We start from the raw sequence: 55,488 nt of genomic DNA, 5'->3' as shown, positions 1-55,488 counted from the left end.
TCCGCGCGCCGGGCTTCCCGCCGGAAATGGTGGATGATGAAGCGGAAGAGCCGGGCTATGAAGTTGCCGTCCGCCGCGCTGCAGCGGAGTAAGTTTCCCCGGACTGTGCGGCCGCATCCGTCCGCCGCTCCGGAGGGGGCTGTTTTCTTTGGCTGATCCGGTTTATGCCCGGATCAGCAGCAAGGGGAGCAGCGGATGAGCAATGAGGTCCTGGCCACAATCGAAGCCACCGGCGGGCGGCGGATCATGGGTACGGTGATGCTGGGATTGACCGGCTGCCTGCTGCTTTATGTGGCCTTTGCGGCGCCGCCATCGCCAGCATGGCTGGTGTTTCTGCTGGCGGTTGGCGCGGCTGCGCTGTGGCTGGCAGTCCGGATGTGGCAGGCAACCATGCACCGGATCGAGCTGACGGCAGAGGAGCTTCGCTGTTCAAACGGGCAGCTGATTGCAAGGGTTGAGGATATCAAAGCTATCGACCGCGGCTTTTTTGCCTTTAAGCCGTCCAACGGATTCTTGATCCGGACCGGGGCGCAAGGCTCCAGGATCTGGATGCCCGGGCTGTGGTGGCGGCTGGGCCGCCGGATCGGTATCGGCGGGGTGACGCCCGGATCGCAAGGCAAGGCGATGTCGGAAATTCTGGCCGCGATGATGGCGCAACGCGGCCAGGGGTGATTGTCCTGGTCAGACTTGTTCGGCGTTGTCGTTGTGGTTGTTGCCATTCCCCTTGTTCTCGATGAACACAACCTGGGGAGCAAAACGCGGGCGGCTGAAGACAAAATTCTGCACATCCATAAGCGGAATGCCGATATTGAACGCCGGATCAATCTCGTTCCAGGTTTCAACCAGGATCACGCGCTCCTGATCAGGCATAACGGGCAGCTTGTCTTTGACGGTATTGATAGAGCCGTCGGCCCATTCCTGAAAGGCGCTGCCGCGAACCTTGGACCAGTCGACATAGTAGCGCTGATCGTCTTCATCCCAGCGGACAACCGAGATGCGGGTTGACAGAGTGGTGTCGCTGCGCACCAGCTCCGAAGCCAGCGCATGCATGCTGTCGATATAGGCTTCGTTCACGTAGTTGGTCTCGCGCGAGATCAGGTCTGACACGGTATAGGCGGCCTTCAGATTGATGCTTTCCTGACGGAAGGCGTCAAAGAAAGTGTAGATGGAGGCGAACAGACCCAGCAGAAGCGGCGCATAAAAGGCGAATTCGATGGAGACGTTGCCCTGGGTTCCATCCAGAAAGCGGCGGGCGGGTCCTGGCAGGCGGCCGGACAGGCGGCGGGAGAGCAGTGTCAGCATGGTGTTACCTCGGTTCCTGGACGAATGCGGAGGAAGCAATCAGGTTGACCCGGCCGTCGCCGTCCTTGCTCAGATTTGTGCCAAGCCCCCAAGTCGGGAAAATCGGATTGAACTTCATGCAGGCGCGGATGAACATCAGCTCATTGGACTGGCCATTCACGAACGTCCGGACCGGTTGAACGTTTTCAATGCGGTTGACGCAGTCCGGGGTCGGGTCGATTGCTGTCCAGTTGTACGGATCGATCCGCAGCATTTCCAGGCGGAGGGATGTGCCGCACTCGTCAATGAAACCGGAGCGGGTGCAGATTTCATCCCGCAGCGCATCGTGCTGCATGTCGCCGCCGGTGCCGAGCCGGATGGTCCGGACGGTCTCGTCCAAGGCCCGCTCAAGCTGTGAATGGCGGAGGTTGATCATGCCCAGTTCCACGGTGGACATCAGGATCATCAGGAAGGCGGGGATAACGATGGCGAATTCCACCGAGGCGTTGCCATCTTCGCGCTGCCTGAAACGGCGCAGGGCTTTTGTGCAGCGGCGGATCATTGGGTCAGCCTCAACTGTCGGATGGACGTTGCGATTGACGAGAAGGCTTCGGAAATCTCCAGACCTTCGACGTCAAAGAAATGAGCAGGCGAGCTGGCGCAATCCTCCAGCACCTTGATGCCTGCAGACGGTGCTTCAAAGCCGACTGAATAGACGATCACGCCCTGATTCTTGGTGATTCGGCAGATCGCCTTGGTATGCTGATCCTTGGCAACGCGGTTGTGAAAGTAGCGGCCGGCATTGAACCAGTCGGCCCAGGCGCTGTTGCTGAACTCATAAATGTAGCGGGCGATATAGGCCAGCGAGGCGCGGGCGTGCAGCTCCGGGAACTTCAGGCGGACTGAACTGCCCTCTTCTGTATGGGTGGTGCAGCTATCGGAGTTGCACGTCTGGTAGGTCCCCTCTCCGTAGGGGTGATCTTCCCACCTGTTCTTGTGTTCCCAATAGTAATTGTTGGTGCCGTTTGAGTGGTAGACGGAATACGCATCTGCTTCGGCGTTATACCAGACGTCCGTCATGCCTTCGCGGCGGGACGGGTTCACCATGTACTGGTTGGTGTTCTGCCCGTCCGACATCAGAATGATGATCTTCAGCGTGTCACCGCTGCCATAATCAGTCGGCCGGTTCTGAAAGGAGGCGTCGATGACGCCGTCTGTGATCAGGTCGTTCACCACGCTGCGGGCGGTGGGGTCCAGCAGGGCGCTGCCCCATTTCATGCCGATATCGATCGAGGTGTTGCCATAGGCTGTCAGCCGGTCGATATAATTGTGCAGAACTGTGGCGCTGTTGGTGAAGGGCAGGATAGCTGAACCATCCCGGGTCGGACACACTGGACGGGCGATCATGTTCTCGGAATACGTGAAGGTATCGAAGTGGGCAGTGCGTTCCAGATTTTCATTCCGGTCCAGCGTATGTTTGCTGAACTGGTCTTTGATGAAATTCACACAGTGGGAGTAGTTATGTTCCTGAGTGACGTTGTTGTATTTGCTGAGTAGCGCTTCGCCAACATTCACCTGGGTTGCATAAGGAATGATCGAAATGGACAGGTTTGAAGTGTCCGTGTTCTGGGTGATTTGATCCACAAAAGTATGTGCGGCAGTCTTCAGGTTTGCCAGGCGGCTGTTGGAGTTCATCGACCCGGAAATATCGAGAACCATTGAGATTTCGACACTGCCGATGGACTCTTCAGCGCGGGAATTGGCATAAATCGGAATATCGCCGCCGCCGGCAAACTTCAGCAGATGCGCTTCGAAGTCGGTGTTGATTGTGGCCTCGACGCTTTTGTATCCAAGGCCCGCGCTTTCGACTGGATCGGAATAGTATTGCTCAAGCCCGGCCTTGGTCAGGTAATCCAAGACAACTGCATCGGCATCCAAGGTTTGGTCGAGATCTGCCGCTGCCAGAACGGCCCTGTCCAGCGTATATTGGAGATTGGTGCGATCGCGCTCCATCCGCATCAGGTCCACCCCGATGCCGCCGACCGCCAGCATAGCCAGAAAGGTGCCGATCATCGGTTTGGCCAGCACGCCGTCTTCTTCTCTGAGGAAGTCTTTTGCCTTGGCCTGGCAGCGCAGCATGAGCGGACTGGTCAGCGCTGTGGAATCCTTGTGACGTCTATGCATTAAAACACCCCTCCGCCAGTTCTTGAACAGATCAGCCTGGCTCTAGACGCGGAATTTACACATAATTAATGACTGCTGAACGTGGCGGAATTGGGGCGGCTTTGCGCCGATAGGCACGCGATTGCAGTTAGTTGGGTTTTCAATTGCCGTGTATGCTGCGGGGTTGTCGCAACCTGGGGGACAATTGCCCGGGGTAAGCGGCGAATCGCGGACCTTTGGCTTAAATGCGAATCTTTTTGGCAGGGAATGGTCAAATAGGTCGCACTCCTTAATCTTCTCTGCATAGACTGTGGGCATCATCGGCATCGAGTCGATGTTTGAGCACGGAGATGATTTGAGATGAGCAGCCGCACAGAGCCGAGCTTCCGCGAAAGCGTGGACCTGATGTTTAACCGGGCCGTGTCCCTGATGGACCTGCCGCCGGGGCTGGAGGAGAAGATCCGGGTCTGCAACGCCACCTATACAGTGCGGTTCGGGGTGCGCCTGCGCGGCGCCATGCACACGTTCACCGGCTACCGCTCGGTCCATTCCGAGCATATGGAGCCTGTGAAGGGCGGCATCCGCTATGCCACCGGTGTAAACCAGGACGAGGTCGAGGCGCTTGCGGCGCTGATGACTTATAAATGCGCCCTGGTGGAGGCGCCGTTCGGCGGCTCCAAGGGCGGGCTTTGCATCGATCCGCGCGAATATGAAGAACACGAGCTGGAACTGATCACCCGCCGCTTTGCCTATGAGCTGGCCAAGCGCGACCTGATCCACCCCTCGCAGAACGTGCCTGCGCCCGATATGGGCACCGGCGAACGCGAGATGGCCTGGATTGCCGACCAGTACGCCCGCATGAACACCACCGACATCAACGCCAGGGCCTGCGTCACCGGCAAGCCGTTGAACGCCGGCGGCATCTCGGGCCGGGTCGAGGCCACGGGGCGCGGCGTGCAATATGCGCTGCAGGAGTTCTTCCGCCATGAGGAAGACAAGGCGGCTGCGGGCCTGTCCGGCAAACTGGATGGCAAGCGGCTCATTGTTCAGGGGCTTGGCAACGTGGGCTATCACGCGGCGAAGTTCCTGTCCGAAGAGGATGGGGCGCGGATTATCGGCATCATCGAGCGGGACGGCGGGCTGTTCAGCGCTGACGGTCTTGACGTCGAAGCGGTGCGTAATTGGATTGTCAAGCATGGCGGCGTAACCGGCTATCCGGATGCGCAATACGTCGAGGACGGCGCGGTGCTGCTGGAAGAGGAGTGCGACATCCTGATCCCGGCCGCGCTGGAAGGCGTGATCAATCTGTCCAACGCTGAACGCGTGAAGGCGCCGCTGATCATCGAGGCTGCAAACGGCCCGGTGACCGCCGGCGCGGATGATGTTCTGCGCAAGAAGGGCATTGTGATCATCCCCGACATGTATGCCAACGCGGGCGGTGTGACAGTGTCCTACTTTGAATGGGTTAAAAACCTGTCTCACATCCGTTTCGGCCGGATGCAGCGCCGCCAGGAAGAGGCGCGCCACCAGCTGGTGATTGATGAGCTGCAGCGTCTGGATGATGTGATGGGGGGCACCTGGTCGATGTCGCCGAACTTCAAGGACAAGTACCTGAAGGGCGCAGGCGAACTGGAATTGGTGCGCTCGGGCCTCGATGACACCATGCGGGTGGCATACCAGTCGATGCGCGAGGTCTGGCACAGCCGTGATGATGTGACCGACCTGCGCACTGCCGCCTATCTGGTGTCGATCGACAAGGTCGCCAAAAGCTATCACGCCAAGGGGCTCTGACCAGCCTGCAGGAGCTTTGACCTATGGCCGGGGCGGAGGGGGAGCTCTCTGCCCCGTTTTTCGTGTGAGTGAATCGGAATACGTCACGGCCTGTCGCAGATACTACTGGACACAAGTGATTAGTTCGTGTGATTTGCGTCAGAGCCGTGCTGAGCTGCCGCAAATGGATCCTTGGGGCTAGGAGCAGCAGGCGAAAGCGGGTAGCAATGCCGCCAGGGTCCGGGTCACCTTTTTCCGGGCAGCGGACGTGATTTGACGGGGAGGGATGACATGCGGTTTTCGGGATGGCGTGTGCTCAAAGAGGGGCTCACCGGAAACAAGGGCTGGACGCCGCACTGGCGCGACCCCGAGCCCAGGACCGAGTATGACGTGGTGATTATCGGCGGCGGCGGCCATGGTCTGGCAACCGCGTATTACCTGGCCAAGGAGCACGGCATTACCAATGTGGCGGTGCTGGAGAAAGGCTATCTTGGCGGCGGCAATGTGGGGCGCAACACCACCATTGTGCGGGCGAACTACTACTTGCCGGGCAATTCCGAGTTCTATTCCCACTCGCTGAAACTGTGGGAAGGGATGGAGCAGGATCTGAACTACAACGCGATGATGTCCCAGCGCGGCATCCTCAACCTGTACCACAATGACGGCCAGCGCGATGCGGCGGTGCGCCGGGGCAACGCGATCATCAATCAGGGGGACGATGCTGAGCTTTTGAGCCGCGATCAGGTTCGTGAACTGGCGCCGTTCCTGAATTTTGACAATAACCGCTTCCCGATCATGGGCGGGCTGATGCAGCGCCGTGCAGGAACTGCGCGCCATGACGCCGTGGCCTGGGGCTATGCCCGCGGTGCCGACATGCGCGGGGTGGATCTGATCCAGAACTGCGAAGTGACCGGCATCGACGTGGAAAACGGCAAGGTCGTGGGCGTGCAGACCGCACGCGGCCCGATCCGGGCCAGGAAGGTGGCGCTGGCCGCCGCAGGCCGCTCTGGCCAGGTGGCGGCGATGGCAGGGTTGACTCTGCCGATTGAGAGCCACGTGCTGCAGGCCTTTGTCTCGGAAGGGCTGAAGCCGATCGTGGATCATGTGATCACCTTTGCCGAGGGGCATCTTTACATCAGCCAGTCGGACAAGGGCGGACTGGTGTTTGGCAGCTACCTGGATTTCTACAGCTCCTATGCGGCGCGGGGGAACCTGCCGATGGTGGAACACACGATGGAAAGCTTCGTGGCGATGGTGCCGGCAGTCAGCAAGGCGCGGCTGTTGCGCAGCTGGGGCGGCATCATGGACATGACGCCCGATGGCTCGCCGATCATTGATCATTCGCCAATAGACGGACTCTACCTGAACTGCGGCTGGTGTTACGGCGGCTTCAAGGCGACGCCGGGCTCGGGCCATGTTTATGCCCATCTGATCGCCACGGACCGCCCGCACGGGGCGGCCACGAAATTGAAGCTGGACCGTTTCCGCAGCGGACATGGCCTGATGGATGAGGAGGGGACCGGTGCGCAGCATAACCTGCATTGATTTTGTGCTTGGTCTTGCAGGGGGCGCTGCCCCCTCGGCCTTGCGGTCTCAATCCCGGAGTATTTTTGCAAAGATGAAAGGGCGCTGGTCATGAGGATTGCCTGTCCGCTCTGCGGTGAAAGAGACCGCCGCGAATTCTATTATAAGGGTGCCGCACTTGTGCGCCCGGCTGCGGGGGCCGGTCTGGACGCCTGGCATGAATATGTGAACTTGCGCGAGAATCCGGCAGGGCCGCTGGATGAGCTGTGGTACCACGAGATGGGCTGCAACTCCTGGCTCAAAGTGACCCGTGATACTGCGACCCATGAGATTCTGGCTGTGCAGCTGGCGGCCGAGGCCGGGCTGGGAGGTGAACCATGAGACTTCCCGGAAAAGGGCTGAATCAGGGCGCAAAACCGATTACTTTCGCCTTCAACGGCCGCCATATGATGGGGCTGGAGGGCGATACGCTGGCCGCTGCCTTGCTGGCAAATGATGTGCATCTGATGGGGCGGTCGTTCAAATACCACCGTCCGCGCGGGGTGCTGACCGCCGGCAGCGAGGAGCCGAACGCGCTGGTGACCATCGGCACCGGCGGCCAGCAGGATCCCAATCTGCGCGCCACCCAGCAGGAGATTTTCGAGGGGCTGGAGGCCCGCAGCCAGAATTGCTGGCCCTCGGTCGAACGCGATGTGATGGCGGTCAATGATCTGGCGGCACCTTTCTTTACCGCGGGGTTCTACTACAAGACATTCATGTGGCCGGCGGCGTTCTGGGAAAAGATCTATGAACCGCTGATCCGCAATGCGGCGGGGCTAGGCGCGTTGTCCGGCGAGGCGGATCAGGACCGCTATGAGAAAGCCTTTGCCTTTTGCGACGTGCTGGTGATCGGTTCCGGGCCTGCCGGGCTGATGGCGGCGCTGACCGCGGGCCGGGCCGGGGCCGATGTGATCCTGGCTGAAGAAGACAGCCGCATGGGCGGCCGTCTGCTGGCTGAGCGCGAGGAAATCGGCGGCAAGCCTGGCCATGAGTGGGCCGCTGATGTGCTGGCTGAGCTGGAGGCGATGGACAATGTGCGGCTGATGACCCGCACCGCTGTCACCGGCGCCTATGATCAGGGCACCTATGGCGCGCTGGAGCGCGTCTCGCATCACCTGCCGCGGCGCCATTCGCTGAAGGGCGGCCATCTGCCGCGCGAATGTTTCTGGCGGATTGCGGCCAAACACGCGGTGCTGGCGGCGGGTGCGATTGAGCGCCCGGTGGCCTTCCGCAACAACGACCGGCCGGGCATCATGATGGCGGGCGCCGTGCGCGCCTATCTGAACCGCTGGGGCGTGGCGCCGGGGGAGCGGGTGACAGTCTTTGCCAACAATGACCAGGCCCACCGCACAGCGCGCGATCTGCATGACGCTGGCGTGCATATCGCGGCGGTGATCGACAGCCGCCACGAGGCGCCGGACGGCGGACCCTATCAGGTGATCAAGGGGGCGCAGGTCTGCGGCTCTGCCGGCCGGCATCGGGTGGAAAGCATCACCGTGCGCTCGGTCAAGGGCGAGGAGAAGATCCAGACCGATTGCCTGGCGATGTCCGGCGGCTGGAATCCGTCGGTGCATCTGACCTGCCACCTGAACAGCCGCCCTGTTTGGAAACGCGATGCGCTGGCCTTTGTGCCCGCTGAGAGAGCTGTGCCGGGCATAGTCACGGCAGGCGCCTGCAACGGCACGTTCTCCACCGCTGGGGCGCTGCGCGAAGGCGCTGAGGCTGCTGGCAAAGTGGTGGAGGCGCTGGGCCTTAAATCCACCGTTTCCGACCTGCCGGATGCGGAGGATGATCCCTACCGCATCGCCGCCTTGTGGGCGGTGCCGGGCAAGGGCCGGGCCTGGCTCGACTTCCAGAACGACGTGACCGTCAAGGATGTGAAACAGGCCGCGGTCGAGAATTTCCGCTCGGTCGAGCATATGAAGCGGTACACTACCCAGGGCATGGCGACCGATCAGGGCAAGAACTCCAACGTTGCGGCATTGGCGGTGCTGGCGGATGCAACGGGCCGGACGATCCCCGAGACCGGCACCACCACCTTCCGCCCGCCGTTTGTGCCGGTGTCGCTAGGCGCGATGGGGGCAGGGGCCACGGATGAGGGCTTCAAGCCGCAGCGCTTCCTCACCTCGCACGCCGAAAGCGACGCGCGCGGCGCGCATCAGCTGGAAGTGGGCCTGTGGTACCGCGCCGCCTATTACCCGAAGCCGGGGGAAACCAGCTGGCGCCAGTCCTGCGACCGGGAAGTCACTATGGTCCGCAAGGCTGTGGGCATCTGCGATGTCTCCACTTTGGGCAAGATCGACATACAGGGTACCGATGCGGGCAAGTTCCTGGATCACCTCTACACCAACACCTTCAGCACCCTGAAGGCGGGCAAGGTCCGCTATGGGCTGATGCTGCGCGAGGATGGCTTCGTCATGGACGACGGCACCACCGCGCGGCTGGGGGAGAACCATTATGTGATGACCACCACCACCGCCGCTGCGGGGCAGGTGATGGCGCATATGGAGTTTGTCTCCCAGGCGCTGTACCCGGAGTGGGATGTGCGCTTCACCTCAGTGACCGAGCAATGGGCACAGTTTGCCGTTGCGGGGCCGAAGTCGCAGGAGCTGCTGAACGGCCTGCTGGACGAGGATGTGAACGGCGAAACCTGGCCCTTCATGGGCTGCGGCGAGGCCACGGTGATGGGCGTCAAGGGGCGGCTGTTCCGGATCTCCTTCTCGGGTGAGCATGCATATGAGGTTGCGGTGCCTGCACGCTATGGCGAGAGCCTGTTCCGTGAGTTGCTGAAGCGGGCGGAGGCGATGGGGGGCGGAGCCTATGGCATGGAAGCGCTGAATGTGCTGCGAATCGAGAAGGGCCTGATCACCCATGCCGAGATTAACGGCACCGTGACCGCCTTTGACCTTGGTCTGCAGGGGATGATGTCCAAGAAGAAGGACTTTCTCGGTAAACCCATGTCCACCCGCGAGGGGCTGATGGCCGAAGACCGGATGCGCCTGGTGGGATTGAAGCCGGTTGGCGCGGCCAAGGAAATCACCGCCGGTGCGCATCTGTTCAACCCGGGCGACCCGGTGGAGCGGATTTATGACCAGGGCTATGTGACTTCGGCCGGCTATTCGCCGGCTTTGGGGCATCCCATCGGCCTTGCCTTTCTGAAAGAAGGGCCGGAGCGGATCGGCGAAACCGTGCGCCTGATCGACCATATGCGCGGTGCTGATACCCTGTGCGAGGTTGTATCCCCTGTGTTCTTTGATCCCGAAGGAGACCGTGCCCGTGGCTGAACTGACTGCAAAGAGCCCCTGTGAAGGGCTGCTGCCGGCAACAATCGGCGGCATGAGCCTGACCGAGGAGCACCTCGGTAATATCTGGTCCGTGGCGCCCTTCAAAGGCCAGCGGGAGGCGCTGAGCAAGGCGCTGGAGGCGGCGCATGGCATGTCCTTCCCGGCCCCGAACCGCGCCACCGGAAAGGCGGGCAGCCGCGCGGTCTGGTTCGGGCGGGACGCAGCACTGCTGATGGGGCCTGCGCCGGAGGATAAGCTGGCCGCGCACGCCGCGCTGACGGATCAAAGCGACGCTTGGGCCGTGGTGCGGCTGGAGGGCGCGGGCGCCGAGGACGTGCTGGCGCGCCTGGTGCCGGTCGATCTGCGCGGGGCGGTGTTCAAGCGCGGCCATACCGTGCGGGCCGAGCTGAAGCACATGATGGCGTCAGTGACGCGAACCGGTCCGCAGGCGTTTCAGATCATGGTGTTCCGCTCGATGGCGAAAACGCTTGTGCATGATTTGAAAACAGCGATGGAAGCTGTCGCGGCGCGGGGGTAATCTCTGGGGATCACCAACTGATTCCCGGAGCGCATCTATGATCCGCATCGCCCTTGCAGCCGCCTTGCTGGCGGCTCCGGCCTATGCTTCTGAAACCAAAGAACAAAGCTGCAAATACCAAGGGCAGGTCATGGCTGCAGTGCAGCAGGCGCGGCTGGACCGGGTGAAACAGCAAGAGGTGGAGCAGGCGATTCTGGAGAGCGAACCGGACTGGCCTGAGACCTATTCCAAGGCGATCCCGCAGCTGACGAGCCATGTCTACGCGATGAAGCGGCGCGACCTGAAGAACGCCGACCTCGGTGCGCTGTTCGAGGAACAGTGCCTGCAGAACTGGGATCAGATCCAGTCGATGCAGAACCAGCTGAAGTCGAACTGATATGTCCCTGCCGCCCGGCTTTCTGGATGAATTGCGCACCCGCATCAGTATCTCTGATGTTGTCGGGCGCAAGGTCATGTGGGATCAGCGCAAGTCGCAGCCGGGCAAAGGGGACTTCTGGAGCCCGTGCCCCTTCCACCACGAAAAGACCGCCTCTTTCCATGTCGAGGACCGCAAGGGATTCTATTATTGCTTCGGCTGCCACGCCAAGGGCGATGCGTTGAAGTTTGTTCAGGAAACCGAGAATGTCGGTTTCATGGAGGCGGTGGAGATCCTGGCGCAGGAGGCGGGCATGGAAATGCCAAAGCGCGACCCGCGCGCGCAGGAGAAACAGGACCGCCGGGCCCTGCTGGCGGAGGTGATGGAACAGGCGGTGCAATTCTTCCGCCTGCAGCTCAAAACCAGCGCTGCCCATGACGCCCGCGGATATTTGCAGCGCCGCGGGCTGACCGCGCAGGCGCTGGATCGCTGGGAGATCGGCTTTGCCCCTGATGGCTGGCAGAACCTGTGGGATGCCCTGCGCGGCAAAAACGTCCCCGAGGACCTGATCATCGGCGCGGGCCTGGCCAAGCCATCGAACAAGGGCGGCAATCCTTATGACACGTTCCGCAACCGGATCATGTTCCCAATCCGCGATGCGCGGGGCCGGGCGATTGCCTTTGGCGGCCGTGCGATGGACCCCAATGACAACGCCAAATACCTGAACTCGCCGGAGACTGAGCTGTTCGACAAGGGCCGCAGCCTGTATAATCACGGGCCTGCCCGGGCTGCCTCCGGGCGGGGGTCTTCGCTGATCGTGGCCGAGGGCTATATGGATGTGATTGCGCTGGCTGAGGGCGGTTTTCAGTCTTCTGTTGCGCCGCTGGGCACCGCGATCACTGAAAACCAGCTGCAGATGCTGTGGCGGATGTCGGACGAGCCGATCATCGCCTTGGACGGCGACAAAGCCGGCATCCGGGCCGCCATGCGGCTTATCGATCTGGCGCTGCCGCTGCTGGAGGCGGGCAAGTCCCTGCGCTTTGCCATCATGCCCGAGGGCAAGGATCCTGACGACATGATCCGCAGCCAAGGCCCGGAGGCGGTGCAGGCGGTGCTGGATCAGGCGATGCCGATGGTCAAACTGCTGTGGCAGCGCGAGACCGAGGGCAAGGTGTTCGACAGCCCCGAGCGCAAAGCGTCGCTGGACAAAAGCCTGCGCGAAAAGATCAAGCTGATCCGCGACCCGTCGATCCGCAAACACTACGGCGAAGACGTCAAGGAGATGCGCTGGCAACTGTTCCGCGGCACCCGCAGCGGCGGCGAAAGCAGTTTCCAGCAGCGCGGTTCCCGCGGCGGCGGCTTCCGCGATGGCACCCGTCCGCCCTGGAAGCCCGGCAAGGGATTTGGCCCGATCCCGCAGCCGCGGGCAACCACCCGCGCCTCGCTGGTGGCAGGTGCCGAGGACGAATATTTTGCTGCAATGCGCGAAGCGGTGATCCTGGCCACGGCGATCACCACCCCGGCTGTGATCCCCGAATTCGAGACCAGCCTGGAGCGCCTCCAGTGTGCCGACCCGGATCTGGCGGCGCTGCGCGACATGGTGCTGCGCCACGGTATCAGCGCACCGGAGCGTCTGCGCGAGGAAATCGACTGGTCTTTGGGGCCGCATGCCCTTGAAAACCTCTTTGGCCTTCGCCATGTCGGAATTACCCCTTGCCTGCGCAAACCCGGCGACACCGAGCTGGCCAGCATGACCCTGGCCGAGGAGTTTGCAAAGCTGGAAGCGCGGCGCGGGCTGGACGCGGAACTGGCGGAGGCCGAAGAGGATCTGGGCGGCCTTGCAGATGAGGCGCTGACCTGGCGGTTGCGGCAGGCAGCCGAGGCCAAGAACAAGGCGGTGCGCAGCGAGAATGAGGACCAGGCGCAGTATGATGTGGGCGAGAACGGCGCGCGGCTCAACCGCGATGAGCGCGACGCATTCGGCGCCCTTTTGGACCGGATCGGCTTTTCCGGTAAATGACGCAGATCGGATGATTCTGCGTTTTGCTAAGGAAGAGCACAGGAAAATTGGGTAAACGGGGTGACGAATCAGAGAATCGCGCTAATGATTCGCGCGACCCGAATCGCCCCGCAGCCCCTGAGTAGGAGCATTGAATGGCCGCCAAAGACACCGACGACCGCAAACCTGACGATCAGGATGCCGAAATCTCACTCGACATGAGCCAGACTCAGGTCAAGAAGATGATCGCGGAGGCCCGCGAGAAAGGCTACATCACCTACGATCAGCTCAATCAGGTTCTGCCGCCGGATCAGGTCAGCTCGGAACAGATCGAAGACGTGATGTCGATGCTCAGCGAAATGGGCATCAACATCATCGAGGACGAAGAAGCCGAGGAAGAAGAAAACAAGGGCACCACCGACCTTGTGACCACCGAAGGCCCGCGCGAGGTTGCGCTGGCCGGCGCCCAGGCTGAAAAGCTGGACCGCACCGATGATCCGGTGCGTATGTACCTGCGCGAGATGGGCTCGGTTGAGCTGCTGAGCCGGGAAGGCGAGATAGCCATCGCCAAGCGGATCGAAGCCGGCCGCAATACGATGATCCTGGGGCTGTGCGAAAGCCCGCTGACCTTCCAGGCGATCACCATCTGGCACGACGAACTTTTGTCCGAAGATATCCTCCTGCGCGACGTCATCGACCTGGAGGCCACCTTCGGCAACCAGCTGGACGAGGACGGCGAAGAGGAAGCGCCGGTTGTCGATACCGCGGCTGTTGCAGCAGCCAAGCCGGCCAAGGATGAAGGTCCGGAACTGGACGCCGACGGCAATCCGATCGCCAGCGATGACGACGATGACGAAGATGAACAGGCCAACATGTCGCTGGCCGCGATGGAGGCCGCGCTCAAGGACCGGGTGCTGGTCACGCTTGAGCGGATCTCGACCGACTTTGCCCAGCTGTCCGAGATGCAGGACAGCCGGATCTCGGCAACCCTGAACGAGGACGGCTCCTTCAGCACGCAGGACGAGGCGACCTATCAAGCGCTGCGCTCGGAAATCGTCGAACTGGTGAACGGGCTGCATCTGCACAACAACCGGATCGAGGCGCTGATTGACCAGCTCTACGGCATCAACCGCCGGGTGATGCAAATTGACAGCGCGATGGTCAAGCTGGCCGACCAGGCCCGCATCAACCGCCGCGAGTTCATTGACGCCTACCGCGGCCGCGAGCTGGACCCGAACTGGCTTGCCGACATGGGCGAAAAGCCCGGCCGCGGCTGGCAGATGTTCATCGAACGCTCCACCGGCAAGGTCGAGGAACTGCGCGCCGACATGGCCCAGGTCGGCCAGTATGTCGGTCTGGATATCTCGGAATTCCGCCGCATCGTGCAGCAGGTTCAAAAGGGCGAGAAAGAAGCCCGCCAGGCCAAGAAGGAAATGGTTGAGGCCAACCTGCGCCTGGTGATCTCGATCGCCAAGAAATACACCAACCGCGGGTTGCAGTTCCTGGATCTCATCCAGGAGGGCAACATCGGCCTGATGAAGGCGGTGGACAAGTTCGAATACCGCCGCGGCTACAAGTTCTCGACCTATGCGACCTGGTGGATCCGCCAGGCGATCACCCGCTCGATCGCGGATCAGGCGCGCACCATCCGGATCCCGGTCCACATGATCGAGACCATCAACAAGCTGGTCCGCACCGGCCGCCAGATGCTGCATGAGATCGGCCGCGAGCCGACGCCGGAAGAACTGGCCGAAAAGCTGCAGATGCCGCTGGAGAAGGTCCGCAAGGTGATGAAGATCGCCAAGGAGCCGATCAGCCTTGAAACCCCGATCGGGGACGAGGAAGACAGCCAGCTGGGCGATTTCATCGAGGACAAGAATGCAGTGCTGCCGCTCGACAGCGCCATTCAGGAAAACCTCAAGGAAACCACCACCCGGGTTCTGGCGTCGCTCACCCCGCGTGAGGAGCGGGTTTTGCGGATGCGGTTCGGCATCGGCATGAACACCGACCACACGCTGGAAGAAGTCGGCCAGCAGTTCAGCGTGACCCGTGAACGGATCCGCCAGATCGAGGCCAAGGCGCTCAGGAAACTGAAGCACCCCAGCCGCAGCCGCAAACTGCGCAGCTTCCTGGATCAGTAAATTTAAAAGGCGCCCCGCGGGGCGCCTTTTTTGTTGGAGGAAGTGCATCATGCTCGATGGGTATGAAGGGGAAACCTCCTTTGCCGACCTGTTGACTGGGGCGGTGGACTTGCCGCAGGAGCAAGGGGTCTATGCGGTGGTGGTGCCGCGCGGATTTACGGTTTCGTTTTTGCCTAGCAGCGCCGGTGGCCGATTTAAGGGCAAAGACCCGACGGTGCCGATCTACAGACTGCAAGAGAAATGGGTGGAGGGTGCTGAAATCCTGTATTTTGGCAAGGCTGGCGGCACCGGCCTGAGAGCCACATTGAAGAATCGCATTTTGACATATGCTAAGTTTGGGGCAGGAAAACCGGCCGGGCATTATGGCTGGCGGCTGATCTGGCAATTGGCTGACGCAATGGATCTGACGGTTCAATGGAAGCGAACGTCAGAAGAGCCGCGAGTGGTTGAAAAAAGCCTAATCTCGGCTTTTATGAAACTGCACGGAAAGTTGCCGTTTGCAAATATGACGGGTTAACCAGCTGCCAGATATGCAACCGGTGAGACATCTACTTGAACAAACAGACGGTCCTCTAGTGTCGGAATCTGACAACCTCATCGTCTTTGACGGCACCTGTGTGCTGTGCTCCGGTTTCTTCCGCTTCATGCTGCGCCATGACCGGGCAGGGCGGTTTGCCTTTGCCACCGCGCAATCGCCGCTGGGGCAGCAGCTTTACCGCGAACACGGGCTGCCTACGGATGAGTTCGAGACCAATCTGGTGATCGTCGGCGGCCGCACCTATCAGCGGCTGGATGCCTTTGCCGCCGCAATGCGGGCGCTGCCCGGGCCCTGGCCGGCCTTGTCTGTCTGCCGGTTCCTGCCGGGGCGGCTTAAGGATGCGCTGTACTTCAGCATCGCCCGCAACCGGTACAGGCTGTTCGGCCGCTTTGATACTTGCCTGATCCCTGGCCCTGAGGTTCGTGCCCGGTTTGCCGTTGGAGGCTTCGCCGCATGAGGGATGCATTCGGCGACATCATCGCCGCGCAAAACCTGGAGGTGCCGCCGGCCCTGCTGCGGTTTCATGCGCAGCCGCCGGAATGCAGCCACGGCAGGGTCAAGGTCGCGGGCGGCGGCCGCTGGGCGCGGCTGCTGGCGGGGCTTGCTGGCTTTCCGCCGCCAATGGCCGAAACCCGGTTCCGGCTGGATGTCACGCCGCAGGGCCCGGGCCATGTCTGGCGGCGCGGTTTCGGAAAATTCCTGACCCGTTCGCACCTGCGGTACGACCCGCAATCAGGCAGGGCGGTGGAACGCTTCGGGGTGGTTGAACTGGAGCTGTCCGTCTCGGTGCAGCAGGGGGCAATGGTGGTCGCGGTGGACAAGGCCCGGCTGTTCGGGGTGCCGCTGCCCCAAGCCCTTTGCCCGCAAAGCGTCTCAACCGAATTTGAGACGCCGGAGGGGCATCTGGGCTTTGACATTTCTGCCAGCCTGCCGCGAATCGGCCTGCTGGTGCGTTACAGCGGGTATCTGGTGCTGCCGGAGTTGGATCTGAGGCGTTAACCATTTGCTAACCTCGGCATTGTCCGGCACCTTGGCAGGCTCTAAAATTGGCGCTGTTGCTTATTGGCCTTCCGGGGGAAGAGAATGTCTGCACATTCCAATCTGAACACGGCGCTGCTGGTGCTGACCGAAAAGCTCCAATCGCTGAATGATCTGGTAACCGCGAACCGGTTCATGATCGATGCGCTGGCGGATCAGGGTGACGCGCTAAAGCAAATGGACGGGGTGCAGACCAAGGATATGCTGCGCCGCCAGGCACGGGAAAAGTTCCACCCTGACACAGGCACGGTCCCAAACGCCGCAGCGCTGGCCATCCTCGAAGGCGTGCTGAGCCATCATCAAGACAGTGCAGAGATCATTCCCTTTCCGTCCCGCACCTGAGACCCGCTGTCACACATCTGCGAGAGGCCGCGGCAAAGACGGCACCTGTCTGTTGGAGCCGCTGCCGCCAAACCCTATGTTGAAGCGAACATAGGGATAGTGCCGAATGAAAAACCTCCTTTGCGCAGCAGGCCTGGCTTGCCTTTCTTCCATTGCCGCAGCTGCGGATGCCTTCACCACCAACCGCGGCGTGCGGGTTCTGCCTGTCAATGACACGGTCTATGAAGTGGTGCCGCGCGGATCCGGCGGCACCTGGGATTACTGGTGCGCCGCTGCCGAATACGCCCGCCGCGAGCTGGGCGCTGGCTGGACGGACCGGTTTTATGTGGTGCGCGGCCGCGATGTCAGCGTCACCACCGGGCGCCGGTCCTCGGTGCAATTCACGCTTTACCCGGAGCGGAGCGGTGTCGAGCCCAAGACGGGCTGGCTGTCGCTGGGCTTTCGTCCGGGTGAAAGCATGTCGGTGCAGCAGGGATATGGATACTGCGTCGAAGCCGCCGCCCTTTGATGGTCCGGTCAGCAGGCGAGGCAGCGGGTGCCAGGCGGCTTCCGACGCACCGGCCGCCTGAAAGCTGCGGACTTCAGGTTTGCAATCAGCGACGCCGGACCGGCTGCGAATAAGCTGCAGTGTTCCGCAAGTACTTGTCTTACCGCGTGAGCTGCAAGCCGCGGCAGCCCGCCGGCACCGTTACGGAGAGGGGTCTTTCCGTGCGGCAAGGGGTCCATCAGCCGCCCCTGCCGGACCTGAGGTCAAAGTGCCGTAGAATCCGGTTCTGCTCTGCTGGCAGCGGCGCTGACTGAGGCCGGGCGGGGTTAACCGCCGACACGTGCCAGCCATTGCACGGCAGTGTGACTGGCTTGTGTTCGAATTTTCCCTACCCTTGGAGAGGGACAGCCTGAACCGGCATGTGCCCCGCTAAACGAAAGGGAAATGAGATGAAAATTGCCGCCGCTGCCGCACTCTGTGCCTCGTTATTGCTGGTGGCGTTCCCTGACAGTTCAGCCGCCGGCGCCAGCCGCCACAGTATCCGCGTCAATCCGGTATCCGATGGCGTGTTCGAAGTCATCCCGAACACAGGCAACGGGTATCTCTTCTGGTGCGGGGCAGCGGATTATGCGCAGCGCAGTCTGCGGGTTTCCCGGAACAGCATGTTGCATATCACCCGCGGGCTGGGCCGCAGCGAAACAACCGGACGCCGCTCAGCAGTCCAGTTCACGCTGGACCCGGATTTGGCTCCAGCGGCACCGGCTGGCGGATACGGGTCTGTCAACAGCCTGCAATCTGGTGATACAATGAGTGTTCAGGAAGCATTGGGATATTGCTTTATTCCGTTCGGGCGGCCGTGAGATCAGAATGATCCGCTGCCGTTGCGCGACGGCGGAGAGGGAGGTTGAGATGACCTGTAAAAGATTGTGGCTGTCAGGGATGCTGGCGTTTGCTCTGGCTGTCCCATTGCCTGCATCCGCTTGGCGCGCGATTAACCGGAACGAGGTGCTGCCGGTCTCCGAAGGTGTCTGGGAGGTGATCGCCCGAAGCCGGTCCGGCGCACAGGATTACTGGTGCAGCATCGCCGATTTTGCCATCCGCCAGCTGCGGGCGCCGGTGAACCAGCGGATCTATGTCTGGCGCGGCGAGGGGCCTTCCGTGAACCGCCCCGGGCGCAAGGCGGTGCAATTTGCCTTCGGCCTGCCGCCAGGTGTTCCTGATAGGTCCTCCAGCCTGTCGCTGAATGTGCGCGAGGCAGGTGACAATCTGCGGGTGACAGCTGCGCAGACTTATTGCTACGACCGGCTGCCGGGGCGGGACCGCTGGCTGCCTTAGCCGGCGCCGTCACCGGGCATAGCGGTTGCCAGCCGGGCCGGGTTCAGCCACAAAAGCACTATGCAGCATGAGTTTACCATTCCGACGCGCGGGCAAGGCCTTTATGAGTTTACCCGCGAAGTACGGGCCTGGGTCACTGGAACCGGCCTGCAGGTGGGGCTGCTGACCCTGTTTGTCCGCCATACATCCTGTTCCTTGCTGATCCAGGAAAATGCCGACCCCGAGGTGCAGACCGACCTTGGCGCCTTCTTTGCCCGGCTGGTGCCGCCGTCCTCCGATCCGTCGATGGCCTATCTGCAGCACACTTATGAGGGTCCGGATGATATGCCTGCTCATATCAAGGCGGCGATGCTGCCGGTGAGCCTGTCTGTCCCTGTCAGCGGCGGCGCCCCGGTGCTGGGCACCTGGCAGGGGATCTACCTGTTTGAACACCGCGATAAACCGCATCAGCGGCGTGTGGCCGCGCATCTGGTCTGAACCTCTTTATCTAGCGGCCATAAATCACCTCTACCCAAATTATGGAGGGTAGCCTATAGTTGTGGATAACCGGGCAAACACCGGCACAAACAATAGGCTGACAGGATTGAGGGAGCAGGCGGATGCGCTGCCCATTTTGCGGAAATATCGACACTCAGGTCAAGGATTCACGCCCCGCCGAAGATCATGTTTCAATCCGGCGGCGCCGGTTCTGCCCGGCTTGCGGCGGCCGTTTCACCACCTATGAACGGGTTCAGCTGCGCGATTTAGTGGTGATCAAGACCAGCGGCAAACGCGAGGATTTCGACCGCGACAAGCTGGAACGCTCCATCCGCATATCGATGCAGAAACGCCCGATTGAGCCGGAGCGCATTGATCAGATGATCTCGGGCATTGTGCGGCGGCTGGAAAGCATGGGCGAAACGGATATCGGCTCGAAGAAAATCGGCGAGATCGTGATGGAGGCGCTGGCCCGGATCGACACTGTGGCTTACGTGCGCTTTGCCAGCGTTTACAAAAACTTTCAGGCGGCGGATGATTTCGAGGATTTTGTTCACGAGCTCCGCCCCGGCACCGCGCCGGAAGACTGATGGATTCCGATCACCGTTTCATGGCGCTGGCGCTGTCCCTGGGGCGGCGCGGGCAGGGCAACTGCTGGCCGAACCCAGCGGTCGGCTGTGTGATCGTGCAGGGCGGCCGCGTTGTGGGCCGCGGCTGGACCCGGCCGGGCGGCCGCCCCCATGCCGAAACCGAAGCGCTGGCGCAGGCCGGTGAGGCCGCACGCGGCGCCACCGCTTATGTGACGCTGGAACCTTGCGCCCATCACGGCAAGACTCCGCCGTGCGCGCAGGCGCTGATCGATGCCGGGCTGGCGCGGGTTGTTGCGGCGATCGAGGACAGCGATCCGCGGGTGTCCGGGCACGGTTTTCAGATGCTGCGCGATGCGGGCATCGCGGTGGCCACCGGCATATGGGGGGCACAGGCAGCGCGGGATCATGCTGGGTTCTTTCTGAAGACCGAACAGGGCCGCCCGCTGGTGACGCTGAAGCTGGCAAGCAGTTTTGACGGGCGCATTGCCACCGGATCAGGCCAAAGCAAATGGATCACCGGACCGGAGGCGCGCCGCGCCGTGCACGCAATGCGCGCGCGCCATGACGCGGTGATGGTCGGCGGCGGGACTGCGCGGGCGGATGATCCCTCGCTGACGGTTCGGGACCTGGGTGTGGACCACCAGCCGGTGCGGGTGGTGATCTCCCGCCATCTGGACTTGCCGCTGATGGGGCAGCTGGCCCGTACGGCCAGGGACGTGCCGGTCTGGCTGTGCCACGGTCACGGCGCTGATCATGAGCGGATCCAGGCCTGGGAAGGACTGGGCGCCAAGCTGATCCCCTGCGCCTCTCACGGGGTGCAACTGGACGCTGCGGATGTGTTGCAGCAGCTGGGTCAGGCGGGGCTCACGAGGGTGTTCTGCGAAGGCGGCAGCGCATTGGCGGCATCGTTGCTGGCGTTTGATCTGGTGGATGAGCTGATCGGATTTACCGCCGGACTGGGCATCGGTGCCGAAGGGCTGCCATCGATCGGTGCGCTGGGCATCGGGCGTCTGGACGAGGCGCCGCGGTTCGATCTGGTTGAAACCCGTCCCCTCGGCAAGGACATTCTGCATCGCTGGACCCGCGCGCTGCGCTGATCATCCCTTATTCTGTCAAGACAGGTTCTACCGTCCGGCGGCGGAGCATGTGTCATGCTCCGCTCCCCTTGGGCGGGCTGGCGTCAGTCAGGGTGCCCTGCGGGCGCGGGAGCCTTCCGCTTTGGGCTTGCCGGGGTGGTCAGCGCCACAGATGGGCGTAGGTGGCAAACAGCCCCTGCAGTTTGGACAGCAGCCGGTTGCCGAGGCCTGGATGCGGCAGCCGGCCTTCGCGCAGACGCCTCACGGCCACCTCCACCGGGCAGGGCTGTCCGGTCACCGGGTCGAAATAGCGCGGGTAGTCGATCAGCGCCGCATAGGCGAGGCCAAGAACTGTGACCTGGGCCTGCCGCCACGGCGGCACCGGGGCCAGATCCGTTGTCAGGCCCCAGCCTGCATAAAACGGGGTTCCCAGCGTGGTCACGGGAAGTCCGCGCAGCAGCGCCTCAAACCCCAGAAGAGAGGTCATCGTCCAGACCTCCTGCACCGCGCCCAGCAGGGCCATGGGGTCCGCATGGGAGGCAACCGCATCCGCCAGCCCCTCTGCCGCAACCTGGCCCTTGCGCAGTCCCGCCTCCACATCCGGATGCGGCTTGTAGACAATCACCGCGTCCGGGTTGGCCTGCCGCACCCCGCGCAGCAGATCCAGGTTGGTCTTCACTTCTCCGGCGCCGCAAAGGATCGAGGCGTCATCCTCCACCTGGCCAGGCACCAGGATCCGGTGGCCCTCGGGCAGGGCAGGGGCGGTGCCGCCGAGATTGTACTTCGACACGCCGTCCCGGACCAGAGACCGCACCAGATGCTCGGCCCGCAACTCCTCGGCCTGGCTCATCTCAACCCTGCTGGCAATCAGCCTATCCAGATCCGAGGCGCGGCGCGGGTCGTAGTAGATCCCCTGGCGGTCGGTCACCAGCGACAGGGGCGGCACCAGCTCAGCTCCCAGTCCGCGGGAGCGCAGAAAACCGTCCTCCACCTGCACGGCGCCCTCCTGCGCCGCGTCCGCCTTGCCGGCCCAGACCATCCGCCTGCGCCCGCCGGCCTGCGCTGTGGCCGGGTCTTCGGTGAACAGCATCCGCTTTTCGGCGCCGAAGAACTTCTGCAGCGGCTTGCGTTTCCACAGCCGCATGCCCGAAGCCGCCCAGCCGCAGTGGTCGTCCCGCCAGGCCCGCACCCGAGCCTCCAGATTGTCCAGCACCGTTTCCAGCCCGCATAATTCATCTTGGAACGGGTCGTACCACTTGGGGTAGAGAATCATTGCGGCTGCAAACAGCTGAGCCCGCGTCAGCCGGCGCTGCCTGCGGGCGGGCGGGGCGTCGTCAATGCTCAGCCCCCAACCCGCGTAGAACGGTTGTCCGAAGACACGCGGCTTATGGCCTGCCAGGATTGCTTCAAACCCCAGCTGCGAGGAGACAGTATAAACACCGACGGCCCCCTCCAGCAGCGCCCAGGGCGACATACTGGCGGTGAACAGTTCCACCCGCCCCTGCGCGTCCTTGGCATCGTAATACCCCGACCGGTAACCGCGCAATGTCTCGGGGTGGGTCTTGATCAGCACCCGCGCGCCAGGGTGCTCTTCCTGGGCAAAGGCAAGCATTTCCAGAAACCGCGCCCGATCGGCGCGTGATGCAGCGACCGAGGCGTCGTCGCGCGCCTGATCCGCAACCAGAACATAGCCCGGCTCCGGCGCCGGGGTCGCGGGATCAAAAGCGTTGTACTTGCTGAGATGGGCGTGCTTGAGCCGGGCAATCGCATCGCGTGCCCGGCGCATCAGATGCGCGTCATCCAGCGGATGTCCGGCCAGCATCTGTTCCAGTTCTGACGGCTGCGCCGCGTCGAAATGCACCCCTGCCTGGTCCAGCAGCAGCCCCATGGGCGGCTCGCCTGCACGGCCGGGGTGGAGCGAGCGCAGAAAGGCATCCTCGACCCTGAGCAGCCCGCAGCCGCGCTGTGCGGCGACTGCAAGGCCCCGGTGCGCAGTGGGCGTGGCGCCCCAGATGCCAACCAGATCCTCGGCCTGCGGCAGCCCCAGCCGGATGCGGTGACCGCAAAGCTGCAGGATCCGCCGCACCCGGCGCTGGGTCAGAAAGCCGCCATTGAAAACAAAAAGCCGGGAAGACGTGCTTCCGGCTTCTGTCCGGCCTGGCATCAGGCGCATTTGCTGATTATTCGCCCAGGGCGGCCGAAACGCTCGACAGCGACCCCACCGGCGTCACAAGCAGCGAGATGGTCTTGGTCCACTGGGCGTAGGGCGCTTCGGTGACATAAAGGGTGTCGTCGTCGCGGATCACGAAATCGCGGGCGATAAACAACCCGTTCGGCTGGGTCAGATTCAGCACATAGACCAACCGCTGCGCGCCGATCAGGTCATCGCGGCCCAGCACCTGGTTGGCGATCTCGGCCGGCTCATTGCGCAGCACAAACACCCCGGTCGGATCGGAGGCGGTGGAAATCAGACCGCCGACCTGGGCGATGGCTTCCAGCGCCGAGAGGTCCTGGCTTTCAAACGGCACCCGCGCCTGGGCCGAGGTCGCGCCCAAGGCGGTGAAGGAGCGGGTGTCTTCTTCCACCAGAATACGGTCGCCGCCGCGCAGGGCCACGTCCAGCTCCGGATGGTCGAACAGATCCTGGAACCAGATCTTGCCCTTTTCCTGACCCCGGATCACGGTGACCTGGGCGATTTCCGGCGAGATTGTCACGCCGCCGGCCTGGGCCAGCATCGAGGACAGGGTCCGGGTCGGGCGTTCGATCGGATAGACGCCCTGGCCGCCGACAGCGCCTGTCAGACTGACCGTGGCACCGTCACCGGCCAGACGGCGCACCTGAACCTGCGGGTCGGGGGTCTGGTCTTCGAGCTTTCTGGTGATGGTCTCGCGCAGCTGGTCGGGTGTATTGCCGGAGGCGCGCAAGCGGCCTGCGTAGGGCACGAAAATATAGCCTGCACTGTCGACCTGCACCTCCTCCAGCACGGTGGAGTTGGTGGCCTCGGCCGCCAGCAGCCCGTCATCCACGTTCTCCCAGACCGTCAGCCCCAGCACGTCGCCGGGACGGATGGTGTCCGAGGTGAGCCGGCCCGCAGAGGTGAAGCCGGAAGAAAAGCCAAGGGCCGGAACAACGGCTGTGGCACGGGCGACGCGGTCGTTGACGGAGACGATGAAGGCATCGCCTTCCCGCTGCACGGACCCGGCGAAGATCTGGCGCTTGTTAGGGCCGACCTTGGGCAGGCCGCAAGAGACCGCAAGGGCCAATGCCGTCAGCATCGCCACCGGACGCGCCCAGCGAAGGGAAACGGATTTCACTGCTCGGTCTCCTCGACCAATTATTGTTTGCCTCAAGTTTTAGGGGCAACCTAACCTGCCGGCAGGGAAAAAGCCAGTCTTAGGGAGCGGTTGTGTCAGGTCACCAGGCGCAACTGTTGCCGCGGTGCCGCTTTGCCCAGGCGCAGCGCGTCATAGGGGTCTTCGCCGGCCAGCATCATGTCGGCGACTTGGCGCAGCAGCTGGCGGCGCCCCTCGCGGGAGTAGTAGCCGCCAGGCACCTGCGAGGTTTCCAGCAGGAAGCGGCGGTAATCCTTGTAGGCGCGGCTGTCCGGCCGGCTGGCGGCGGCAAAGAAGTCAGCCAGGGGCTGCTCGGAAACAAACTCGGGCTTGCCGTAAACAGCGCGCCCGAACACCCGCAGCGGAATGCCGCGCCACAGCACCTGCTGGCCGGCGGTGGAGTTGACGGTCACCGCAGTGCGCGCTTCGTTCAGAAGCTGCGCCAGCTTGCCGCCGCGCACATAATGCACCCGGTCTTCGATGCCGTGGTCGCGCGCCAGACGGCGCAGGGTGCGGCGCACCTGGGCGCGGCCGTCCTCCAGCGGATGCGCCTTGATCACCAGGTGATGGTGACGCGGGGCGCCTTCGGCAAAGCCGCGGATCACCTCCTGCAGAAATTCGCCCATGCTGGAGAAGGGGGAATGCATCTGGAAGGAGCTGTCATGCTCCAGCTGCAGCAACGCCAGATGATAGGGGAACCCGCCGTTGCGGATGCGCCGTTCCGCCATCCGCCGCTCCAGCGCCTGGGTTGGCATCAGCAGCAACCGCTTGAGGTAAAGCCGGAATTCCTTGGTCACCGTCAGCGACCGGTGGGGGCGGAAATTGCGGTACCTACGGTTCCGGAACATCACGAACCAGTGGTACAGCGCACCGTAGAACACGTGCTGGCGCATATCGCCCCAATGGGCCGGCGGCAGCGGCGTCTCCATGTCGGACAGCGCCAGCGCTTGCTGCATTTCCGCAACGCCCATCTCCATCAGCCGCGAATGGCCATTGGCGCCGCCGCGCTCGTAAGTCACCCAGTAGGGGCGCAGATAGCCTTCTTCAAAGACATGCACGGTGAGGCCGCGCTGCTGGGCAGCCTCGATCGCGCTGGCGTGAAGGGGGCGGGTGTCGCCATACAGAACAACATCAGTGATGCCGCGGCTATCCAGCAGCCCGGCCAGCACTTCCGGCCAGTCCTGCTGGCTGCCGGTGAAGGGAATATAGCTGTCCTTGCCGCGCCAGAAGGCCTGATCGCCCGCATTGAACCCTACCCGGGCCACATCGCAGCCCGCCGCCCGCAGCATCCGGCCGAGGGCGGAAAAAAACGGCCCGTGCGGGCCCTGCAGGAACAGAAAGCTGCGGTGTTTCATCGGTTGGCTTGGCATCTCAGTGTCAGAAGGGCGGTGGTAGTCTCAAGGATTGATTAACAATTGACTGGGGCGAAACTATGGCTGCAGAGGGCGGTAAGGCAAGCCGGGGCTTGTGGAGCGCGCGCAGCTTGGCTACCTCTGCGGCAGCATTGGCACATCATCTGCGGGGAACGGACCCATGTTTACAGGCATTATCACAGACGTTGGCACCATCGCCGAACTGGAGCAGCAAGGCGACCTGCGTGCCCGCATCCGCACCAGCTATGACACTGCCACCATCGATATCGGCGCCTCGATTGCCTCTGACGGGGTCTGCCTGACTGTGATTGCACTGGGCGAGGACTGGTACGATGTGCAAATCTCGGCCGAGACCGTCTCCAAGACCAATCTGGACTGCTGGACCGCGGGCAAGCGGGTCAACCTCGAGCGCGCTCTGAAAGTGGGCGATGAACTCGGCGGCCATATCGTGTCCGGCCATGTGGACGGCGTCGCGGAAGTTGTGGACCTGAAAGACGAAGGCGACAGCACCCGCGTCACCCTGCGCGCACCGCAGGATCTGGCCCGGTTCATCGCTCCCAAAGGATCGGTTGCCCTGAACGGCACCTCCTTGACGGTGAATGATGTGGATGGCTGTGATTTCGGCATCAATTTCATTCCGCACACCAAGGACGTCACCACTTGGGGGGATGTGGAGCTGGGCAGCCGCATAAACCTGGAAATCGACACCCTGGCCCGCTACGTCGCGCGTCTGCAGGAAGCCGGATAAAACGGCGCAGCCTCTTTCATCTTTCTAAAAATACTCCGGGGTGAGGCCGAGGGGCAGCGCCCCTCATGACCCGGGCGCGCCGCCAATACGGCGCGCGTCACCACATGCCGCCGACGGTATAGCCCTCCGGGAACGGGGTGCTGAGGTCCAGCGTGTAGCTGGAGAGACCATAAGTCCAGCCCTGGCCGGACAGGGGAGGGACAATGGCCTTGTAAGGCCCGCTTGCGTTTTCTCCACGATCCGCCCGGTAAAAGTGGTGCCCAATGGCCCGGCGATCACATGATGCTGCCCGATCCCAGCAGCCCGCGTGCATGCAGCACTGCCATCCTGGCGCGGGTGCCGGTGCCGCAGGGCGAACGCTCATGAATGCCGCTTGCGTCCTGCGGGTGCTCCGGGGCGAAGGGGCCGGTCGAGAGGTGATCGCCCCGCGGCCATCCGTGTCTTCTATCACCGGCGCGCTCCAGAGATTGGTGATGGTCGTGCCGGTGATCCCGGGGTTGTCCGGATGCACCACCGGCAGCTGCCGGGCGGCGGCATGGCGGATTGCCTCGGAGACGCGCAGGATCTCTGCGCCGTTCCCTGCGTCCAGCGCAACGTCCAGCTTTTCCGCCTCGGCCAGCACAAAGAACATGCCGCCCCAGGCCGCGTCCACCCGGACCGTGCCCAGTCCGGCAGCCTCTACCGGCGCGTCCAGGTGCACGGCAAAGGCCGGCACGTTCTTGAACTCCACCCGCGTCACCTTGCCGTCGCGGCATTCGGCGCACACCCGGACCAGCCAGACCCGGGCCTCCAGCACCAGTTCCGTCACCGGCGCCGTCATCGGCACCACGCCGGTCTTCAGCAGCACCGTCACCACGCAGACCGTGTTGGCACCCGGCATCGGCGGGTATTCGGTCGGCTCGAAGATGATGAAGCCGGCATCCGCCTCCGGATGGCAGGGCGGCACAATCGTGTTACCGCACAGCCCCGGATTTCCCCGCGGTTCGCGCAGCGTCTGCAGGTGGATCTCCTCATGGTTCGCGGCCATGTCCTGCATCTTTTCCAGCATTGCATTGCCCGGCCGCAGGGGCATGCCGCCGGTGATCACCCGGCCCGGCGCGCCTCCGGCATGGGCCTCAACTGCTTGCAGAATGCGGGATGTGCGCATCTGTCTCCTCCCCGGTCTTCAGGACGCCTGAACCGCAGATTGGATCCGGAAACGAGCTGTGCACGGATGCACAGGCCGCGTCCAGACCCCTCTGTGCCGTTTGCGGGACTGGCATTTGCCCCGTCTGTGGGCTATCTGGCTGGGAAAGAACCCGCAGTGCCAGGCGTGCTGCCCATGCGCATTGAAAGGCTGACATATGAGCTTTGAAACACCGGGGCCGGTTGAGGCGCAATTGCGCGATGCCATCAGCCCGATTGAAGACATCATCGAAGAGGCCCGCCAGGGCCGCATGTTCATTCTTGTCGATCACGAGGACCGCGAGAACGAAGGCGACCTGGTAATTCCGGCGAAACACGCGGATGCCGCAGCGATCAACTTCATGGCCACCCATGGCCGCGGGTTGATTTGCCTGACTCTGCCGGCCGAGCGGATCGAGGAGCTGGGCCTGCCGATGATGGCGCTGCACAATTCGTCGCGCCACGAGACTGCCTTTACCGTCTCGATCGAAGCGCGCGAGGGCGTGTCCACCGGCATTTCTGCCGCAGATCGCGCACTGACCGTGGCCACTGCTATTGACCCGGAAAACACCGCCGCTGACATCGCCACCCCTGGCCATGTCTTCCCCCTTCGCGCCCGCAGGGGCGGGGTTCTGGTCCGTGCCGGCCATACCGAGGCCGGCTGCGACGTGGCCCGCCTGGCCGGCCATTACCCGTCTTCAGTGATCTGCGAGATCATGAAGGAAGACGGCACCATGGCGCGGCTGCCTGATCTGGTGGAATATGCGCAGAAACACGGGCTGAAGATCGGCACGATTTCGGACCTGATCACCTACCGGGCCCGCAACGACAATCTGGTGACGGAAACCTCGCGCGAGACCGTGACCTCGGAAATCGGCGGCGACTGGGAGATGCGCCTGTTCACCGACCAGACCCACGGCATCGAGCATGTGGTGATGATCAAGGGTGATATCACCACGCCGGAGCCGGTGCTGGTGCGCACCCATGCGCTGCATGAGGCAACGGACATCCTGGGCCTTGGCCCCAAATCAGCCCGCCAGCTGCCCCGCGCGATGGAGATCATTGCCGAGGAAGGCCGCGGCGTGGTGACCCTGTTCCGTCAGCCGCGCAATGCGCTTTATGCCAATGAGGAAGACGGCGCGCGGACAGTGACCATCAAGCAGACCGGCATCGGTGCGCAGATCCTTTCAAGCCTGGGCTTGAACGAACTGGTCCTGCTGACCGACTCGCCCTCGACCAAATATGTCGGGCTGGATGCCTATGGGCTGTCCATCACCGGCAGCCGCCCCATTCTGAAGGACGATTGAAATGGCTGGACATGAAACCCACTATACCCTGCCGCGCGCCGAGTTCGACAAGCCGGTAAAGATTCTGATCGTGGTGGCGCCCTACTACAAGGATATCGCCGACAATCTGGTAACTGGTGCCGCGGCTGAAATCGAGGCTGCGGGCGGAACCTTTGAAATCGTCGAAGTGCCCGGTGCGCTGGAAGTGCCCACCGCGATTGCAATCGCCGACCGCACCTCGAATTTTGACGGCTACGTGGCGCTGGGCTGCGTGATCCGCGGCGAGACCACCCATTATGAAACCGTCTGCAACGACAGCAGCCGCGCGATCCAGCTGATGGGCCTGCAGGGCCTGTGCATCGGCAATGGCATCCTGACCGTGGAAAACCGCAAACAGGCCGAAGTGCGCGCCGATACCGCCGATCAGAACAAAGGCGGCGGCGCGGCAGCTGCGGCCTTGCATCTGATCGCACTCACGCGTAAGTGGGGCGCCCAGACCAAAGGCATCGGTTTCAAGGCGCCCACCGGGGCGTACCAGGTCGCCGGTACAGACAACGGATCCACCAGCGCATGAGCACCCAGGACAGCCGCCCCAAGGGCAACGGCAAGAATCAGATGAGATCGGCAGCCCGGCTTTATGCCGTGCAGGCGCTGTTCCAGATGGAGCATAGCGGCCTCACCTTCGACAAGGTGATCGTCGAGTTTGAGGACCACCGTTTCGGCGCTGTCTATGAAGGGGACGAAATGGCAGAGGGGGACAACAAGGTCTTCCGCAAGCTGATACGCGAAGCCGTTAACCACCAGGCGCAGATCGACCAGATGACTGACCGGGCGCTGGTGGCGAAATGGCCGATTGCCCGGATCGATCCCACCTTGCGCGCGCTGTTCCGCGCCGCGGGTTCAGAGCTGACGCAATCCGACACACCGCCCAAAGTGGTTATCAACGAGTTTGTCGACATCGCCCGCGCCTTCTTTCCCGAAGGCAAGGAGCCGAAGTTCGTCAACGCGGTGCTGGACCATATGGCGCGCGAAGCCAAACCGGAAGCCTTCTGAGGCGGTAAGTTCGGGTATCAATTGAAACAAGGGCGCGCTGCTGAGTGCGCCCTTTTTGTTTGCTGGCTTACGGCCCGCAAGGGGTGCGGCAAATTCCGCTCATTCCTCCGGAAGCGCTGGACGGCGTTGCAAAGACTGATAACCTCTTGTTGCAATTCTGGAGGACCGAGATGCCTGAACTGGTGAAGATGTATATCCGCAATGTCGTGATCGGCTTTGGAATCGCGGCTGTCTTTGTGGCGATGCTGCTGTGGTTCGATGTGATGAACCTCTGGGCGCTGGTCTCCGGGTCTGACACGGGCCTGCTGGCCGTTTTCATGTTGTGGTTCATGCATGGCATCGTTTTTGCCGGCGTGCAGTTCGGCTGGGCGGTGATGGCCATGGCCGAAAAGGATGGCGGTCCCCGCCGCGGCACGCCGGTTGTAAAGGAATTCCAGCCGGTGCGGGTGCCGGCTGATCAGCCTTCTCAGCGCCAGCGCCAGTTGCGCAGCCGCCGCTGACCCAGGAACAAGCTGTTATTGCAGCCCGCGCTTTCCATCCGGAAGGCGCGGTTTTTCGTTGTGCGAATAGGGAAGATGCGGCGGGACCACCAAACAACCGTGCGGCTTTGATTCCCGGGGACCTGTATGTACAGGTGGGCGCCAGGTAAACGGACCAGGGTCCGAACAGAGCCAGCTCCCGTGGAATTGCTTAAGGCCACTGGAATGCTGCCTGTCACAAGAAGGGCAGAACCCGCCAAGGCCGTAAGTAGTCTTCCCGGACCGCTGTTACAAGGGGAACGCAGCGCCGGCAGGCGAATTCCGGGTAAAACCGCAGGATTGCAATTTGTTCCCTGATTGTTCACATTTCCCCGCATGATGGAGGATCTGCAGCCCGGACAGAAACTCGCCCGCGGGGTGGCGCGCTACCTGCGCTCGCTGGGCTATGCACCGCTGGAAGAATTTGTGCCGGTCCGGGGCTTGCGCGTCGATGTGATGGCGCTGGGCCCCAAGGGGGAGCTGTGGGTGATCGAGTGCAAGTCCAGCCGCGCTGATTTCCAGTCCGACAGCAAATGGGAGGGCTATCTGGACTGGTGCGACCGCTATTTCTGGGCGGTGGATCTGGAGTTTCCCACCGAGCTGCTGCCGGACGGCTCAGGGCTGATCATTGCAGACCCTTATTATGCCGAGATCATCCGCATGGCGCCGGAAGACAAGCTGCCGCCGGCGCGCCGCAAAAAGCTGATTCAGAAATTCGCGATGGATTCCGCCCGCCGCCTTCAGGCTCTGCGCGATCCGCGCCTGGGCCGCGACGGGCTGCTGCTGGGCGGCGCAGGAGACGGCACGCCGGAGGAGTGAGTACTGGCGGGACCTCCCGCGCCCGCAGGTGCCCCGCTCGCGGGGCGCGGGGCCCCTTGGCGGCCTTGGGCCCGGCAGCGCGCCTGCGGAGCGCTGGAAGTGCTCTTGATGCTGCCGTGTCAGAGATCAGGCAGAGAGGGGGCGTGCCGGGACGGCTGCGCTACTTGACGCTGCGCGCGGCCTGGGCTGCGGCGCGGATCTCCTCGGCGATCTCCTCGGCTTCCTCCGGATCGAAATCCATCGGGATTTCAACGCTGCCTGTATCAATGAAAATCCGCACCATACCCTGATCGGTCGGGCCGATTTGCATGTTTGCCTCGATGTCGCGTTCGGTGTTGATACTCATTGCACACTCCAATGCCGGTCAGCGGATTGCAGCCGGTGCTAGCCCGGGGCAGGCTGAAACGCAAGCCGGCTTTGCGCTATGCTGTTTGCATGATGGATGTGACCCTGCGCCGATTCGCTCCAACCGACATGCAGTGGCTGGCCGCCCGCCACCAGGATCTCTACGCCCGCGAGGCCGGGTTTGATGAAACCTTCGGACCGCTGGTCGCCGATATTCTGCACAGTTTCTGCGCAGGCCACGATCCTGCCTGCGAACGCGGCTGGATGGCGGAAGGCGGCGGCGAGCGGCTGGGCACGGTGTTTTGCATGAAACAGGATGCCGCCACAGCGCAGCTGCGGCTGTTCCTGCTGACGCCAGCGGCGCGCGGCAAAGGGCTGGGCAAGCGGCTGCTGCGTGAATGCATGGCGTTTGCCCGTGCAGCCGGATACCGGGGCATGATGCTGAAAACCCATGAAAGCCACCAGACAGCCTGCGCGCTCTACCGGGCTTTCGGCTGGCAGCTGACGGACAGCCGTCCGGTGCACAGCTTTGGGCAGGATCTGGTGGAGCAAACCTGGCGGTTGTCCTTTCCGGTTTCTGACAGCCAGGCACCCTGAGTAAAGCGGCAAATTGCGCTTGTTTGCAAGAGGTTGTGGATAACTTCAGGCCGTGCACCAAGGCCGTGTCCGGACCGTTGGACTAGGTAATCGGGTGCGGCGGATTTCTGCGGCGGAAAGGAAAAAAAACCTCTTGCACGCCTCCGGGACGTGCTATAAATGACCCCACAGTGCCGCCTTAGCTCAGTTGGTTAGAGCGCCTGATTGTGGATCAGGAGGTCCCCCGTTCGAGCCGGGGAGGTGGTACCACTCAATCAAACAAATTCATCAGTTTCATCTGCGGCACCGGTCCAGTGCTTTTGCAGGACGCGGTTATTGCAGCCGCAATTCAAAAGCGGGTGCCCTTCAGTCCATACTGCCCCGGCCGGTAAACGGCCAGCTCCTTTGCGCCTTTTGTCCGGCCCGAAAGCCCGGTTCGCCGGGAGTGTTTTTATGGGCGGGGAAGCGTCAGACCGCGTTGCTCGGCGCGGGTGCGCTGCAGGGGGCGGTAAACGCACTGGCGCTGTGCCAGACGGTGCGGCCAGATCTGCCGGAGCACTTGCAAGAAGCGCTCCAGCAGCCCCCGGCAGCGGGGCAGGCCTTAATCGGTTGTGCTGGTGGTCGTGGTCGTTGTGGTGGTCCCGGTGCCATTGTCATCATCGGCAATGAGAACCAGGAACAGCACGCCTGCAACGGCTCCGGCGGTTGCCCCGGCTGACAGTCCGGTGTCCGGCAGACCGCCTGCGGCGGCCTGGGCCACAGCCTCGGCGCCCGGTGCCTGGCAGGTCACCTGCAGCGTACCGTTCGCCAGATAGGTGGCGGAGATCGGAACGCCGGCACCGCAGGCCAAACGCCGCTTGGCTTCGTTCAATGCGGCGTCGGCGGTCTGGGCAAAAACGGGCGGTGCGGCAAGAGACAGGGGAATAATCAATGCCGCTGCCCGCAAGATACTGGTGACCATGATAAAACAACCTTATGTTTTGGAACATCTTAAGGTTAATGAAGGCCCGGGTGCCAGGCAACATGGCGGCGCTGCAGCAAGGACGTTCCGGCAAGATGCCGCGCAGCTGGGGTCCCGCTTTGAACGGTTCGTCCGGGGGTATGCGAGGGTAACGATATGTTTAAGACAGCCGTCAAGAGCTTGACCGCAGGGGTTTCCTGCCTGGGTCTGGCCGCAGCACCCGCACTGGCACAGGCCACCGGTCCCCTGGTTTATACGGTGGTGGTGCCCGCCGGGGAATTCGGTTCGGCTGCTTTTCTGACCGAGCTTTTGGGCACCCTGTCCGCTGCCAAGGCCTTCTGCCGCGCCACCGGTGATTCGGCACTGCAGGTTGATTGCCTCTCCGAACGGCTGGAAGCCGCTGCGGATGGCATCCCGGCGGGCACCGACTACGATGAGGTGCGCGGTGTGCTGCAGGACACCTCGGCCCGGCTGAAACGGCTGGCCCGCCAGAACAGCGACCCGGGACGGGGCAGGGTCAGCGTCACCAGTTCCGCCAATCCGGCTGAACGCACCGCCCGGCCGCTGACGCCTGTCCGGCCGTCGGCTCAGGCCGCAGTGAACCGGGAAGCCGCCCGTATCTTTGAGGACGCAGGCACAGTCCTGCTGCGCAGCGCCGAAACCGCGCAGGAGCGGCGGGCGCAATACGCCCGGATCGCCGCGGCCATCGATTCCAACAAGGTGCTGCTCAGGTCCTGACCCCGCCGGGTCAGTCCTTGATCCGCACTTCCTGGCGCAGGGCACCGGACTCGCGGTCGAAAATCAGGATGCGGTTGTCCTGGCTGACCACGGCAATCCAGCCGCGTCCCAGGGTTACTGCTTCGGCCTCTACCCCGTCGGGCAGGGCGATTTCTGCAGGCAGCGGCGCATCGCCTGCCTGCAAGCGGATGACAAGCAGCGAGATAATCACTACAAGCCCGCCAATCATCACCACGGTCAGCGTGGTCACCAGCCGCCGCAGGAACCGGATCTGCGGTGGTTCCTGTTGGGTTTCGGTCTCGGAAGGATCAGTCATGGGCAGCCGCCGGATTGAGTTTGTCATCGCGGAAAACCCGCCTAAGCGGCTTGATAAAGCGGTTTCGCGCGATGTGCCAGAGGAGGCGGCGCTGTCGCGCACCCGTCTGGCCCGGCTGATCGAAGCGGGGGCGCTTACGGTGGATGGCGCCGTGGTGCAGGATGCCAAGGCAAAGGCCGAGGCCGGCGCGCAAATCGCGATCATCGTGGAGGAGGCTGAGGACAGCCACATCGGCCCCGAAGACATCCCGCTGGATACCGTGTTTGAAGACGGCGACCTGATCGTCATAAATAAGCCCGCAGGCATGGTCGTGCATCCGGCGCCGGGCTCCCCCTCCGGCACTCTGGTCAATGCGCTGCTGCATCATTTCGGCGGCAACCTGTCAGGTGTCGGCGGCGTCAAGCGCCCTGGAATCGTGCACCGGATCGACAAGGAAACCAGCGGCCTTTTGGTGGTGGCGAAATCCGATGCCGCCCATCAGGGACTGGCCGTGCAATTCGAAAAACACACGGTGGAGCGTTATTATCAGGCGGTCTGCTATGGGGTGCCCGATGGCAACGACCCGCGCTTGCGCGGCGTCAAGGGCGCCAGTTTCGAACCCGGCAATATCCTCAAGCTCACCACCCAGCTGGCCCGCCACAAGACCGACCGGCAGCGTCAGGCGGTGCTGTTCCAGGGCGGCCGCCACGCGGTGACCCGAGCCCGCATCTGCGAGAGTTTCGGCAACCCGGCCTGCGCGGCGCTGATCGAATGCTGGCTGGAAACCGGCCGCACCCACCAGATCCGGGTGCATATGGCCCATGCCGGCCACGGGCTGGTGGGGGATCCCACATATGGCGGGCGCCGCAAGCTGGCGGCCAAAGCCCTGAACGAGGCCGCACAGGCGGCTGTTCAGTCCTTCCCGCGCCAGGCGCTTCACGCTGCCGTTCTGGGGTTCGATCACCCGGTGACGGGCGAACCGCTCAGGTTTGAGGCGCCGCTGCCGCAGGACATGGCGGGTTTGCTGGCGGCGCTGCGCCAGTAAATTGCCAGCAATTAAGCGTGTTCCAGCCTGTGATGCAATTCACAGACGCGCTTGGCCGGGTTAACATAGAAGAATTCCTTAAGCAGTCCTTGAAAAGGATTTGGCGCTAACACATATGCGCTAATGTTAAGTCCTTATACATTCTGGGAGGGACACTTTATATGGCGAATTATGCAAACCTGCCTGCCCCGACGCCCGAAGGCGGTCTGAACCGGTATCTCCAGGAAATCCGCAAGTTTCCACTGCTGGAGCCGGAAGAGGAATACATGCTGGCCAAGCGCTGGGTCGAAGAGCAGGACGCGGCGTCTGCCCATAAGATGGTAACCTCCCATCTGCGGCTCGCGGCCAAGATTGCCATGGGCTACCGCGGTTATGGCCTGCCGCAGGCCGAAGTGATTTCCGAGGCGAATGTCGGCCTGATGCAGGCGGTTAAGAAATTCGATCCGGAAAAGGGTTTCCGGCTGGCAACCTATGCGATGTGGTGGATCCGCGCCTCGATCCAGGAATATGTCCTGCGGTCCTGGTCGATGGTTAAGCTGGGCACAACCTCGGCACAGAAAAAGCTGTTCTTCAACCTGCGCAAGGCCAAGGCCCGCATCGGCGCTCTCGAAGATGGCGATCTGCGGCCCGAGAACGTCAAACGGATCGCAACCGATCTTGGCGTGACCGAGGATGAAGTGGTCTCGATGAACCGCCGCATGTCGGGCGGGGACGCATCATTGAATGCCACCGTCGGCTCTGAGGGCGAGGGCACGATGCAATGGCAGGATTGGCTTGAAGACGAGGACGCCGATCAGGCCGGCGATTACGAGGCCCGCGACGAATTGGAAGCCCGCCGCGAGCTTCTGGCCGCTGCGCTGGACGTTCTGAACGACCGCGAAAAGGACATCCTGACCCAGCGCCGTCTGATGGATCAGCCCGTCACCCTTGAGGAGCTGAGTGCGCAGTACAAAGTCAGCCGCGAGCGGATCCGTCAGATCGAGGTGCGCGCGTTTGAGAAGCTGCAGAAAAAGATGCGCGAACTGGCGAGTGAAAAAGGCATGCTCGCCAGCGCCTGATCCCGCGCCCGGCTGCAGAAGGATAAGGCGGTGCCTGGCACCGCCTTTTTTTTGTCAGCTGACAATGACGCTGGCTTTACGGCAGGGGTCCTGACTGAAAGCTGGCGAATGCTGGCTGTGAATCCTGTCTGGCACGGGCCTGGCAATAGGGCTGGGTGCGCGGCTGAATGGGAGGCTGGCAGAAACGCTGGCTGACGGTTTTACGCGTGGCTGGCTGAAATCACTCTGGTTGCTGGCGTTGCTTGCGGTCTGGCTGTCCCGAAGGATGGCTGGAGAGCTGGCTGCTTGCGGCCTGGTGATTCTGGCTTGCGTGCAATTTCTGTATTCTGTTTAGCCGTACCCAGGGCGCCGGTCAACAGAAAATGCAATGAAATCAATTAGTTGATAGATTTACTCGGGAATTGCCTTCAGACAGCCCTAGGCAGAGCGCCTGTACGGCCTTACATTCACCCCTCTGGCACAGGAGGACGGTCCATGGCAGGCGGTTGGGCGCAGGACGGCGCAGTGAATGAACAGATTGAAGCGTCGATCAATGACGAGCTTGCGCGGCTGAAGGCGCAAAAACGCCCGGTGGGCGAAAGCCTGACCCATTGCGCCGAATGCGAAGAGCCGATCCCCGAGAAGCGCCGCGTGGCCATTCCCGGCGTCAAGCTCTGCATCGACTGCCAGCAGGAACGCGATGGCGCGCATCAGGCGCGCGGCGGCTTCAACCGGCGCGGGTCGAAAGACAGCCAGCTGAAGTAGCCGGGGCCGGCACTGCGGCCACGGCTGCGGGAATCAGGGCCGCAGTGAGCTTTGAAAACGGTGCCGTGGTGGCAACTCCCATACCCAGTCAACGGGAGCAGTTTGCGATACAGTGAATCCGTCTTCGGGAAAATCTCCCTAAGCGGTGTTCTGCTGCGCAATGGGGCAGGGCTGATGTGCCGCTCAGGAGTGTGTTAGCGCCATCCGCAATATGAATTGCGGTCCGGCGAGACCGTCGGGATGAATGCCGCCGGTATCCGCAAAGCCGCCCTTGCGGTAGCAGCGGACAGCGCCAAGGTTCTGCATGTTGACGGTAAGCATCACAGCGCAGCGGTCCGGGTAGTGCGCGGGAAGATAGGTCTTCAGCGCCGCAACGGCAGCAGTTGCATAGCCTTGGCCTTGCGCGTCGCGATCAATCATGAAGGCACGCAGGCCCAGTTCATCAGCGCGGGCAAAGCTGTAGGTCTCATGAAACAGGCGGTCGATTTTGAAAAACCCCACCGCGCGATCTTTTTTAAGGACGGCATGAAAATCCACGCCGTCCTCATTTTCTTCAATCGCCTGCGCCACGGTGCCGGAATAGCGGATCTGATCCGGCTCCACCTGAATATGGGAAACCATGTCAAATTTGCTGCGGGCCACCGGGCGCAGGGTAAGAGGCTTCAGTCCTCCATTGCTTCCAGTTCATCAATGAAGCCGGAGATCATCGACAGGCCCTTGTCCCAGAACTTGGGGTCACTGGCATCAAGGCCGAAGGGGGCCAGCAGCTCCTTGTGATGTTTGGCCCCCCCCGCCTTAAGCATGTCGAAATATTTGTCCTCGAAACCCTCGGCGCCTGAGGCGTAGACCGAATAAAGTGCATTCACCAATCCGTCGCCAAAGGCATAGGCGTAGACATAGAAGGGCGAATGCACGAAATGCGGGATGTAGGCCCAGAAGGTCTCATAGCCATCCATGTATTCGAACGCCTCACCCAGGGATTCCGCTTGCACCGACATCCAGATGGCGTTGATGTCATCCGGGGTCAGCTCACCCTCGGCGCGGGCCGCGTGCAGCTTGCATTCGAAGTCATAGAACGCGATCTGGCGGACCACCGTGTTGATCATGTCCTCGACCTTGCCCGCCAGCAGCACCTTGCGCTGTTCCTTGGTCTCGGCCCCGTCCAGCATTTTGCGGAAGGTGAGCATTTCGCCGAACACGGAGGCAGTTTCCGCCAGCGTCAGCGGGGTAGAGGAGAGCATCTCGCCCTGTTCCGCCGCCAGCACCTGATGCACGCCGTGGCCCAGCTCATGCGCCAGGGTCATCACGTCGCGCGGTTTGCCCAGATAGTTGAGCATCACGTAAGGGTGCACATTGGTGACGGTCGGATGGGCAAAGGCGCCCGGCGCCTTGCCGGGCTTCACGCCGGCATCAATCCAGCCGTCCGAGAAGAACGGCGCGGCGATCTCACCCATGCGGGGATCGAAGGCGGTGTAGGCATCCATCACCGTCTTTTCCGCCTGCTCCCAGGTGATGGTGCGGGGGTCTTCCAGCGGCAGCGGTGCATTGCGGTCCCAGACCTGCATCACATCGAGGCCCAGCCATTTGCGCTTCAGCTCGTAATAGCGGTGGCTCAGCTTGGGGTAGGCGGCGACCACGGCTTCGCGCAGCGCTTCGACCACCTCGGGTTCCACATCGTTGGACAGGTGGCGGCCGGTCTGCGGGCTGGGCATGCCGCGCCAGCGGTCGATGATCTCCTTTTCCTTTGCCTGGGTGTTGTGGACGCGGGCAAAGGTTTTGACGTTTTCGGCAAAGACGGCAGCCAGTTCCCGCGCTGCCGCCTCGCGTTTGGCGCGGTCCGGGTCGGTCAGCAGGTTCAGGGTGCCTTCGATGGTCAGCTCTTCGCCATCGACGGTGAAGGTCAGGCCGGCGATGGTCTCGTCAAACAGTTTCTCCCAGGCATCGCCGACGATGCCGAGGTCGTGCATGAACCGTTCCAGCTCGTCCGACAGCTGATAGGGCTTCATCGCGCGGATGCGGCGGAACACGCTGGCATAGCGGGCAAGGTCTGCATTGGCGGCCAGATGCGCCTGCATTGCGCCGTCTTCGATCCGGTTCAGCTCCAGCGTGAAGAACACCAGCGGGGTGGTGGCCACGGTCACCTTTTCCTGGCAGTCCGACAGAAAGGCGGCGCGGCCGGCATCGGTGGTCAGCTGATAGTAGCGCAGGCCGGCAAAGGACATGATGCGGCCGGCGATGTTGTTGATCTTCTCATTGCGCTCGACGCATTGCAGCAGGCCGCCTGCGTCCAGATCGGCCAGCTTGCCTTCATAGTCGGCGGCAAAAGCGGCGCATTCCTGTTCCAGCCAGTCCAGATCGCGGGCCAGTTCGGGGGCGTCCTCAGACGCGTAAAGATCGCTGAGGTCCCATTCCGGCAGATTGCCGAGGCCGCCGGAACCGGAGGTGGCGTTTGCGTCGCGAACGGGGAAGGGAAGCTGGAACATGCGGGCTCCTGTCATGTGAAATGCTTTGACCAACATCTAAGGGGCGGCTTGCGGGATCACAAGCGGCGGGGCGCGGAACCCGGGGAGAATGACAGAAGCGGGTAAGGGCCGGGTAAACGGGGCGGGCGCCGCACAGGCAACGGGGTGTCAGCCGCGGTATTGCTCAAACAGGCGGCACATGCTGGAAAACACATGCGCGCGGATTTCCGGGGTTTCCATCATCACTTCATGCCGGGCGCCCTCGATTAAATCCAGCTTGCCGCCGGGCCAGCGGCCCATCCGGTCATGGATGGCACCCGTGTTTACGATCTGCTCGCCGGAGCCAACAAAGGTGATGCAGGGCAGGGCGGGCGACGGCTGCCGTGCCAGCCAGGCGCAGTCCTGCAGACTGACGCGCAGCCACTGGATCGTGGGTCCGCCAAGCGCCAGATCGGGCTGTGCCGCCAGCTGGGCATGCATCATCCGGTACATGTCCGGATCGGTGGTCAGCGTGTTGCCCTCAAAAGGGGTGATCTGCACATATTGCTCCAGCGCCGTTGTCGGCAGCAGCAATTTATCCAGGCGCAGAAACGGCGCAACGCCGCTTAGAAAACTGGCCAGGGGGCGCAGCAGCGGCGGGATCTGGATGCCCCACATCGGGCCGGTAAAGCAGCAGGCGCCGACCTTTAGCCCCTGCATCAGTGCGCGCAGCCCGATGGCGCCGCCCATGGAATGGCCGACCAGAAACAAGGGTTTCGGCAGTTCCAGCTGTTCTGCCAGGCGGGTCAGCGCCTGCACGTCTTTCTGGAAATCGCTGAAATCATCGACATGGCCCAGGCGGCGGTCTGGCAGCGTCCGGTCCGCCAGCCCCTGGCCGCGCCAGTCCACAGTGAGGGTGGCAAAGCCGCGATCCGCAAACTCGGCGGCGGCCAGCCCGTATTTTTCGATATATTCCGTGCGCCCGGGAAACAGCAGGACCGTGCCCTTTGCCGCGCCGTCAGGGCGCCAGTGGCCCGCACGGATGCGCACACCGTCCGAGGTTTGCACCCAATGGGCCCGGCCGCCCGCAGGCCCCTGCGCGATATCCGCGAACAGGGGGGCGGCCGGCAGGTCCATCGGGGCGCCGTCCATCAGGACAGGGCCGAGGCCAGCTTCATCGCGGTGCCCATGTCACCATCAATGGTCAGCTTTCCGGACATGAAGGCGGCAGTGGGGTTCAACTCGCCCTCAAGAATCGACTGAAATGTGTCGGCATCCGCCTTCATGGTAACATCGGTGTCTTCGTCACCGACGCGGGCGCCTGCGCCATCAAGCACGATGGAGCCCAGCCCTTCGATCTCGAATTTCGCGGAGGCGTCAAATTCGCCTGCGTCCAGTTTGCTGTTCAGGGCCTCAGCTGCCTGCGCAAGGGTATCGCTCATGTCCGTCCTCAATCTGTTTTGCGCGCTTCATAGCACAAACCTGTGAAGCATTTGCATCCGATACTGGAAAATGCCGCGCGCTGGATTACACTGGGCTCATCATGCTGGCAAATCTCCCAAAGCTCAAAGCTATCGTGGCGGCAACGGCGGTCACAGTCACGTATTCCTTGCCCGGGGCAGGCGCGGCGCAGCAGCTTTCCGCCGATGCGCTGCTGCGAGACCTCGCCGCGGCGGAGCTGTCCGAGGCTGCGGCCATAGACCGCGAGTTGCAGGCGCTTTGGGCCAAGAGCGGTTCGCCTGCGATGGATCTGCTTTTGCGGCGCGGCGCCGACGCGCTGGAGCGCGGAGATCTGCAGCAGGCAGCGGAGCATTTGACCGCGCTGACCGATCACGCGCCGGATTTTGCCCGCGGCTGGTACGAACGGGCCCGCGTCTATTTCGCGCTGGGGCTTTACGGGCCTTCGGTGGCGGATCTGGAACGCGCGCTGGCGCTGAACCCCAGGGATTACAACGCGATCTACGCGCTGGGCGCCCTGTTCGAACAGTTCCGAAATCCCGAGCGTGCCTATCAGGCCTATCAGCGGGCCAAGGCTATACATCCGCACCACGAGGAAGTAAGCAGCGCCCTTGAACGATTGGCGCCCTTGGTCGAGGGCAGGAAACTGTAAGCCCCACCGGGGCGGGGGCTGAAGCAATGGCAAACGCATCGCGGATTGTGGCCGTCCTGGGTCCGACCAATACCGGCAAAACCCACTATGCCATCGAACGGATGCTGGGCTACCGCACTGGCGTAATGGGCTTCCCGCTGCGGCTTCTGGCGCGCGAGGTCTATGATAAGGTGGTGGCGGCCCGCGGGCCGTCGGTGGTGGCGCTGGTCACCGGCGAGGAGCGCATCGTGCCGCCGCGGGCGCAATACTGGATCTGCACCGTCGAGGCGATGCCCGAAGGCATGGGCTGCGACTTCCTGGCGATCGACGAAATCCAGCTTTGCGCCGATCCCGAGCGCGGCCATGTCTTCACCAACCGTCTGCTGCGCGCCCGCGGCACGCTGGAGACGCTGTTTCTGGGAGCCGACACCATGCGCGGGCCGATTTCAGCGCTGGTGCCGGGGGTGCAGTTCCACCGGCGCGAGCGGATGTCGGATCTGGTCTGTGCAGGTTCGAAAAAGATAAGCCGGATGCCACCGCGCACCGCAATTGTCGGGTTTTCGGTTGATAATGTCTATGCGATTGCCGAACTGATCCGCCGCCAGAAGGGCGGCGCTGCGGTGGTGATGGGCGCGCTCAGCCCCCGCACCCGCAATGCGCAGGTCGCGCTCTACCAGAATGGCGAGGTCGACTATCTGGTCGCCACCGATGCCATTGGCATGGGGCTGAACCTCGATATCGACCATGTGGCGTTTTCCTCGACCAGAAAATTCGATGGCCGCCGGATGCGCGAGCTGGCCCCGAATGAGCTGGCGCAGATCGCCGGCCGGGCGGGCCGCGGGATGAGCCATGGCACTTTCGGGGTCACCGGCGATGCAAGGCCGCTGGACGAGGGCACAGCCTCGGCGATCATGAACCACCAGTTCACGCCGCTGAAAAAGCTCAACTGGCGCTCCGCCGATCTGCAATTCGGCACGGTCGAGGCGCTTATCCATTCGCTCGAAGCAAGCCCTGCGGATGAAAACCTGGTCAAAGCGCGCGAGGCGGATGATCTGGGTGCGCTGAAAATGCTGTCGCGCGAATCCGCGGTCATCTCCCGCACCACCAACGCGCAATCGGTGCGGCTGCTGTGGGATATCTGCCGGATTCCCGATTTCCGCGGTATCTCCCACGCGGAGCATGCCGCGCTGCTGGGGGTGATTTTCGAGCATCTGCATGGCGGCGGCGTGGTGCCGGATGACTGGATGGCGCGCCAGATAAAACGGATTGACCGCACGGACGGCAACATTGATGCCCTGTCGAAAAGATTGGCATTTATCCGCACGTGGACTTATGTGGCGCAAAGGAATGGCTGGCTGCGTGATGAAAGCCATTGGCGCGGGGAGACGCGCGCTGTAGAAGACAGGTTGTCAGATGCGCTGCACGAGCGCTTGACGCAAAGATTTGTGGACCGGCGCACGTCTGTGCTGCTGCGCCGGCTCAAGCAGAAGGAGGCCCTTTTGGCCGAAGTGAATGACAAGGGTGAAGTGACGGTTGAAGGCGAATTCGTCGGCCGTCTCGAGGGGTTCCGGTTCAGCCCGGACAAAGGGGCGCAGGGTGCCGAGGCCAAGGCCTTGAAGGCGGCCTCGCTGCAGGCTTTGGCGCCGCAATTCCATCTGCGAGCGGACCGGTTCTATAACGCGCCTGATACCGAGATCGATTACACCGAGCAGGGCGGCCTGATGTGGGGCGAACATGCGGTGGGCAAGCTGGTTGCCGGCGCCGATGCGCTGACCCCGCAGATCGAGGTCTTTGTGGACGAGTCCGCCGGACCGGATGTGGCCCAGAAGGTGGAACGCCGCCTGTTGCATTTCATCACCCGCAAGATCAACGCGCTGTTTGAACCGCTGCTGGCCTTGCAAAAGGACGAAGAGCTGTCCGGCCTTGCGCGCGGCTTTGCCTTCCGCATGGTTGAAAACCTCGGCGTGCTGCCTCGGGCAAGCGTCGCGCAAGAGGTCAAGGATCTGGATCAGGACGCGCGCAGCGCGCTGCGCAAGCACGGCATCCGTTTCGGCCAGTTCACCATCTTCATGCCGCTGCTGCTGAAACCGGCGCCGACCCGTCTGCGGCTGGTGCTGTGGTCGCTGGCGAACGGTCTGCAGGACTTCCCCGAATCCCCGCCTCCGGGCCTGGTCACGGTGCCGTCCGCCAAAGACGCGCCCGAAGGCTATGACACTATGTCCGGCTACCGCGTGGCGGGTGAGCGGATGATCCGCATCGACATGCTGGAGCGTCTGGCCGACATGCTGCGCGGCGAAGACAGCCGCGGCGGCTTTGAAGCCAAGGCCGACATGCTGTCGATCACCGGCATGACGCTGGAGCAGTTCGCCGACCTGATGCAGGGCCTGGGCTACAAGGCCGAAAAGGGCGAGCGCCAGAAGGTGAAGCCGGCTGCGGCGGAAGCAGAAGCCAAGACCGCCGAAACCGAAGCCAAACCTGCTGAGGCCGCGGCTGAAGAGGCGCCTGCCACTGAAGAGCCGGCCGCTGAAGAGCCGGCTGCTGATGCCGCAACTGCGGACGCAGCGCCGGCTAAGGAAGCCGCTGCCGAAGTTCCCGCAGCTGAGGCCGAGGCCGCGCCTGCGGAAGAGACTGCACCTGCGGAAGACACTGCAGAAGCCAAGCCCGGAACGGCTGCGGCTGCGGAGGCTGCTGCCGAACCGGAAATGGAAGTGTTCTTCACCTTCACCTGGGGCGGCAACCGGGGCGGACGCCAAGGCGGCGGCCAGCGCCAGCAGAACCGCCGTCCGCAGGGCGACGGCAAACCGGCAGGCAAGGGCAAGCCGCGCGGCGCCAAGGGCGGCGACCGCGGCAAGCCGGGCCGCAAAGGCGGACCGCGCCAGGACCAGGGGGCCAAGACCTATTCCGCGCGCCCTGCGAAGAAGGAAAAGCAGATCGACCCGGACAACCCCTTTGCCGCTGCGCTGATGGGGCTGAAACAGGGCGACTGATCCTGCGATGGACGAAGGCGCGCCCAAGATCCGCATCGACAAGTGGCTGTGGCATGCGCGGTTTTTCAAAACCCGCAGCCTGGCCGCCAAACAGGTCGGTGCGGGCCATGTGCGCCTTAATGGCACCAAGACCTTGAAACCGGCTCAGAACGTCGCCCCGGGCGACGTTCTGACCTTTGTTCAGGCCAAAGTGATCCGCGTGGTGCGGGTCGAGGCCATCGGCACGCGCCGCGGCCCGGCGCCCGAGGCGCAGGGGCTGTACTTTGATATGACGGAAAAGCAGGAAAAAATTCCGGCTAACCCCAAGTTCGAAGGAAAAGGCCGGCCGGACAAAAAAGCCCGCAGAGCGCTTGATCTTACTCGCAAGCAGGATACCCTTTGACGGCTTGAAGCCTTCGCCGGTCTGGATTAGCTAGGCGCAAACGGATAACGGGACTCGGTACTATGACCTATGTCGTGACGGAAAACTGCATCGCCTGCAAATACACCGACTGTGTCGAGGTGTGCCCGGTGGACTGCTTCTACGAGGGCGAGAACACCCTGGTGATCCACCCCGACGAATGCATCGATTGCGGCGTCTGCGAACCGGAATGCCCGGCTGATGCGATCCGCCCGGATACCGAGCCGGATATGGATAAATGGGTTGAATTCAACCGCAAATACTCTGAACTGTGGCCGGTCATCGTATCCAAGAAAGACCCGATGCCGGGCTACGAGGAGCGCGACGGCGAAGAGGGCAAGATGGAGAAGTATTTCTCTGAGGCGCCCGGCGAGGGCGGCTGATTCTCTGCCTTGAACGGCCGGGGCCGCAAATTTGCGGAAAACCGCCGCATTGCGCAGGGTTTTAACCAGCCTTGACCGGCAGGCCGCCTTCCGGGCGGCCCTTTTTTGTGGTATACTAAAAGCACAAAAGACATAAACAATCGGAGTCCGCCCCGGCGCACGCCAGCAGTGGTGCGCAGATTGGGCAGTATTTCTGCGGATAAAATGTCCTGAGGGCCGGTCAAATCGAACTGACCGGGGCCGGGCATTTTGCTCGCTAACATGCCGGAGCCGCCCGGCTATGAGTAAGGAACAATCTGTATGACCAAATCGAAGAAGCTCGAATTCCGCCCCAATGAGTATGTAGTCTACCCGGCGCACGGCGTTGGCCAGATCATCTCGATCGAGGAGCAGGAAGTGGCCGGCTTCGCGCTGGAGCTTTTCGTGATCACCTTTGAAAAGGACAAGATGACCCTGCGGGTGCCGACCAACAAGGCTACCGAAGTGGGCATGCGCTCGCTCAGCTCGCCGGACGTGATTGCCCAGGCGATGAAAACGCTGAAAGGTAAAGCAAAGGTGAAACGCGCCATGTGGTCGCGCCGCGCTCAGGAGTATGAGCAGAAGATCAACTCCGGTGATCTGATCTCGATCGCCGAAGTGGTCCGAGACCTGCACCGCACCGATGATCAGCGCGAGCAGAGCTACTCCGAACGCCAGCTGTACGAAGCCGCGCTTGAGCGCCTGACCCGCGAAGTCGCAGCAGTATCCGGCAACGACGAAATCGCTGCCGCCAAGCAGGTGGACGAGGTTCTGACCTCCCGCGTTGCAGCCTGAATATCTGCTGTACTAAGCTTTTGAAAGGCCGTGCCCCCGGGGCGCGGCCTTTTTCATGCGCCGGCTTGGGTCAGCTGCAGAAGACGAGAAGCGTGAGCAGGCCGGCAATCTCGGCAATTTGCTGGGATGCCCCCAGAATGTCCCCGGTCTGGCCGCCGATCTTGGCCTTGGCCAAAGCGGCCAAACCAAGGGCAGCCGCACCCATGGCCAAGGCAGCAGCCAGGGCCGCAGCCCCAATCAGAGGCAGCGACAGGACAATGGCCAGCAAGGCGGCCAGCAAACAGGGCAGGGCGCGGGGGCGGCCCACGGTTTGCGACAGACCGGCGGCGCGCGCATTCGGCAGTGCCGACATCAGCGCAGGCATCACTGCCCGGCTCAGCATTGCCAGGGCTAGCAGCGGCCAGACACCTGCTGCGGCGATCAGTGCGGCCAGGGCGCTCCAGCGCAGGCCAAACCCGAGGATCAGCGCAATCACGCCATAAGCGCCGATGCGGCTGTCCTTCATGATCTCCAGCCGCCGGTCCCGGCTATAGCCGCCCCATAAACCATCGGCGGTATCAGCAAGCCCGTCCTCGTGCATGGCACCTGACAGCATCACCTGAAGCGCCAGCGCCAGCCCTGCGGCCACCGCGGCGGGCAGGCCCATGTGCAAGGCAAAAGATGCCGCCAGCGCGGCCGGCAGGCTGACGGCAAGCCCGGCCAGCGGAAACGCCCAGACCGCCTTGGCCTGCCGCTGAAAGGCTGTCGCGGGCAGATGCGGCAGCGGCAGCCGGGTCAGCAGAACCAGCACCAGCAGGATGTCATTTGCCTGGATGTCGTTTTTTCGCATTGACCGGCCTATTGGGGGGCTTGCGGCACTGCCGTCAGCGGTTAAACAGATTGCCATCCGCTTTATCCGCGTCCCCCGCTCAGATGCAACGAGGCTTTTACATGCTGCCACAGCTTTCCTCCCTTGATGACTTCCGCGCCGCACTGGCCGGCGCACCCGCGCAGGACCAGGCCGCGCTTGATGGTGCGGCTGCGCGCAACACCCAGCTGACCAAGCCGCCCGGTGCCTTGGGTCGGCTGGAAGAGCTGGCGATCTGGTACGGCGGCTGGCGCGGCAGCGACCGGCCGGACATCACCGCGCCGCAGGTGATCGTCTTTGCCGGCAATCACGGGGTGACCGCACAGGGCGTCTCGGCCTTCCCGCCGGAAGTCACCGCGCAGATGGTGATCAACTTTGAACATGGCGGCGCGGCTATCAACCAGCTGGCCAGGCTGGCCGGCGCGCGCATGGATGTGCATGCGCTGGAGCTGGAGCGCCCGGCCGCCGATTTCACCCACGGGCCGGCGATGAGCCGGGAAGATCTGCTGGCCGCCCTGAAAGCCGGCTGGGAGGCGGTGGACCCAAGCGCTGACCTGCTGGTGGTCGGCGAAATGGGGATCGGCAATACCACGCCTGCAGCGGCGCTGGCCTGTGCGCTTTTCGGCGGCGAGGCTGAGGATTGGACCGGGCGCGGCACCGGTGTGGACGATGCAGAGCTGGCGAACAAGACCCGCGTGGTGGCCGAAGGCGTTGCGCTGCACAAAGATGCTATCCAGGACGGTCTGGATGCGCTGGCGTGCCTGGGCGGGCGCGAGATTGCCGCCATGGCGGGTGCGATTGCTGCCGCCCGGGTGCTGCGCATCCCGGTGATCCTGGACGGCTTCATCTGCTGCGCTGCGGCTGCCTGCCTGCTGCAGACCGCAGACAGCGCCCTGGACCATGCAGTGGCAGGCCATCAGAGCGCCGAAGGGGCCCATCCGGCGCTGCTGGCGAAACTGAATAAGGAGCCGTTGCTGGCGCTGGGCCTGCGGCTGGGCGAGGCGTCCGGTGCGGCGCTGGCGATCCAGGTGCTGAAAGGCGCAGTTGCCTGCCACAGCGGCATGGCGACCTTTGCCGAGGCCGGGGTCACAGACGGCTGACCAGGCGGTCCCGCGTGTTTTACTGCCGCAAGGCCCGGGTCTGCGCCCGGGCCTTTGTTATTCGGCGGCTTCTGCGGACTTCTTGCGCTTGCGTTCGGCCATCTCGAAAATCGCGCTTTCGATGGCTTTCTCCAGCTCGCGGGCGCGGTCGATATAGGCCGGGTTCTGGCTGGCGGGCACGCCGGGAATCCAGTGCTGTGCAAGGTCGCGCAGATTGGTGCGGTCATGCGCATAGAAGGTCTGCGCCGCTTGTGCCGCCTCATATTCGCTGAGGCCGACGTTCTCCAGCACATAGCGGCCTGCACGCACCGAGCTGTCGAACATCTCGCGCACGATGTCATCGGCGCCGGCCTTGTACAGCTCATAGACATGGTTGCGGTCCTTGGCGCGGGCGATGATATGCAGTTCCGGGTAGGACCGGCGCACATAGGCGACCATCTTGACCACGCCTTCCGGGTCATCCAGCGCCACCACAAACACCTTGGCTTTGGCAATGCCTGCAGCTTTCAGCAATTCGGGCCTGGTGGGGTCGCCAAGGAAGCTTTTCACCCCGAACCGGCGCATCAGCTGCACCGCCTCCATGTCATGATCCAGCACCACGGTCTTGAAACCGCTGGCCTGCACCAGCCGGTTGACGATCTGGCCGAAACGGCCGATGCCCGCGATGATCACCGGTCCTTCCTCGTCAATCTCGTCAGGTTCATATTCCTGCAGAGCATCGCCCATGCGCTTGGACAGCAGGTCATAGGCGATGAACAGCAGCGGCGTGATCAGCATCGACAGCGCAATCACCAGCAGCAGCTTTTCGGACAGGGCCGCCGGAATGACGTTCAGCTGGGTGGAAAAAGCCAGCAGCACAAAGCCGAACTCCCCGGCTTGGGCCAGGCTGAGGGTGAACAGCCACAAACGGCGGCGGCGCAGGCCGAAGGCGCGGCCGACGGCAAACAGCACCACGCCCTTGGCAAAGATCACCAGCAGCGCCAAGCCGATCAGATCGCCCGGATCGGCCAGGAACTGGCGGTAGTTGATACCCGCGCCGACGGTGATGAAAAACAGCCCCAGCAGCAGCCCTTTGAAAGGGTTGAGGTCGCTTTCCAATTCGTGCCGGAATTCGGAGTTGGCCAGAACCACCCCGGCCAGAAAGGCGCCAAGGGCGGGGGAGAGGCCGACCAGTGTCATCAGGAAGGAGATGCCGACGACAATCATCAGCGCCAGCGCAGTGTACATTTCACGCAGGTTGGAGGCGTGGATGAACCGGAACAGCGGCCGGGTCAGGTAAATGCCGGCCAGGATGATAGAGGCGATTGCGGCCAGGGTGACAAGCGCCACCGCCCAGCCCGGCAGCCCGTCCACCAGCGACAGCGACCCGTGGCCGCCGCCATGGCCTGCGCTGTCACGGCTGATAGAGCCGTCGGTGGTAAACTGGGGGATCGCGTAACTGCCCAGCAGCGGCAGAAAGGCGAGGATCGGGATCACCGCGATATCCTGGGTCAGCAGCACCGAAAAGGCAGAACGGCCGCCGCCGGTGCGCATCAGCCCCTTTTCCGACAGCGTCTGCAGGACAATCGCGGTGGAAGACAGCGACAGCGCCAGCCCGACCGCCAGGCTGACATGCCAGGGTTCGCCCGCGGCCATGGCGGCGGCCATCAGAACCAGGGTCGAGGCCGTCACCTGCATCCCGCCCAGGCCGATCAGCTTGTCCCGCATGGCCCATAATGCGCGCGGTTCCAGCTCAAGCCCGATCAGGAACAGCATCATTACCACGCCAAACTCAGCGAAGTGGCGCAAATCCTCGGTTTCGGTGCCGGTCAGCCCGAAGATCGGGCCGATGGCGATTCCGGCAGCGAGATAGCCCAGAACCGAGCCAAGCCCAAGGCGCGCAGCCAGAGGAACCGCAATGACTGCGGCCCCCAGATATATGGTCGCTTGATAAAAGAACTCTTCCATAGTCAAGGTATCGCAAGCCGGCCGGGGCCTTGGCAATGGGTTTGCCGGCCGCGGCGGCTTGTTATGGCAATCCGGTGCCTGTCAGCGGCAGTCACAGACCGGCTATCGGCCAGGTCTTTTTGTCTGGTCCGGTTATTGCTCGAGCAGGCGGATTTCTTCGCTCAGCTTGCCGATCCGGTCCAGCCGCCGCGAAATCCGTTCCTGGAAGCCGCCCAGCTGGTCAATGATGTCAGCCAGTGTTTCGCCGGAATCGGTCAGCCGCGCGCTTTCGATTTTGAGCAGCACGCGGGTGGAGCTGAGACCAAGGAAATGCCGGTGCATGATCTGGCAGGCGCTGGTGATGCGGGCTGCTTCTTCATCCACTTCCTGCATGCCGTCCTTCGACCGCTTGACCTGATCCTGCACCAGATCGGACAGGATCTTGCGCTCGCTTTCCATGTCGGCCTCGCCGATTTCGCGGCGTTCCTGCTGCAGCTGGTTGTCGCACTCGATCAGGATGCGCGCCATGCCTTCGACAAACAGGCTGCTGTTCACCGAGGATTTTATTTTGGCAAAATTGCTGTTCTCGCCCATCACATGGGCCCCGAACCAATCCGACATTTCGCGCGACATCGACCCGTAGTTTTGCGACAGCACCGTGACCGGGCCGCCCGAAGGTTCGATCCGCGATGCCAGCACCCGCAGATTATGCGGGATCGTGTGCATCGCATCGAAATCTGTGATCAGCCCCTCGGTCTCTTCGACCAGGGTTTCAGCCATGCGCAGCATGCCCGTCAAATCCTGGATCCGGGTGTGGGGCGGCTGGTTCAGCCCCTGATCGCGGGAGATCAGCTCCTGGCTCAGCGCATGGGCAGCAAACTGGTGGTAATTCTCGTAGCCCTGGCCGTTCAGCCAGTCGAGCAGGTACTGCGCGCTGTCCTCCGGGGTGACGCCCGCATCGGTCTCCCGCTTGAGCATCTTCGCATAAAGACCGCGCACCTCGGTAAACAAGGCACTGCTGGGCTTGATGCGGGCGGACAGGTAGCCGTCCTGGCAGGGCGCCACAACGGCAAACACCCAATAATACAGCCCGTCCTTGGCCTTGTTCTTGACATAGGCGCCCATGAATTCGCCGCGCTGGATGGTGTCCCAGAACAATGAGAACACCCCTTTGGGCATGTCCGGGTGACGGATCACCTTATGCGGCGCGCCGATCAGTTCGTCCCAGGAGTAGGCACCGACCCGGCGGAACACATAGTTGCCGGCCTCGATCACACCGCGGCTGTCGGTTCTGGAAAAGAACACCTCGTTGAGGCCGAACGGGGCCTCGCCGCTGGTCGGGCGCGATTCAACTCGGCGGTCAAGAAAAGACACGGCACGTTCCACTTTCGGTTACGGAATAGGTCAGGGCATCCTTACGCCGAATTCCTTCCCGGATGGTTAAGTCGGCAGCGGCGCATCGCGTTTTAATTGTGCCATGACGATCTGGCTCTGGACCCTGGAAACAGCGGGATGGGGCAGCAGGATGCCGTGGATCAGCGTATTCAATGCCTCCAGATCGGCGCAGTAGACCCGCAGCAGGTAATCGGCCTCTCCGGTCATGGTCCAGGCGGAGGTGATTTCCGGCTGGCTGGCCACCAGCCGGGCGAACCCCTTGGACTGTTCGGGGCCGTGGCTGCCCAGATGAACCTGCACAAACCCCTGCACCGACAGCCCGAGCCTGGCGGGGTCGAGCCGGGCCGAATAGCCTTGGATATACCCGTCTGCCTCCAGCCGCTGGCGCCGCCGTCCGGCCTGGCTGGGCGAAAGGTTGAGCATCTCGCCCAATTCCTGCGCGGTGAGATGGGCGTTTTTCTGAAGGGCTGCAAGCAGTTTGGTATCGGCAGGGTCAAGCATGCGTATTTTTTCCATTTTTTGTCATCCTGGCGCGAATCTTGCGCGCATTTCAAGGTGCGGGTGCGAAATAATGCGGAAAACCTGCGCTGCATATGCGGTATTCTTGATGCAAGAATTCACTTGGCTTCCCGCATGATCCGAAGGAGACGCGCAATGGGTCCGTTCCCGCATAACGCCCCGAAATCCGAAATCAGCCCGGAAAACCCGGCTGGCACCGATGGTTTTGAATTTGTTGAATTTGCCAGCCCGGATCCGGACGAGCTGCGAGAGCTGTTCACTCAGATGGGCTATGAGCTGACAGGCCATCGCAAGGATCAGCCGCTGGTGGAGCTGTGGCAGCAGGGCGATGTCACCTATATCCTGAACGCCGACCCCGAAAGCTTTGCCGCCAAATTCGTGGAACAGCACGGCCCCTGCGCCCCGGCGATGGGCTGGCGGGTGGCGGATGCGCAGAAGGCGTTCGAACATGCCGTCGCCAAGGGCGCCGAAGCCTATGAGGGCGATGACAAGACCATGGACGTGCCCGCGATCAAGGGCATCGGCGGCTCGCTGATTTACTTCATTGATCAGTACTACGACACCTCGCCCTACAACACCGAGTTCAAGTGGCTGAAGCAGTCCAAGCCGCGCGGCGACGGGTTCTTCTATCTCGATCACCTGACCCACAATGTCTACAAGGGCAACATGGACAAGTGGTTCAGGTTCTATCAGGAGCTGTTCAATTTCAAAGAGATCCGGTTCTTTGACATTCAGGGCAAGTTCACTGGCCTTCTCAGCCGCGCGCTGACCTCGCCCTGCGGCCGTATCCGGATCCCGATCAACGAGGACCGGGGGGAAACCGGGCAGATCGTCTCATATCTGAAAAAATACAACGGCGAAGGCATCCAGCATATCGCTGTGGGCAGCGACGACATCTATGCCAGCACCGATGCGATTGCTGCAAAGGGGCTGAAGTTCATGCCCGGCCCGAATGATGCGTACTATGAGATGTCCAAAGAGCGGGTTCACGGCCATGACGAACCGCTGGACCGGATGAAAAAACACGGCATCCTGATCGACGGCGAAGGGGTTGTGGACGGCGGCGAGACCCGCATCCTGCTGCAGATCTTCTCAAAAACCGTGATCGGGCCGATTTTCTTTGAGTTCATCCAGCGCAAGGGCGACGACGGCTTCGGCGAGGGCAACTTCAAGGCGCTGTTCGAATCCATCGAGCAGGAGCAGATCAACAACGGTGAGATCCAAGCCGCGGGATAATAGGATCTGAGAAACGGAAACAGCCGGGCCTGATCAGCAGGTCCGGCTTTTTTGCAGGCATCGAAGGGCAGGCAGGGGCTAGCCCTTGGGCATTTCCAGGGTGCGGTTGCGGCCGCCTTTCTGATACTGCAACCGGCTTTCGCCGATTGCAATCACCCGGCCGCCGTCGATCCGGTCGCCGACTTGCACCTTCTTGTAGCGGCCCGAGGGCAGCCGGACCAATGCGCGGCGGTCCGACGCGGTGCCATAGACCCCGATCAGGTTTAGCTTGCGCAGGTTGATGGCATTGCCGACAGTGGCGCGTCGGGCAACCGATGCGGCTGTCGGGATACGCGGCGCCGCCGCGGCGGCGGCAGCGGGCACGGCGGCGGCGGTCTGGACCTGGTTCTGCGCATTGCGCCGGGCGCGATCAACCAGATTGGCAAAATTGGAGGGCCGTTTGCGTGGCACCGCCGAAGCGGCAATGGCCTGGGCGGTGACCGGCAGCTGCTCTTCTTCTGCGGGCTTCAGGCTGGCGGGCCGCTGGCGCGGGCGCAAGCTGGCCAGTTCAGCCCGGCTGAGCCCGCCATGCTGCGCCCGTTCCACCTGTTCCTCCAGATCCGCAGGCCGCGCCTTGGGGCGTTTGCGCGACAGCACCTGATTGCGCGCCACTTCTTCGGCCAGTGCCTCGGCGGCGGGGTCGCTGCGATCCGGTGCGCGCGGCGGCACTTTTGCCGGACGGCCAAGGTAAACCGTGATGCCATCGGGGTTGAGCGTGCCTCCGGGGGTGGCCTTGACCAATCCGCGCGCGTCCAGATCAAACGCGGATCCTGCCACGGCGGGAGAGGCAACAGAGCCGGGTTCGTCATCCCCGGCAAAGGCGTCCGGCTGCGGCAGCGCGACGGCATCGGCTGCAATATCCGTGCGGTCGACCGAGGCGGTATAAAGCTCGTCCAGGCGGGGCGCGGCGGGGATGTCGCCCAGGCCGGGGGCAACCGGCCAAACCCCGGTCGCGGCATAGCGCGCGGCCTGCGCCAGTTCATCCAGCGGTTCCTCCGCCTCGGGTTCAGCGGATGCAGCTGCGCTTTCCGCTGCGCCGCCCGGCTGCAGGGCACGTGGGTCCAAAAAGGCGGTATCCGTTCCCTCTTCGGGCAGTTCTGCACCATCGGCGGCGGCTTCATCCTCGGCCGACGGAAGCCCGTCTGCTTCACTGCCGTCAGCCAGCGCAGTTTGCCCCAGGGTTTCCCCCTCTGCCGGTGCTGCGCCGGTTTCCTGCAGGCCGGGATCGGGCTGGTCCGCCAGCACGCTCACCTGCGGTGCGATGGCGGCAGGGGCGGTTTCCGTGGCGGGGCCGTCTGCGGCGGCGGGGGCGGCCGGCCGGGGGGCGCCTGCCTCCGGCTGCCGGTCTTCGGAGCTGACCGCAGGGGCAGGCGCCGGGCCGGAATCCTGTTCCGGGGCCGCGGCGAAGAACCCGCCCTCGCCAAAAACTGCCCAGACCGCAACTGTTGCCATGAACAGCAGCAGAACAGCCGTCAGGATCACGCCCAGATAGCGTGGCTTGCCTTCGGCGGCCTTTTGAGGGGCCGGCGACTGTGAGGCCGCGGGCGCGGCGGCTGCCGGGGCGGTGTCCCGCATGACGGCCGGCGCCGGCGGAATTGGCTGAGGTGGAACCGTGCCGGCCGGCGGCGCGGAAACCGCCAAGGGGGTCGGCGGCACTGGCGGGCGGGACGCGGAAAGGACTGCGGTATCCGGTTTTTTGACCGCAATTGCTGCCGCCGCCGGTTTCACGGCGGCGGGCGCTGCCGGCGGCTGGTGCGCGGCCGCCAGCGGCGCAGGGGGCACCGGGGATGGCGCGGCTGAGACCGGCACAGGATCCGCCGGCGCGGTTGCACGTGCCGCGGGGCCGGCCTTGGCCTGTTGACCGGCAGAACCCGGAACATCCTGCGCCGGGTCTTCCGCCCCCCCGGCGGGCTTGGCAGGCGATTCCGCCGGGCCGTCCTTGCGGGCGGCCTGCGGGGCATCATTCGTCTCAGGCATTTGTTTGGCGGCTGCAGCCATCTCTTCCGCCTCAGCAAGAGCTTCCGGCCCTGCGGGCTCTGCCAGGGGTTCCGTAACGGCGGCAACCGTTGCCGGTACTGTGCTGTCTCCGGTCAGGGCCGGGGCTGCGCCGGTATCCGCGCTGTCTTCGGTCCGGGGCGGCGCCAGTGCAGCAGGCCCGATTATCTTGACAGCCGTATCGTCCGGTTCAACCTCGGTGCCGCGGATCGCCCGCGTGGTGCCGAAGAAGGGTTCGCCCCGAAAGCCGCTGGCTTCCGGCGCCGCGACAAAACTGACCGGGCCG

General features: G+C 63.1%; 57 protein-coding genes and 1 tRNA gene (2 of these 58 running past the window's edge). 39 read left to right on the top strand and 19 right to left on the bottom strand.

Translation table 11 applies throughout. The features are described 5' to 3' along the window. Positions 1 to 92, top strand: the end of a protein-coding gene (locus tag METH_RS12580) for an NAD(P)-dependent oxidoreductase (RefSeq protein ID WP_024090854.1). It extends 865 nt beyond the left edge of the window; only the last 92 of its 957 coding nucleotides appear in the window; the start codon falls outside the window, past its left edge; the stop codon is at positions 90 to 92. A gap of 103 nt (positions 93 to 195) precedes the next feature. After that, positions 196 to 672: a hypothetical protein gene (locus METH_RS12575; RefSeq protein ID WP_024090853.1), complete on the top strand. Its 477-nt coding sequence runs from the start codon at positions 196 to 198 to the stop codon at positions 670 to 672. A 9-nt stretch (positions 673 to 681) separates the two neighbouring features. On the opposite strand, the gene METH_RS12570 is transcribed toward METH_RS12575, so the two are convergent. From METH_RS12570 to METH_RS12560, 3 genes are read right to left on the bottom strand one after another with little or no spacing between them, the layout of a single operon-like run. After that, entirely contained in the window at positions 682 to 1,302 is a 621-nt protein-coding gene (locus METH_RS12570) for a TadE/TadG family type IV pilus assembly protein (protein WP_024090852.1), read from the bottom strand. Between the two features lie 4 nt (positions 1,303 to 1,306). Beyond that, a complete protein-coding gene (locus METH_RS12565) occupies positions 1,307 to 1,843 on the bottom strand; it encodes a TadE/TadG family type IV pilus assembly protein (RefSeq protein ID WP_024090851.1) in 537 nt (178 codons plus the stop codon). Then, the gene (locus METH_RS12560) at positions 1,840 to 3,465 is read right to left on the bottom strand and encodes a TadE/TadG family type IV pilus assembly protein (RefSeq protein ID WP_024090850.1); all 1,626 of its coding nucleotides are present in this window, start codon (positions 3,463 to 3,465) and stop codon (positions 1,840 to 1,842) included. Before METH_RS12560 ends, METH_RS12565 begins: the two co-directional genes overlap by 4 nt. A 339-nt stretch (positions 3,466 to 3,804) precedes the next feature. Between METH_RS12560 and METH_RS12555 the strand changes: the two genes are divergently transcribed. From METH_RS12555 to ribD, 18 genes are all read left to right on the top strand, one after another. Then, positions 3,805 to 5,235: a Glu/Leu/Phe/Val family dehydrogenase gene (locus METH_RS12555; protein WP_024090849.1), complete on the top strand. Its 1,431-nt coding sequence runs from the start codon at positions 3,805 to 3,807 to the stop codon at positions 5,233 to 5,235. A 270-nt stretch (positions 5,236 to 5,505) separates the two neighbouring features. Then, on the top strand, positions 5,506 to 6,759 hold the full coding sequence (locus METH_RS12550; protein ID WP_024090848.1) for a sarcosine oxidase subunit beta family protein: 1,254 nt from the start codon (positions 5,506 to 5,508) through the stop codon (positions 6,757 to 6,759). 90 nt (positions 6,760 to 6,849) lie between these two features. After that, positions 6,850 to 7,119, top strand: a complete 270-nt coding sequence (locus METH_RS12545; protein ID WP_024090847.1) for a sarcosine oxidase subunit delta — start codon at positions 6,850 to 6,852, stop codon at positions 7,117 to 7,119. Then, positions 7,116 to 10,061: a sarcosine oxidase subunit alpha family protein gene (locus METH_RS12540; protein WP_024090846.1), complete on the top strand. Its 2,946-nt coding sequence runs from the start codon at positions 7,116 to 7,118 to the stop codon at positions 10,059 to 10,061. The genes METH_RS12545 and METH_RS12540 overlap by 4 nt, the downstream gene beginning before the upstream one ends. Continuing rightward, on the top strand, positions 10,054 to 10,599 hold the full coding sequence (locus METH_RS12535) for a sarcosine oxidase subunit gamma (protein ID WP_024090845.1): 546 nt from the start codon (positions 10,054 to 10,056) through the stop codon (positions 10,597 to 10,599). The genes METH_RS12540 and METH_RS12535 overlap by 8 nt, the downstream gene beginning before the upstream one ends. A gap of 37 nt (positions 10,600 to 10,636) precedes the next feature. Beyond that, entirely contained in the window at positions 10,637 to 10,975 is a 339-nt protein-coding gene (locus tag METH_RS12530; protein ID WP_024090844.1) for a hypothetical protein, read from the top strand. 1 nt (position 10,976) lies between these two features. Beyond that, complete coding sequence (gene dnaG / locus METH_RS12525) at positions 10,977 to 12,974, top strand: DNA primase (protein ID WP_024090843.1); 1,998 nt, start codon at positions 10,977 to 10,979, stop codon at positions 12,972 to 12,974. A gap of 134 nt (positions 12,975 to 13,108) precedes the next feature. Continuing rightward, the gene (gene rpoD, locus METH_RS12520) at positions 13,109 to 15,094 is read left to right on the top strand and encodes an RNA polymerase sigma factor RpoD (RefSeq protein WP_024090842.1); all 1,986 of its coding nucleotides are present in this window, start codon (positions 13,109 to 13,111) and stop codon (positions 15,092 to 15,094) included. 49 nt (positions 15,095 to 15,143) lie between these two features. Then, the gene (locus METH_RS12515) at positions 15,144 to 15,611 is read left to right on the top strand and encodes a hypothetical protein (RefSeq protein WP_024090841.1); all 468 of its coding nucleotides are present in this window, start codon (positions 15,144 to 15,146) and stop codon (positions 15,609 to 15,611) included. A 13-nt stretch (positions 15,612 to 15,624) separates the two neighbouring features. After that, entirely contained in the window at positions 15,625 to 16,089 is a 465-nt protein-coding gene (locus METH_RS12510) for a thiol-disulfide oxidoreductase DCC family protein (RefSeq protein WP_052348704.1), read from the top strand. Next, on the top strand, positions 16,086 to 16,631 hold the full coding sequence (locus METH_RS12505) for a DUF4166 domain-containing protein (RefSeq protein ID WP_044008417.1): 546 nt from the start codon (positions 16,086 to 16,088) through the stop codon (positions 16,629 to 16,631). The genes METH_RS12510 and METH_RS12505 overlap by 4 nt, the downstream gene beginning before the upstream one ends. Before the next feature lie 84 nt (positions 16,632 to 16,715). Then, positions 16,716 to 17,012, top strand: a complete 297-nt coding sequence (locus METH_RS12500; RefSeq protein ID WP_024090838.1) for a hypothetical protein — start codon at positions 16,716 to 16,718, stop codon at positions 17,010 to 17,012. A gap of 106 nt (positions 17,013 to 17,118) precedes the next feature. After that, positions 17,119 to 17,520: a hypothetical protein gene (locus METH_RS12495; RefSeq protein ID WP_024090837.1), complete on the top strand. Its 402-nt coding sequence runs from the start codon at positions 17,119 to 17,121 to the stop codon at positions 17,518 to 17,520. A gap of 428 nt (positions 17,521 to 17,948) precedes the next feature. Beyond that, positions 17,949 to 18,359, top strand: a complete 411-nt coding sequence (locus tag METH_RS12490; RefSeq protein ID WP_024090836.1) for a hypothetical protein — start codon at positions 17,949 to 17,951, stop codon at positions 18,357 to 18,359. Between the two features lie 49 nt (positions 18,360 to 18,408). Next, positions 18,409 to 18,834, top strand: coding sequence for a hypothetical protein (locus METH_RS12485; protein ID WP_044008660.1), 426 nt, complete (start codon positions 18,409 to 18,411; stop codon positions 18,832 to 18,834). 60 nt (positions 18,835 to 18,894) lie between these two features. Continuing rightward, on the top strand, positions 18,895 to 19,311 hold the full coding sequence (locus METH_RS12480) for a secondary thiamine-phosphate synthase enzyme YjbQ (protein ID WP_024090834.1): 417 nt from the start codon (positions 18,895 to 18,897) through the stop codon (positions 19,309 to 19,311). Between the two features lie 122 nt (positions 19,312 to 19,433). Then, complete coding sequence (gene nrdR, locus METH_RS12475; RefSeq protein ID WP_024090833.1) at positions 19,434 to 19,901, top strand: transcriptional regulator NrdR; 468 nt, start codon at positions 19,434 to 19,436, stop codon at positions 19,899 to 19,901. Beyond that, on the top strand, positions 19,901 to 20,998 hold the full coding sequence (gene ribD / locus METH_RS12470; RefSeq protein ID WP_084013789.1) for a bifunctional diaminohydroxyphosphoribosylaminopyrimidine deaminase/5-amino-6-(5-phosphoribosylamino)uracil reductase RibD: 1,098 nt from the start codon (positions 19,901 to 19,903) through the stop codon (positions 20,996 to 20,998). The genes nrdR and ribD overlap by 1 nt, the downstream gene beginning before the upstream one ends. 139 nt (positions 20,999 to 21,137) lie before the next feature. Here the strand turns inward: ribD and METH_RS12465 are convergent, their stop codons facing one another. From METH_RS12465 to METH_RS12455, 3 genes are all read right to left on the bottom strand, one after another. After that, positions 21,138 to 23,150, bottom strand: coding sequence for a capsular polysaccharide biosynthesis protein (locus METH_RS12465; RefSeq protein ID WP_024090831.1), 2,013 nt, complete (start codon positions 23,148 to 23,150; stop codon positions 21,138 to 21,140). 7 nt (positions 23,151 to 23,157) lie between these two features. Then, positions 23,158 to 24,252, bottom strand: a complete 1,095-nt coding sequence (locus METH_RS12460) for a polysaccharide biosynthesis/export family protein (RefSeq protein WP_425412330.1) — start codon at positions 24,250 to 24,252, stop codon at positions 23,158 to 23,160. A gap of 134 nt (positions 24,253 to 24,386) precedes the next feature. Next, the gene (locus tag METH_RS12455) at positions 24,387 to 25,679 is read right to left on the bottom strand and encodes a capsule biosynthesis protein (RefSeq protein ID WP_024090829.1); all 1,293 of its coding nucleotides are present in this window, start codon (positions 25,677 to 25,679) and stop codon (positions 24,387 to 24,389) included. Between the two features lie 163 nt (positions 25,680 to 25,842). On the opposite strand from METH_RS12455, the gene METH_RS12450 reads away from it, so the two are divergent. Continuing rightward, the gene (locus METH_RS12450; RefSeq protein ID WP_024090828.1) at positions 25,843 to 26,430 is read left to right on the top strand and encodes a riboflavin synthase; all 588 of its coding nucleotides are present in this window, start codon (positions 25,843 to 25,845) and stop codon (positions 26,428 to 26,430) included. 97 nt (positions 26,431 to 26,527) lie between these two features. Here METH_RS12450 and METH_RS12445 read toward each other — a convergent pair whose 3' ends face one another. Then, complete coding sequence (locus tag METH_RS12445) at positions 26,528 to 27,577, bottom strand: proline racemase family protein (protein WP_084013788.1); 1,050 nt, start codon at positions 27,575 to 27,577, stop codon at positions 26,528 to 26,530. Positions 27,578 to 27,773: 196 nt separating this feature from the next. Here METH_RS12445 and ribB point away from each other — a divergent pair, with 196 nt between their 5' ends. From ribB to METH_RS12420, 5 genes are all read left to right on the top strand, one after another. Then, positions 27,774 to 28,901 (top strand): 3,4-dihydroxy-2-butanone-4-phosphate synthase, encoded by a 1,128-nt coding sequence (ribB, locus tag METH_RS12440; RefSeq protein ID WP_024090827.1) that lies wholly within the window; start codon positions 27,774 to 27,776, stop codon positions 28,899 to 28,901. A gap of 1 nt (position 28,902) precedes the next feature. Further along, positions 28,903 to 29,454, top strand: a complete 552-nt coding sequence (locus METH_RS12435) for a 6,7-dimethyl-8-ribityllumazine synthase (protein ID WP_024090826.1) — start codon at positions 28,903 to 28,905, stop codon at positions 29,452 to 29,454. Next, positions 29,451 to 29,933 (top strand): transcription antitermination factor NusB, encoded by a 483-nt coding sequence (nusB, locus tag METH_RS12430; RefSeq protein ID WP_024090825.1) that lies wholly within the window; start codon positions 29,451 to 29,453, stop codon positions 29,931 to 29,933. Before METH_RS12435 ends, nusB begins: the two co-directional genes overlap by 4 nt. 170 nt (positions 29,934 to 30,103) lie before the next feature. After that, positions 30,104 to 30,433, top strand: coding sequence for a hypothetical protein (locus METH_RS12425; RefSeq protein ID WP_024090824.1), 330 nt, complete (start codon positions 30,104 to 30,106; stop codon positions 30,431 to 30,433). Positions 30,434 to 30,787: 354 nt separating this feature from the next. Further along, positions 30,788 to 31,270: an MmcB family DNA repair protein gene (locus tag METH_RS12420; RefSeq protein WP_024090823.1), complete on the top strand. Its 483-nt coding sequence runs from the start codon at positions 30,788 to 30,790 to the stop codon at positions 31,268 to 31,270. Positions 31,271 to 31,430: 160 nt separating this feature from the next. On the opposite strand, the gene METH_RS12415 is transcribed toward METH_RS12420, so the two are convergent. Beyond that, positions 31,431 to 31,616 carry a DUF6324 family protein gene (locus METH_RS12415; protein WP_044008416.1) on the bottom strand — a complete coding sequence of 62 codons (186 nt, stop codon included), beginning with the start codon at positions 31,614 to 31,616 and terminating at the stop codon, positions 31,431 to 31,433. Positions 31,617 to 31,705: 89 nt separating this feature from the next. On the opposite strand from METH_RS12415, the gene METH_RS12410 reads away from it, so the two are divergent. Together METH_RS12410 and METH_RS12405 are read left to right on the top strand one after the other, a co-directional pair. Then, entirely contained in the window at positions 31,706 to 32,212 is a 507-nt protein-coding gene (locus METH_RS12410) for a GNAT family N-acetyltransferase (RefSeq protein ID WP_024090822.1), read from the top strand. A gap of 172 nt (positions 32,213 to 32,384) precedes the next feature. Beyond that, positions 32,385 to 32,461: transfer RNA gene (locus METH_RS12405), tRNA-His, on the top strand. Positions 32,462 to 32,792: 331 nt separating this feature from the next. Here the strand turns inward: METH_RS12405 and METH_RS12400 are convergent. Then, positions 32,793 to 33,152, bottom strand: coding sequence for a hypothetical protein (locus tag METH_RS12400; protein WP_024090821.1), 360 nt, complete (start codon positions 33,150 to 33,152; stop codon positions 32,793 to 32,795). Between the two features lie 156 nt (positions 33,153 to 33,308). On the opposite strand from METH_RS12400, the gene METH_RS12395 reads away from it, so the two are divergent. Next, the gene (locus METH_RS12395; RefSeq protein ID WP_024090820.1) at positions 33,309 to 33,890 is read left to right on the top strand and encodes a hypothetical protein; all 582 of its coding nucleotides are present in this window, start codon (positions 33,309 to 33,311) and stop codon (positions 33,888 to 33,890) included. 10 nt (positions 33,891 to 33,900) lie between these two features. Here METH_RS12395 and METH_RS12390 read toward each other — a convergent pair whose 3' ends face one another. Continuing rightward, positions 33,901 to 34,206, bottom strand: coding sequence for a DUF6476 family protein (locus METH_RS12390; RefSeq protein ID WP_024090819.1), 306 nt, complete (start codon positions 34,204 to 34,206; stop codon positions 33,901 to 33,903). Here METH_RS12390 and METH_RS12385 point away from each other — a divergent pair. From METH_RS12385 to METH_RS12375, 3 genes are all read left to right on the top strand, one after another. Beyond that, positions 34,205 to 35,230: an RluA family pseudouridine synthase gene (locus tag METH_RS12385; RefSeq protein WP_024090818.1), complete on the top strand. Its 1,026-nt coding sequence runs from the start codon at positions 34,205 to 34,207 to the stop codon at positions 35,228 to 35,230. The two genes, METH_RS12390 and METH_RS12385, sit on opposite strands and share 2 nt — an antisense overlap. A 161-nt stretch (positions 35,231 to 35,391) precedes the next feature. Beyond that, positions 35,392 to 36,288, top strand: a complete 897-nt coding sequence (rpoH, locus tag METH_RS12380; RefSeq protein ID WP_024090817.1) for an RNA polymerase sigma factor RpoH — start codon at positions 35,392 to 35,394, stop codon at positions 36,286 to 36,288. Positions 36,289 to 36,762: 474 nt separating this feature from the next. After that, positions 36,763 to 37,032, top strand: coding sequence for a DksA/TraR family C4-type zinc finger protein (locus METH_RS12375; protein WP_024090816.1), 270 nt, complete (start codon positions 36,763 to 36,765; stop codon positions 37,030 to 37,032). Positions 37,033 to 37,215: 183 nt separating this feature from the next. Here the strand turns inward: METH_RS12375 and METH_RS12370 are convergent, their stop codons facing one another. The 4 genes from METH_RS12370 to METH_RS12355 form a co-directional block, all read right to left on the bottom strand. Continuing rightward, positions 37,216 to 37,653, bottom strand: coding sequence for a GNAT family N-acetyltransferase (locus tag METH_RS12370; RefSeq protein ID WP_084013858.1), 438 nt, complete (start codon positions 37,651 to 37,653; stop codon positions 37,216 to 37,218). Positions 37,654 to 37,694: 41 nt separating this feature from the next. Further along, positions 37,695 to 39,515 (bottom strand): M3 family oligoendopeptidase, encoded by a 1,821-nt coding sequence (locus METH_RS12365; RefSeq protein WP_024090814.1) that lies wholly within the window; start codon positions 39,513 to 39,515, stop codon positions 37,695 to 37,697. Between the two features lie 147 nt (positions 39,516 to 39,662). Further along, a complete protein-coding gene (locus tag METH_RS12360) occupies positions 39,663 to 40,625 on the bottom strand; it encodes an alpha/beta hydrolase (RefSeq protein ID WP_044008414.1) in 963 nt (320 codons plus the stop codon). Continuing rightward, a complete protein-coding gene (locus METH_RS12355; protein WP_024090812.1) occupies positions 40,625 to 40,915 on the bottom strand; it encodes an SCP2 sterol-binding domain-containing protein in 291 nt (96 codons plus the stop codon). The genes METH_RS12360 and METH_RS12355 overlap by 1 nt, the downstream gene beginning before the upstream one ends. A gap of 101 nt (positions 40,916 to 41,016) precedes the next feature. Here METH_RS12355 and METH_RS12350 point away from each other — a divergent pair, with 101 nt between their 5' ends. From METH_RS12350 to METH_RS12330, 5 genes are all read left to right on the top strand, one after another. Next, positions 41,017 to 41,583 carry a tetratricopeptide repeat protein gene (locus METH_RS12350; protein ID WP_024090811.1) on the top strand — a complete coding sequence of 189 codons (567 nt, stop codon included), beginning with the start codon at positions 41,017 to 41,019 and terminating at the stop codon, positions 41,581 to 41,583. A 26-nt stretch (positions 41,584 to 41,609) separates the two neighbouring features. Beyond that, positions 41,610 to 44,549: a helicase-related protein gene (locus tag METH_RS12345; RefSeq protein WP_024090810.1), complete on the top strand. Its 2,940-nt coding sequence runs from the start codon at positions 41,610 to 41,612 to the stop codon at positions 44,547 to 44,549. Between the two features lie 7 nt (positions 44,550 to 44,556). Next, positions 44,557 to 44,931, top strand: a complete 375-nt coding sequence (locus tag METH_RS12340) for an RNA-binding S4 domain-containing protein (protein ID WP_024090809.1) — start codon at positions 44,557 to 44,559, stop codon at positions 44,929 to 44,931. Between the two features lie 62 nt (positions 44,932 to 44,993). Further along, on the top strand, positions 44,994 to 45,332 hold the full coding sequence (fdxA, locus tag METH_RS12335; protein WP_024090808.1) for a ferredoxin FdxA: 339 nt from the start codon (positions 44,994 to 44,996) through the stop codon (positions 45,330 to 45,332). A 300-nt stretch (positions 45,333 to 45,632) separates the two neighbouring features. Continuing rightward, positions 45,633 to 46,145, top strand: a complete 513-nt coding sequence (locus tag METH_RS12330; RefSeq protein WP_024090807.1) for a CarD family transcriptional regulator — start codon at positions 45,633 to 45,635, stop codon at positions 46,143 to 46,145. A gap of 70 nt (positions 46,146 to 46,215) precedes the next feature. Here the strand turns inward: METH_RS12330 and cobS are convergent, their stop codons facing one another. Next, positions 46,216 to 46,974: an adenosylcobinamide-GDP ribazoletransferase gene (gene cobS / locus METH_RS12325; protein WP_024090806.1), complete on the bottom strand. Its 759-nt coding sequence runs from the start codon at positions 46,972 to 46,974 to the stop codon at positions 46,216 to 46,218. Positions 46,975 to 47,075: 101 nt separating this feature from the next. On the opposite strand from cobS, the gene cobT reads away from it, so the two are divergent. Then, a complete protein-coding gene (cobT, locus tag METH_RS12320) occupies positions 47,076 to 48,092 on the top strand; it encodes a nicotinate-nucleotide--dimethylbenzimidazole phosphoribosyltransferase (RefSeq protein ID WP_024090805.1) in 1,017 nt (338 codons plus the stop codon). Positions 48,093 to 48,149: 57 nt separating this feature from the next. Here the strand turns inward: cobT and METH_RS12315 are convergent, their stop codons facing one another. The 3 genes from METH_RS12315 to METH_RS12305 form a co-directional block, all read right to left on the bottom strand. After that, positions 48,150 to 50,039 (bottom strand): monovalent cation:proton antiporter-2 (CPA2) family protein, encoded by a 1,890-nt coding sequence (locus METH_RS12315; protein WP_024090804.1) that lies wholly within the window; start codon positions 50,037 to 50,039, stop codon positions 48,150 to 48,152. A 132-nt stretch (positions 50,040 to 50,171) separates the two neighbouring features. Beyond that, positions 50,172 to 51,392: a PAS domain-containing protein gene (locus METH_RS12310; protein WP_024090803.1), complete on the bottom strand. Its 1,221-nt coding sequence runs from the start codon at positions 51,390 to 51,392 to the stop codon at positions 50,172 to 50,174. Between the two features lie 66 nt (positions 51,393 to 51,458). Beyond that, positions 51,459 to 51,914: an Lrp/AsnC family transcriptional regulator gene (locus METH_RS12305; protein WP_024090802.1), complete on the bottom strand. Its 456-nt coding sequence runs from the start codon at positions 51,912 to 51,914 to the stop codon at positions 51,459 to 51,461. A 153-nt stretch (positions 51,915 to 52,067) separates the two neighbouring features. On the opposite strand from METH_RS12305, the gene hppD reads away from it, so the two are divergent. Continuing rightward, positions 52,068 to 53,168, top strand: coding sequence for a 4-hydroxyphenylpyruvate dioxygenase (gene hppD, locus METH_RS12300; RefSeq protein WP_024090801.1), 1,101 nt, complete (start codon positions 52,068 to 52,070; stop codon positions 53,166 to 53,168). A 78-nt stretch (positions 53,169 to 53,246) separates the two neighbouring features. On the opposite strand, the gene METH_RS12295 is transcribed toward hppD, so the two are convergent. Then, a protein-coding gene (locus tag METH_RS12295) for a hypothetical protein (RefSeq protein ID WP_024090800.1) crosses the window boundary here: on the bottom strand, positions 53,247 to 55,488 show its 3' portion. Its footprint extends 401 nt past the window's final position; only the last 2,242 of its 2,643 coding nucleotides appear in the window; its start codon lies off the right edge, out of view; the stop codon is at positions 53,247 to 53,249.

The organism is Leisingera methylohalidivorans DSM 14336 (genome assembly GCF_000511355.1).
Classification (GTDB): Bacteria; Pseudomonadota; Alphaproteobacteria; order Rhodobacterales; family Rhodobacteraceae; genus Leisingera; species Leisingera methylohalidivorans.
This window is presented reverse-complemented; position numbering and strand designations above follow the sequence as displayed.

Coding starts and splice junctions, on each gene's coding strand:
- METH_RS12530 (WP_024090844.1), top strand. CDS start 10,637: ATGATCCGCATCGCCCTTGCAGCCGCCTTGCTGGCGGCTCCGGCCTAT.
- METH_RS12575 (WP_024090853.1), top strand. CDS start 196: ATGAGCAATGAGGTCCTGGCCACAATCGAAGCCACCGGCGGGCGGCGG.
- METH_RS12370 (WP_084013858.1), bottom strand. CDS start 37,653: ATGGTTTCCCATATTCAGGTGGAGCCGGATCAGATCCGCTATTCCGGC.
- dnaG (WP_024090843.1), top strand. CDS start 10,977: ATGTCCCTGCCGCCCGGCTTTCTGGATGAATTGCGCACCCGCATCAGT.
- METH_RS12550 (WP_024090848.1), top strand. CDS start 5,506: ATGCGGTTTTCGGGATGGCGTGTGCTCAAAGAGGGGCTCACCGGAAAC.
- METH_RS12435 (WP_024090826.1), top strand. CDS start 28,903: ATGGCTGGACATGAAACCCACTATACCCTGCCGCGCGCCGAGTTCGAC.
- METH_RS12460 (WP_425412330.1), bottom strand. CDS start 24,252: ATGCTGACGGCATTGGCCCTTGCGGTCTCTTGCGGCCTGCCCAAGGTC.
- METH_RS12355 (WP_024090812.1), bottom strand. CDS start 40,915: ATGAGCGATACCCTTGCGCAGGCAGCTGAGGCCCTGAACAGCAAACTG.
- METH_RS12365 (WP_024090814.1), bottom strand. CDS start 39,515: ATGTTCCAGCTTCCCTTCCCCGTTCGCGACGCAAACGCCACCTCCGGT.
- METH_RS12360 (WP_044008414.1), bottom strand. CDS start 40,625: ATGGACGGCGCCCCGATGGACCTGCCGGCCGCCCCCCTGTTCGCGGAT.
- nusB (WP_024090825.1), top strand. CDS start 29,451: ATGAGCACCCAGGACAGCCGCCCCAAGGGCAACGGCAAGAATCAGATG.
- METH_RS12465 (WP_024090831.1), bottom strand. CDS start 23,150: ATGCGCCTGATGCCAGGCCGGACAGAAGCCGGAAGCACGTCTTCCCGG.
- nrdR (WP_024090833.1), top strand. CDS start 19,434: ATGCGCTGCCCATTTTGCGGAAATATCGACACTCAGGTCAAGGATTCA.
- METH_RS12510 (WP_052348704.1), top strand. CDS start 15,625: ATGCAACCGGTGAGACATCTACTTGAACAAACAGACGGTCCTCTAGTG.
- METH_RS12540 (WP_024090846.1), top strand. CDS start 7,116: ATGAGACTTCCCGGAAAAGGGCTGAATCAGGGCGCAAAACCGATTACT.
- cobS (WP_024090806.1), bottom strand. CDS start 46,974: ATGCGAAAAAACGACATCCAGGCAAATGACATCCTGCTGGTGCTGGTT.
- METH_RS12505 (WP_044008417.1), top strand. CDS start 16,086: ATGAGGGATGCATTCGGCGACATCATCGCCGCGCAAAACCTGGAGGTG.
- METH_RS12455 (WP_024090829.1), bottom strand. CDS start 25,679: ATGCCAAGCCAACCGATGAAACACCGCAGCTTTCTGTTCCTGCAGGGC.
- METH_RS12305 (WP_024090802.1), bottom strand. CDS start 51,914: ATGCTTGACCCTGCCGATACCAAACTGCTTGCAGCCCTTCAGAAAAAC.
- hppD (WP_024090801.1), top strand. CDS start 52,068: ATGGGTCCGTTCCCGCATAACGCCCCGAAATCCGAAATCAGCCCGGAA.
- cobT (WP_024090805.1), top strand. CDS start 47,076: ATGCTGCCACAGCTTTCCTCCCTTGATGACTTCCGCGCCGCACTGGCC.
- METH_RS12415 (WP_044008416.1), bottom strand. CDS start 31,616: ATGAGTATCAACACCGAACGCGACATCGAGGCAAACATGCAAATCGGC.
- METH_RS12425 (WP_024090824.1), top strand. CDS start 30,104: ATGCCTGAACTGGTGAAGATGTATATCCGCAATGTCGTGATCGGCTTT.
- METH_RS12450 (WP_024090828.1), top strand. CDS start 25,843: ATGTTTACAGGCATTATCACAGACGTTGGCACCATCGCCGAACTGGAG.
- METH_RS12490 (WP_024090836.1), top strand. CDS start 17,949: ATGAAAATTGCCGCCGCTGCCGCACTCTGTGCCTCGTTATTGCTGGTG.
- METH_RS12495 (WP_024090837.1), top strand. CDS start 17,119: ATGAAAAACCTCCTTTGCGCAGCAGGCCTGGCTTGCCTTTCTTCCATT.
- METH_RS12410 (WP_024090822.1), top strand. CDS start 31,706: ATGATGGATGTGACCCTGCGCCGATTCGCTCCAACCGACATGCAGTGG.
- METH_RS12485 (WP_044008660.1), top strand. CDS start 18,409: ATGACCTGTAAAAGATTGTGGCTGTCAGGGATGCTGGCGTTTGCTCTG.
- METH_RS12400 (WP_024090821.1), bottom strand. CDS start 33,152: ATGGTCACCAGTATCTTGCGGGCAGCGGCATTGATTATTCCCCTGTCT.
- METH_RS12445 (WP_084013788.1), bottom strand. CDS start 27,577: ATGCGCACATCCCGCATTCTGCAAGCAGTTGAGGCCCATGCCGGAGGC.
- METH_RS12570 (WP_024090852.1), bottom strand. CDS start 1,302: ATGCTGACACTGCTCTCCCGCCGCCTGTCCGGCCGCCTGCCAGGACCC.
- METH_RS12385 (WP_024090818.1), top strand. CDS start 34,205: ATGGGCAGCCGCCGGATTGAGTTTGTCATCGCGGAAAACCCGCCTAAG.
- METH_RS12330 (WP_024090807.1), top strand. CDS start 45,633: ATGACCAAATCGAAGAAGCTCGAATTCCGCCCCAATGAGTATGTAGTC.
- METH_RS12395 (WP_024090820.1), top strand. CDS start 33,309: ATGTTTAAGACAGCCGTCAAGAGCTTGACCGCAGGGGTTTCCTGCCTG.
- METH_RS12350 (WP_024090811.1), top strand. CDS start 41,017: ATGCTGGCAAATCTCCCAAAGCTCAAAGCTATCGTGGCGGCAACGGCG.
- METH_RS12555 (WP_024090849.1), top strand. CDS start 3,805: ATGAGCAGCCGCACAGAGCCGAGCTTCCGCGAAAGCGTGGACCTGATG.
- METH_RS12565 (WP_024090851.1), bottom strand. CDS start 1,843: ATGATCCGCCGCTGCACAAAAGCCCTGCGCCGTTTCAGGCAGCGCGAA.
- METH_RS12500 (WP_024090838.1), top strand. CDS start 16,716: ATGTCTGCACATTCCAATCTGAACACGGCGCTGCTGGTGCTGACCGAA.
- METH_RS12315 (WP_024090804.1), bottom strand. CDS start 50,039: ATGGAAGAGTTCTTTTATCAAGCGACCATATATCTGGGGGCCGCAGTC.
- METH_RS12545 (WP_024090847.1), top strand. CDS start 6,850: ATGAGGATTGCCTGTCCGCTCTGCGGTGAAAGAGACCGCCGCGAATTC.
- ribD (WP_084013789.1), top strand. CDS start 19,901: ATGGATTCCGATCACCGTTTCATGGCGCTGGCGCTGTCCCTGGGGCGG.
- ribB (WP_024090827.1), top strand. CDS start 27,774: ATGAGCTTTGAAACACCGGGGCCGGTTGAGGCGCAATTGCGCGATGCC.
- METH_RS12480 (WP_024090834.1), top strand. CDS start 18,895: ATGCAGCATGAGTTTACCATTCCGACGCGCGGGCAAGGCCTTTATGAG.
- METH_RS12375 (WP_024090816.1), top strand. CDS start 36,763: ATGGCAGGCGGTTGGGCGCAGGACGGCGCAGTGAATGAACAGATTGAA.
- METH_RS12390 (WP_024090819.1), bottom strand. CDS start 34,206: ATGACTGATCCTTCCGAGACCGAAACCCAACAGGAACCACCGCAGATC.
- METH_RS12345 (WP_024090810.1), top strand. CDS start 41,610: ATGGCAAACGCATCGCGGATTGTGGCCGTCCTGGGTCCGACCAATACC.
- rpoH (WP_024090817.1), top strand. CDS start 35,392: ATGGCGAATTATGCAAACCTGCCTGCCCCGACGCCCGAAGGCGGTCTG.
- METH_RS12340 (WP_024090809.1), top strand. CDS start 44,557: ATGGACGAAGGCGCGCCCAAGATCCGCATCGACAAGTGGCTGTGGCAT.
- METH_RS12560 (WP_024090850.1), bottom strand. CDS start 3,465: ATGCATAGACGTCACAAGGATTCCACAGCGCTGACCAGTCCGCTCATG.
- METH_RS12515 (WP_024090841.1), top strand. CDS start 15,144: ATGCTCGATGGGTATGAAGGGGAAACCTCCTTTGCCGACCTGTTGACT.
- fdxA (WP_024090808.1), top strand. CDS start 44,994: ATGACCTATGTCGTGACGGAAAACTGCATCGCCTGCAAATACACCGAC.
- rpoD (WP_024090842.1), top strand. CDS start 13,109: ATGGCCGCCAAAGACACCGACGACCGCAAACCTGACGATCAGGATGCC.
- METH_RS12420 (WP_024090823.1), top strand. CDS start 30,788: ATGATGGAGGATCTGCAGCCCGGACAGAAACTCGCCCGCGGGGTGGCG.